General features: G+C 71.4%; 46 protein-coding genes and 1 pseudogene (1 of these 47 running past the window's edge). 33 read left to right on the forward strand and 14 right to left on the reverse strand.

Annotated features, from left to right (window positions below; all coding sequences use genetic code 11):
- The 5 genes from ABZ484_RS03785 to ABZ484_RS03805 all read right to left on the reverse strand — a co-directional run.
- A partial coding sequence (locus ABZ484_RS03785; RefSeq protein ID WP_358864277.1) for an S-adenosylmethionine synthetase N-terminal domain-containing protein occupies positions 1 to 244 on the reverse strand: 244 nt, incomplete at its 3' end.
- Between the two features lie 77 nt (positions 245 to 321).
- Positions 322 to 1,332: a 2,3-diaminopropionate biosynthesis protein SbnB gene (sbnB, locus tag ABZ484_RS03790; protein ID WP_358864278.1), complete on the reverse strand. Its 1,011-nt coding sequence runs from the start codon at positions 1,330 to 1,332 to the stop codon at positions 322 to 324.
- A 58-nt stretch (positions 1,333 to 1,390) separates the two neighbouring features.
- The gene (locus ABZ484_RS03795) at positions 1,391 to 1,861 is read right to left on the reverse strand and encodes a DUF2000 domain-containing protein (protein WP_358864279.1); all 471 of its coding nucleotides are present in this window, start codon (positions 1,859 to 1,861) and stop codon (positions 1,391 to 1,393) included.
- A 167-nt stretch (positions 1,862 to 2,028) separates the two neighbouring features.
- The gene (locus tag ABZ484_RS03800) at positions 2,029 to 3,771 is read right to left on the reverse strand and encodes a hypothetical protein (RefSeq protein ID WP_358864280.1); all 1,743 of its coding nucleotides are present in this window, start codon (positions 3,769 to 3,771) and stop codon (positions 2,029 to 2,031) included.
- Positions 3,772 to 3,828: 57 nt separating this feature from the next.
- A complete protein-coding gene (locus ABZ484_RS03805) occupies positions 3,829 to 4,833 on the reverse strand; it encodes a pyridoxal-phosphate dependent enzyme (RefSeq protein ID WP_358864281.1) in 1,005 nt (334 codons plus the stop codon).
- A 178-nt stretch (positions 4,834 to 5,011) separates the two neighbouring features.
- On the opposite strand from ABZ484_RS03805, the gene ABZ484_RS03810 reads away from it, so the two are divergent.
- Complete coding sequence (locus ABZ484_RS03810) at positions 5,012 to 5,803, forward strand: AzlC family ABC transporter permease (protein WP_358864282.1); 792 nt, start codon at positions 5,012 to 5,014, stop codon at positions 5,801 to 5,803.
- Positions 5,800 to 6,111 (forward strand): AzlD domain-containing protein, encoded by a 312-nt coding sequence (locus tag ABZ484_RS03815; protein ID WP_358864283.1) that lies wholly within the window; start codon positions 5,800 to 5,802, stop codon positions 6,109 to 6,111. The genes ABZ484_RS03810 and ABZ484_RS03815 overlap by 4 nt, the downstream gene beginning before the upstream one ends.
- 31 nt (positions 6,112 to 6,142) lie before the next feature.
- On the opposite strand, the gene ABZ484_RS03820 is transcribed toward ABZ484_RS03815, so the two are convergent.
- Together ABZ484_RS03820 and ABZ484_RS03825 are read right to left on the reverse strand one after the other, a co-directional pair.
- Complete coding sequence (locus ABZ484_RS03820) at positions 6,143 to 6,469, reverse strand: nuclear transport factor 2 family protein (RefSeq protein ID WP_358864284.1); 327 nt, start codon at positions 6,467 to 6,469, stop codon at positions 6,143 to 6,145.
- Positions 6,466 to 7,350 (reverse strand): TIGR03621 family F420-dependent LLM class oxidoreductase, encoded by an 885-nt coding sequence (locus ABZ484_RS03825; RefSeq protein ID WP_358864285.1) that lies wholly within the window; start codon positions 7,348 to 7,350, stop codon positions 6,466 to 6,468. Before ABZ484_RS03825 ends, ABZ484_RS03820 begins: the two co-directional genes overlap by 4 nt.
- A 226-nt stretch (positions 7,351 to 7,576) precedes the next feature.
- Here ABZ484_RS03825 and ABZ484_RS03830 point away from each other — a divergent pair, with 226 nt between their 5' ends.
- From ABZ484_RS03830 to ABZ484_RS03850, 5 genes are all read left to right on the forward strand, one after another.
- Positions 7,577 to 8,245, forward strand: coding sequence for a class I SAM-dependent methyltransferase (locus ABZ484_RS03830; protein WP_358864286.1), 669 nt, complete (start codon positions 7,577 to 7,579; stop codon positions 8,243 to 8,245).
- A 147-nt stretch (positions 8,246 to 8,392) separates the two neighbouring features.
- Entirely contained in the window at positions 8,393 to 8,527 is a 135-nt protein-coding gene (locus tag ABZ484_RS03835; RefSeq protein WP_358864287.1) for an FDLD family class I lanthipeptide, read from the forward strand.
- Positions 8,528 to 8,605: 78 nt separating this feature from the next.
- Positions 8,606 to 9,955: a lanthionine synthetase LanC family protein gene (locus tag ABZ484_RS03840; RefSeq protein ID WP_358864288.1), complete on the forward strand. Its 1,350-nt coding sequence runs from the start codon at positions 8,606 to 8,608 to the stop codon at positions 9,953 to 9,955.
- Between the two features lie 5 nt (positions 9,956 to 9,960).
- A complete protein-coding gene (locus ABZ484_RS03845) occupies positions 9,961 to 13,047 on the forward strand; it encodes a lantibiotic dehydratase (RefSeq protein ID WP_358864289.1) in 3,087 nt (1,028 codons plus the stop codon).
- A 142-nt stretch (positions 13,048 to 13,189) separates the two neighbouring features.
- Positions 13,190 to 14,845, forward strand: a complete 1,656-nt coding sequence (locus tag ABZ484_RS03850; protein ID WP_358864290.1) for an FAD-dependent monooxygenase — start codon at positions 13,190 to 13,192, stop codon at positions 14,843 to 14,845.
- Positions 14,846 to 15,051: 206 nt separating this feature from the next.
- Here ABZ484_RS03850 and ABZ484_RS03855 read toward each other — a convergent pair.
- A pseudogene (locus ABZ484_RS03855) lies at positions 15,052 to 15,179 on the reverse strand (IS5/IS1182 family transposase); the annotation flags it as partial.
- Positions 15,180 to 15,453: 274 nt separating this feature from the next.
- Between ABZ484_RS03855 and ABZ484_RS03860 the strand changes: the two are divergent.
- Both ABZ484_RS03860 and ABZ484_RS03865 read left to right on the forward strand, forming a co-directional pair.
- Entirely contained in the window at positions 15,454 to 15,870 is a 417-nt protein-coding gene (locus tag ABZ484_RS03860) for a hypothetical protein (RefSeq protein WP_358864291.1), read from the forward strand.
- Positions 15,871 to 16,029: 159 nt separating this feature from the next.
- Positions 16,030 to 16,425 (forward strand): VOC family protein, encoded by a 396-nt coding sequence (locus ABZ484_RS03865; RefSeq protein ID WP_358864292.1) that lies wholly within the window; start codon positions 16,030 to 16,032, stop codon positions 16,423 to 16,425.
- Here ABZ484_RS03865 and ABZ484_RS03870 read toward each other — a convergent pair.
- The gene (locus ABZ484_RS03870) at positions 16,422 to 16,922 is read right to left on the reverse strand and encodes a DUF6193 family natural product biosynthesis protein (protein WP_358864293.1); all 501 of its coding nucleotides are present in this window, start codon (positions 16,920 to 16,922) and stop codon (positions 16,422 to 16,424) included. The two genes, ABZ484_RS03865 and ABZ484_RS03870, sit on opposite strands and share 4 nt — an antisense overlap.
- A gap of 323 nt (positions 16,923 to 17,245) precedes the next feature.
- Between ABZ484_RS03870 and ABZ484_RS03875 the strand changes: the two genes are divergently transcribed.
- Positions 17,246 to 18,091 carry a hypothetical protein gene (locus ABZ484_RS03875; protein WP_358864294.1) on the forward strand — a complete coding sequence of 282 codons (846 nt, stop codon included), beginning with the start codon at positions 17,246 to 17,248 and terminating at the stop codon, positions 18,089 to 18,091.
- Positions 18,092 to 18,851: 760 nt separating this feature from the next.
- Here the strand turns inward: ABZ484_RS03875 and ABZ484_RS03880 are convergent.
- Entirely contained in the window at positions 18,852 to 19,604 is a 753-nt protein-coding gene (locus ABZ484_RS03880; RefSeq protein WP_358864403.1) for an SDR family oxidoreductase, read from the reverse strand.
- A 128-nt stretch (positions 19,605 to 19,732) separates the two neighbouring features.
- On the opposite strand from ABZ484_RS03880, the gene ABZ484_RS03885 reads away from it, so the two are divergent.
- Complete coding sequence (locus ABZ484_RS03885; protein ID WP_358864295.1) at positions 19,733 to 20,581, forward strand: LysR family transcriptional regulator; 849 nt, start codon at positions 19,733 to 19,735, stop codon at positions 20,579 to 20,581.
- 273 nt (positions 20,582 to 20,854) lie between these two features.
- Here the strand turns inward: ABZ484_RS03885 and ABZ484_RS03890 are convergent, their stop codons facing one another.
- The 3 genes from ABZ484_RS03890 to ABZ484_RS03900 all read right to left on the reverse strand — a co-directional run bounded on the left by ABZ484_RS03890 (position 20,855) and on the right by ABZ484_RS03900 (position 22,277).
- The gene (locus ABZ484_RS03890; protein WP_358864296.1) at positions 20,855 to 21,292 is read right to left on the reverse strand and encodes a DUF2267 domain-containing protein; all 438 of its coding nucleotides are present in this window, start codon (positions 21,290 to 21,292) and stop codon (positions 20,855 to 20,857) included.
- A 56-nt stretch (positions 21,293 to 21,348) separates the two neighbouring features.
- Positions 21,349 to 21,744, reverse strand: a complete 396-nt coding sequence (locus tag ABZ484_RS03895; protein WP_030183215.1) for a DUF2267 domain-containing protein — start codon at positions 21,742 to 21,744, stop codon at positions 21,349 to 21,351.
- A gap of 101 nt (positions 21,745 to 21,845) precedes the next feature.
- Positions 21,846 to 22,277 carry an Hsp20/alpha crystallin family protein gene (locus ABZ484_RS03900; protein WP_358864297.1) on the reverse strand — a complete coding sequence of 144 codons (432 nt, stop codon included), beginning with the start codon at positions 22,275 to 22,277 and terminating at the stop codon, positions 21,846 to 21,848.
- A 126-nt stretch (positions 22,278 to 22,403) separates the two neighbouring features.
- On the opposite strand from ABZ484_RS03900, the gene ABZ484_RS03905 reads away from it, so the two are divergent.
- The 3 genes from ABZ484_RS03905 (at position 22,404) to ABZ484_RS03915 (ending at position 28,783) form a co-directional block, all read left to right on the forward strand.
- Positions 22,404 to 23,036, forward strand: a complete 633-nt coding sequence (locus ABZ484_RS03905; protein WP_358864298.1) for a type III effector protein — start codon at positions 22,404 to 22,406, stop codon at positions 23,034 to 23,036.
- Positions 23,037 to 23,848: 812 nt separating this feature from the next.
- Positions 23,849 to 27,391 carry a ThuA domain-containing protein gene (locus tag ABZ484_RS03910; RefSeq protein WP_358864299.1) on the forward strand — a complete coding sequence of 1,181 codons (3,543 nt, stop codon included), beginning with the start codon at positions 23,849 to 23,851 and terminating at the stop codon, positions 27,389 to 27,391.
- A gap of 84 nt (positions 27,392 to 27,475) precedes the next feature.
- Positions 27,476 to 28,783 carry a sugar phosphate isomerase/epimerase gene (locus ABZ484_RS03915; protein ID WP_358864300.1) on the forward strand — a complete coding sequence of 436 codons (1,308 nt, stop codon included), beginning with the start codon at positions 27,476 to 27,478 and terminating at the stop codon, positions 28,781 to 28,783.
- Positions 28,784 to 28,988: 205 nt separating this feature from the next.
- On the opposite strand, the gene ABZ484_RS03920 is transcribed toward ABZ484_RS03915, so the two are convergent.
- On the reverse strand, positions 28,989 to 30,422 hold the full coding sequence (locus ABZ484_RS03920; RefSeq protein WP_358864301.1) for a M20/M25/M40 family metallo-hydrolase: 1,434 nt from the start codon (positions 30,420 to 30,422) through the stop codon (positions 28,989 to 28,991).
- Positions 30,423 to 31,146: 724 nt separating this feature from the next.
- Here ABZ484_RS03920 and ABZ484_RS03925 point away from each other — a divergent pair.
- From ABZ484_RS03925 to otnK, 19 genes are all read left to right on the forward strand, one after another.
- Positions 31,147 to 32,889 carry a hypothetical protein gene (locus tag ABZ484_RS03925; RefSeq protein ID WP_358864302.1) on the forward strand — a complete coding sequence of 581 codons (1,743 nt, stop codon included), beginning with the start codon at positions 31,147 to 31,149 and terminating at the stop codon, positions 32,887 to 32,889.
- A 36-nt stretch (positions 32,890 to 32,925) separates the two neighbouring features.
- The gene (locus ABZ484_RS03930; RefSeq protein WP_358864303.1) at positions 32,926 to 34,800 is read left to right on the forward strand and encodes an MBL fold metallo-hydrolase; all 1,875 of its coding nucleotides are present in this window, start codon (positions 32,926 to 32,928) and stop codon (positions 34,798 to 34,800) included.
- Between the two features lie 142 nt (positions 34,801 to 34,942).
- A complete protein-coding gene (locus tag ABZ484_RS03935; protein WP_358864304.1) occupies positions 34,943 to 36,058 on the forward strand; it encodes a LacI family DNA-binding transcriptional regulator in 1,116 nt (371 codons plus the stop codon).
- Between the two features lie 310 nt (positions 36,059 to 36,368).
- Positions 36,369 to 37,757, forward strand: coding sequence for a GH1 family beta-glucosidase (locus ABZ484_RS03940; protein ID WP_358864305.1), 1,389 nt, complete (start codon positions 36,369 to 36,371; stop codon positions 37,755 to 37,757).
- A gap of 103 nt (positions 37,758 to 37,860) precedes the next feature.
- Positions 37,861 to 39,207, forward strand: a complete 1,347-nt coding sequence (locus tag ABZ484_RS03945; protein WP_358864306.1) for an extracellular solute-binding protein — start codon at positions 37,861 to 37,863, stop codon at positions 39,205 to 39,207.
- Positions 39,207 to 40,160 (forward strand): sugar ABC transporter permease, encoded by a 954-nt coding sequence (locus ABZ484_RS03950; RefSeq protein ID WP_358864307.1) that lies wholly within the window; start codon positions 39,207 to 39,209, stop codon positions 40,158 to 40,160. The genes ABZ484_RS03945 and ABZ484_RS03950 overlap by 1 nt, the downstream gene beginning before the upstream one ends.
- Entirely contained in the window at positions 40,160 to 41,101 is a 942-nt protein-coding gene (locus ABZ484_RS03955) for a carbohydrate ABC transporter permease (RefSeq protein WP_358864308.1), read from the forward strand. The genes ABZ484_RS03950 and ABZ484_RS03955 overlap by 1 nt, the downstream gene beginning before the upstream one ends.
- 77 nt (positions 41,102 to 41,178) lie before the next feature.
- Positions 41,179 to 42,438: a 6-phospho-beta-glucosidase gene (locus tag ABZ484_RS03960; protein ID WP_358864309.1), complete on the forward strand. Its 1,260-nt coding sequence runs from the start codon at positions 41,179 to 41,181 to the stop codon at positions 42,436 to 42,438.
- Positions 42,438 to 43,499: a BadF/BadG/BcrA/BcrD ATPase family protein gene (locus tag ABZ484_RS03965; RefSeq protein ID WP_358864404.1), complete on the forward strand. Its 1,062-nt coding sequence runs from the start codon at positions 42,438 to 42,440 to the stop codon at positions 43,497 to 43,499. The genes ABZ484_RS03960 and ABZ484_RS03965 overlap by 1 nt, the downstream gene beginning before the upstream one ends.
- A complete protein-coding gene (locus tag ABZ484_RS03970; protein WP_358864310.1) occupies positions 43,496 to 44,326 on the forward strand; it encodes a 6-phosphogluconolactonase in 831 nt (276 codons plus the stop codon). Before ABZ484_RS03965 ends, ABZ484_RS03970 begins: the two co-directional genes overlap by 4 nt.
- Positions 44,327 to 44,448: 122 nt before the next feature.
- Complete coding sequence (locus ABZ484_RS03975; protein WP_358864311.1) at positions 44,449 to 45,486, forward strand: ROK family protein; 1,038 nt, start codon at positions 44,449 to 44,451, stop codon at positions 45,484 to 45,486.
- On the forward strand, positions 45,479 to 46,057 hold the full coding sequence (locus ABZ484_RS03980; RefSeq protein WP_358864312.1) for an SIS domain-containing protein: 579 nt from the start codon (positions 45,479 to 45,481) through the stop codon (positions 46,055 to 46,057). The genes ABZ484_RS03975 and ABZ484_RS03980 overlap by 8 nt, the downstream gene beginning before the upstream one ends.
- A 64-nt stretch (positions 46,058 to 46,121) precedes the next feature.
- On the forward strand, positions 46,122 to 48,644 hold the full coding sequence (locus ABZ484_RS03985; RefSeq protein ID WP_358864313.1) for a glycoside hydrolase family 38 C-terminal domain-containing protein: 2,523 nt from the start codon (positions 46,122 to 46,124) through the stop codon (positions 48,642 to 48,644).
- On the forward strand, positions 48,641 to 51,235 hold the full coding sequence (locus ABZ484_RS03990) for a sugar-binding domain-containing protein (RefSeq protein WP_358864314.1): 2,595 nt from the start codon (positions 48,641 to 48,643) through the stop codon (positions 51,233 to 51,235). The genes ABZ484_RS03985 and ABZ484_RS03990 overlap by 4 nt, the downstream gene beginning before the upstream one ends.
- Entirely contained in the window at positions 51,225 to 53,258 is a 2,034-nt protein-coding gene (locus ABZ484_RS03995; RefSeq protein ID WP_358864315.1) for a hypothetical protein, read from the forward strand. The genes ABZ484_RS03990 and ABZ484_RS03995 overlap by 11 nt, the downstream gene beginning before the upstream one ends.
- The gene (locus ABZ484_RS04000) at positions 53,255 to 54,781 is read left to right on the forward strand and encodes an FGGY family carbohydrate kinase (protein WP_358864316.1); all 1,527 of its coding nucleotides are present in this window, start codon (positions 53,255 to 53,257) and stop codon (positions 54,779 to 54,781) included. Before ABZ484_RS03995 ends, ABZ484_RS04000 begins: the two co-directional genes overlap by 4 nt.
- 60 nt (positions 54,782 to 54,841) lie before the next feature.
- On the forward strand, positions 54,842 to 55,795 hold the full coding sequence (locus tag ABZ484_RS04005) for a hypothetical protein (protein WP_358864317.1): 954 nt from the start codon (positions 54,842 to 54,844) through the stop codon (positions 55,793 to 55,795).
- Complete coding sequence (locus ABZ484_RS04010) at positions 55,792 to 56,481, forward strand: aspartate/glutamate racemase family protein (RefSeq protein ID WP_358864318.1); 690 nt, start codon at positions 55,792 to 55,794, stop codon at positions 56,479 to 56,481. Before ABZ484_RS04005 ends, ABZ484_RS04010 begins: the two co-directional genes overlap by 4 nt.
- Positions 56,478 to 57,671, forward strand: the 5' portion of a protein-coding gene (gene otnK, locus ABZ484_RS04015) for a 3-oxo-tetronate kinase (protein WP_358864319.1). 90 nt of this gene lie beyond the right edge of the window; 1,194 of the gene's 1,284 nt are visible here — the first part of the coding sequence; the start codon lies at positions 56,478 to 56,480; its stop codon lies beyond the right edge, outside the window. The genes ABZ484_RS04010 and otnK overlap by 4 nt, the downstream gene beginning before the upstream one ends.

Consider the following 57,671-nt stretch of genomic DNA (forward strand, 5'->3'; position numbering starts at 1 on the left):
TCGAGGAGTCGTAGCCGATCTCGAGGATCTTGCTGCGGACCAGGGTCGCGATGTCCGCGTAGGCCTTGGTCGTGACCTCACCGGCCACATGCACCTGCCCGGTGGTGATCAACGTCTCCACGGCCACCCGGGAGGCCGGGTCCTCGCGTAACAGCGCGTCGAGGATGGTGTCGCTGATCTGATCGGCGATCTTGTCTGGGTGTCCCTCGGTGACGGACTCGGATGTGAACAGGGTGCTTGGCACGTTTGTCTCCTCTGCCGTTCGCTGCACTGCGGAAATCCGGGCGGCCGGGCCCACGCACGCGACCCAGGGGGTGGTTGTCAGGACGCGGAGAAGCCGGGGACCGTGACGACGCCCTCCAGACCGATCGCCCGTTCGACCACCAGGCCGCCGATGGCGATGTCCAACGAGCCCAGGCCGAAGGGTGCGTAGATCGCCGTCCTGGCACGGTCGGGGCGTACTTCTCCGCGGAGGTGGTCGCCGATCGGCCGGACCTCCTCCCGTGCGACGGTCCCCTCGTCCACCGCGAGGGCCAGGGAGGTCTTCTCCCGCAGGGCGTGCGACACCTCGTCCACGACATGGGACGCACCGGCGAGCGCGGCGGGGGTCAGATCACGCAGGGACATGTGCAGCACGACGCTGCCGGGCGCGAACCAGTCGGGGGTGGACACGTACGGGTCGACGGCAGTGGTGGCGAACAGCACGAGGTCCGCACCGGACAGGGCCTCGCGCAGGGTGCCCGCCACGGTCACCTCACCGGCGCGGAAGGTGCCTTCGTGCTCGGTCGCGAACGAGCGAGCGCGTTCGGCGTCGAGGTCGTGCACCGACACCTGCCGGCACGACCAGCCCAGGTTCGCCAGGACCCGCAGGGTGGTGCCGGCGATGTACCCGGTGCCGACCACCGCCAGCCGCTCGACGGCCCGGTCGCCCGCACGCAGCGCCTCCGCCCCGACCGCGGCCGAGAGGGCCGTGCGGTGCGCGCTGATCCGCGCACCTTCCAGAACCGCGCGGGGAAAGCCCGTCCGCAGGTCGTTCAGTGTGATGAGGGCCGAGGCGCGGGGCAGCCCGAGGGACAGGTTCTCGGGAAAGCTGGATATCCATTTGATGCCCATGACCGGTGGTTCACCGGTGACATACGCGGGTAACGCGATGACGCGCTCCCGCCGCCGCGGGTCAGGGCGCAGAAAGAGGCTGTCCGGATTCACCAGATTGCCTTTCGCGGCCTCGATGTAGATCCGCTCGACGATGTCCTTCGATTCCTTCCCCAGCGTGTCCAGCACCTGCTGGACGACGGCCGAGGGGACGATGACGAGATCGTGGGAATGAGCCATGTCGCTCATATGAAGCCTCTCGGGTCAGGGTGCCGCCGGCCGCGACGCGCGATGGCAGTCACCGAAGGAGGGAGAACTTCTTGGTCAGCGGGTCGACCACCGCACGGGGGCCGAACACCGCGACGCCGTAGTAGTCGAGTTCCTGCTCCGGACGCTTGCGCATGCGTTCCCGCTGCTCGACGTAGGTGTCACCGGTCATGTCCGAGGTGAAGTCGGTGCACAGCAGCCCCGCCGCACGGGCCTGCTCGCGCAGTCGGCGCAGCCAGGCCGGCCTGCCCTCCAGGGCCACCAGCGACAGCCCCGAGACGGGGGAGTGCTCGCCGCCCTCCGCGTCGGCGAAGTCCAGGAACGACATCGTGGGCAGCAGATCCGGGCGCTCGGCCACGGCTTTGGCGACGAGGCCCAGGCACAGATGGGAAGCGGCGTTGGTGGCGACGCCGTGGTCGAGCTTCGCCTTCAGGGCGACGACGAACTTGTGATCCGCGTCGACGGCCGACGGGTCGACGACGACTGCGATGTTTTCGGGCATGAGAGTACCCCCGCCGCTCTTCGTCCGTGAATGAGCGGGACTGTCGGTGTATGGGCGGGACCGTGGTCGAAACCGGGACGTGGTCCCTGCTGGTATGTGGGCCGGATGTGGACCGGATGTGTTTCGGATGCGGTTCGGATGTGGACCGGATGCGGTTCGGATGTGGCTCAGACACGGCTCGCGTAGGCGAGGAACCGGCCTACGCGATGCGGGTTGAGGCGGTAGCCGGGCCGCCCCTGGATGACGTCCTCCCACTCCGAGTTCAGCTCGGTGGCCTCGTGGAGCACGCCCTTGCAGGTGCTGCGGAATCTTCGGACCGCCTGGGCCAGCGCCCCCGGCGTGCGGCCGGTGCGCCGGGACAGCTCGGCGGCCGAGAGGAAGGGAACGTCCCTGCCCTCCTCGCGGCTGCGGGTGAACTCCTCACCCAGGACCGCGAGGACGTCGAGCAGCGGGGGCGGGGTCGTCTCGTAGACGGTGATTCCGCCCAGCGACAGGTGCTGGTCGTACAGGGCGATGTCCACACGCGGCTCCGTCGGCCATGGGGTGTCCAGGCCCAGGGAGAAGAGGTCCGGCGCCAGTATGTCGGCGCGCTCGGCCGCGTACCGGGCGAGCATCCAGCTGCTCTCCACATGCTGTGTGGTCTGCAGGTAGTTGACGCCCGCGGAGAGTGCCTTGGGGATCTTCGGCCGGAGCTCTCCGAGATAGCGGGTGATCCAGTCCAGTGCCTCGTCCGTGCCGTGGAGACGGGCGAAGAGGATCGCGGCGTCGAGGAGGACGAGGTTGGCGTGCTCCTCCATGCCCGCGTGGGCGAGCCTGTTGTGCAGGCCCACCGCGGTCGCGACCAGCACCTCCGCCTTCACCCTCATCCGGTAGCTGCTCAGCATCCGCTGCCAGCGTTCGTGGGCGGTCAGCGGAATGTGCCAGTCGTCCACGCCCTCGCAGTAGCGTTCGGCGAGATGGCGCAGGATCCGGGGGTAGGGGGACCGTTGGAAGGTCACCCACCCGAAGGAGAAGATGTCCAGCCCGGCTTCGAAGTCCCTGCGCGAGCCGTAGCGGCAGGCGGCGATGAAGCGTTCGCTGGCGTCGAGGTAGCGCACGAGCAGTTTCTTGTCCTGCTCGGTCAGCCCCTTGGGCCGCAGCGTCACGGACTCCACGAAGGTGCTGTAGCTGCCGCTCTGCAGGTCGCCCAGGTGGAAGGCGGAGGGCTGGCCCGCTTCGGCGGAGGCGTCGGCGTAGGTTTCGACGAGCTTGGTCACATAGCGGAGTTGGAGGTCGTGCACCGCCTTCGCCTCGCTGATCTGCCCGGCGAGAAGCAGGGCGATGACGAGGTCGGTGAAGAGCCAGGCCGCGTCCGCGTAGTACAGGTACTTCCGGTAGCGCTCCAGGGACTGCTCGAAGAGGGACACCGCCTCTTCCGCCCGGTTCTCGGCAGCGGCCGCCAGTCCCTGACGCCACAGCAGGAAGGAGACCCGGGTGAAGGAGTCGGCCGGCATCTCCAGGCCTCGCTGGCCGGCCAGCCGGGCCAGCGCCGGCGGGAAGACGGAGTCGCCGTACTCCGGCCAGCCCTGACTGAGATGGTCCGCGAGTTCCGCGAGTATGTCGGGCGAGCCCTCGTCCACTCCCCGGTCCAGGAGTTCGACCATCTCCTCGGCCCGGGGCAGCACCCTCCCCGAGTACAGGAGCGAGGCCGTCATATAGCGTCTGGCGACATCCTTCAGGATGGGCGCCGCCGAGGCGCCGCCGTCCAGACGGGCGCAGACCGCACCGAGCAGCAGCAGCATGGCCACGTCGTGCTCGTTCATGTGACAGAGTTCGGTGGTCGGCACGTCGGCAAGTCGCTCGACGGGGACGGGCGTTCCGCCGAGGGCGTGCTCTTCGAGCGCCCCCCGCACCTCGGCCACACTGCCCATCCTCGGTTTCTTCCGTCCTCTTCCAAAAGGCCGCTGTCCCGTACAGGGGGCCGACCTCTACCGGGCATTCCCGGTTCCGACCGTTCCAGACGCTCCGGCAGGCAGTGGAGTCTCGCCAATGGCCGCCAGCCAGCCGTCATTGTAGACCGTGTCCTGATACTTCTCTCCACCGTCGGCGCAGACGCACAGCGGGTCCGTTACCCCGGGATGTTCCTCGAGGAATCGAACGCAGGCCGCCACGACGGCTCCTGACGACGCGCCTAAGTGTGTCCCCGTCTCCCGTAATATCCTTCGGCAGTAAAGGGCGGCCTCGCCCGCGCTCACGTAGGAGTAGTGGTCGACCAGGGACGGCTCCAGGAAAGACGAGCGCCGGCTGGCACCTATCCCGGAAAGGTGGCGCGGTCCGGGTGTCCCGCCGTACGCCACCGACCCGTTGATGTCGACGGCCACCATACGGGTGTCCAGCCCCCGTTCCCGGAAGCAACGGCTCACACCGGCGAACGTGCCGCCGGTCGAGACCGCGATGAACACGGCGTCGGGAACGGTCTGCATCTGGTCGAGAATTTCCGGGCCCGTCAATCGGCGGTGTATTTCCGGGTTGCGCGGGCTTTCGTATTGGTTCACCCACACATACCTGTCGTCGGCGGCCAGAAGCTCCTGGACTTTCTCTATCCGGGAGAGCAGATAGGCGCCGGTCGCGTCCGCGGTGTCCACCATGACGACCCGGGCTCCGAGGCTCTTCATGCGGTCGCGGCTCTCCTGCGTGCTGAGCGGGTCGACCACCGCTGTGAATCCGATCCCGAGGGACCGCGTCATGCTCGCCAGCGCCACCCCGAGGTTTCCCGAGGTGGACTCCAGCAGCTCCACTCCCCGCTTGACCTTGCCGTCCTGCACCAGGCCGCGGACGAGCCCGTAGGCGGTGCGTGCCTTGATCGACCCGGTGAGGTTGTGCCCCTCGAGCTTGAGATGGATGGTGCGTTCCCGCCCGAGGACGTCGAGCGTGATCGCCTTGACGGGAGTGGGGCCGAGTAGGGCCTCGAACCGGTCCAGGTATCGCTGCATGGACTGCGTTGACTCCTCACACGCGTTCGCTTCCATGGCTCGCGTATGCGCCTTCCCGCTGTCATAATCCAGCCCTCAGATGACAATACGGCGTCATCCTACTTACGATGCCTGATGCGTGAAGGGGCGTCTCAGGATCTGAGCCAGGCCGTCGCGGAGCACAGGAGGACGAGGACCGTTGGAAGCCAGGAGCGAACGGACACAGGGACCGGAGGCGAGCTCCCGACTGCTGCGGGACGCGCTGGGAATCGGCGTCGCCGTCGGCGCGTACGGCCTGTCGTACGGTGCTCTCGCGGTGTCGAGCGGTCTGACGGTCGGCCAGACGCAGTTCCTGTCGCTGGCGTTGTACGGGGGATCCTCCCAGCTCGCCCTGGTGGGCGCGCTGGTCGCGGGCGGCGGGGGCGCCACGGCGAGCGCGACCGCCGTGCTGCTCGGGGTGCGCAACCTCTTCTACGGCATCAGCCTGCGGTCGGTGATCGGGCCGCGCGGCAGGAACCTGGTGCCGGCCGCCCACCTCCTCAGCGACGAGAGCGCCGCGATGGCGCTGGGCACGGCCGGCCCGGCGGCCGCGCGGTACGCGTACTGGGCGACCGGCGTCACGGTCTTCGCCTGCTGGAACCTCGCCACGCTGACGGGCGCCCTGGCCGGGTCGCTCCTGGCGGATCCCAAGGTGCTCGGGCTCGACGCGGCCTCCTCCGCGGCCTTCATCGCGCTCGTCGCCCCGCGGTTGCGGGACCGGGCCCACCAGGTCGTCCTCCTGCTGGCGTGCCTCGTCGCCGTGGGGCTGAGCCCGCTGCTGAGCGCGGGTCTGCCGGTCGTCGCCGCCGGGCTGACGTCGCTCACCGTCCTGCTCATGCGCCGGCGGGTGACCTCGCGCCCGGCGGTCGCGGCCGATCGGCCCGCCGCGGCGGAGGGGAGTACCGATCACGGCGGAAGCGGACAGACCTGGGGCACGGAAGGGGCGTCATGAGCTGGACATGGGTGGTCGTCGCCGCGGCGGGATGCTTCGCGCTCAAGCTCGCCGGGCTGCTCGTCCCCGGCAACCTTCTGCGGCACCCGGCCACCGCGCGTGTCGCCGGTGCGATACCCGTCGCCCTGCTGGCGGCGCTGATCTCGGTCCAGACCTTCACCGAAGACCGGGAGATCGTGCTCGACTCCCGGTTCGCCGGTGTCCTCGTCGCCGCGCTGGCCGTATGGCTGCGGGCGCCGTTCCTGGTGGTCGTGGCCGCCGCCGCGGCGACCACGGCGCTGCTGAGGTGGCTCGGCGCCGCTGCCTGAGCGCGGCCCCGGGCGACGGGGCCCGCACGGGTCAGGCCAGGAAGGTCACGCGATCGATGAGACCGTCGCGCACCCGGTAGGCGACGAGCAGGCGCAGCGGGGTGTCGGCCAGGCCGTGGGCCAGTTCGTGGTCCACGACCCAGTCGCCCTCGGTCAGTCGCGCCAGCACCTCCGCCCGGCACCGGGCGTCCTGGAACTGCTGCGCGTAGGCGGCGCGCAGCGCGTGCCGGCCCCTGAGCCGGTTGTCCCCCGGCCCCTCGACCAGTACGTCGGGCGCGTAGGCGGCGGCGAACGCCTCCAGGTCGTGCGCGTTGTAGGCGTGCAACTGGCGGTCCACGGCCGCCGCGAGGTGCTTCATCCCCCGGTTCCTCCCTCGTCGTCGCGCAGCGCCGCGATGACGCGCGCGAACACGTCCCTGAACGGCTCGTAGACCGTGACATGTTCGAGCCCGAACTCCGCGCGGTGCCGCCGAAGTTGGTCCGCCATCTCCTCCACGGTGCCCAGCAGGGCGAAGGGGGAGCCCAGCAGCTCGTCCGCGGTCATCTCCGGTATCGGCCCGGCGGTCAGCCGCTCGGCGACGGCGCGCCGGTCGTCGCACGCAACGACCATCTGGACCAGCGCGTTCAGTTCGAGCGACGCCGCTCGCTCGCCTGCCTGCTCGCGGACGTGGCGCACCCGCGCGGCGGTCTCCTCGGCCGTGGCCAGCCTGAAGGTGCCGGCCGGGGCCTTTTTCACCTGGAGGAGGCCGGACAGGCTCACCGTGTCCGCCCGCTGCGCGGCGGTGCGCAGGACCTGCTCGCTCATGCCTCCGACGACCAGCCGTGGCGCCGCCGCGTCGCCGTCCGCCGCGGCCAGCATGCGCCGTACGTCCCGCACGGCCTCGTCGAGCCGCCGCGCCCGCTGCGCCGCCCCTTCCCATGGGATTCCCGCCTCCTGGAACTCCCCTTTCAGGTAACCGGCACCCAGCCCGAGTTCGACTCTGCCACCGCTCAGTTCATTCAGGGTGAGCGCCTCGCGCACCAGCAGGCGGGGCGTCCAGAAGGCGGAGTTGAGGACCAGGGTGCCGACCCTCAGTTCGTCGGTGGCGCAGGCGGCGGCGGCCAGCGTGGCGAAGGGGGCGGGGCCGTCGAGGTGGTCGGCGACGAACAGCACGTCGTATCCGGCCCGTTCGGCGCTTCGGCAACGCTCGGCGAACGTGGCCGAAGACCCGAGGGCGGACACGCTGTAGGAGAAGCGCATGGGTCCCGCACTCCCGCTTTCTCTCGGCGACGGCGCTCTCGGCCCGGGGGTTTCCTCGGTCCTGCCCCCCGTGGGGGCGGTGGCGAGAATCCGCCTGCCCCTTCCCCGAGGCCGTCAGGCTGGTGATCCGGACATTGCACTGAGTAGCGGCTCAGATGCTGAGACGCCCCTTGCCTGTCATGACAGGCGCCTGGATGATCCTTGTCAGTCATCAAGAGGAGGTTACATGACAGCGCCCGAGGGGTTCGAGGAGCTGCAGTACGGCTGGGAGAGGGCCTACCAGGAGCAGGGCGAGAGTCCGCTGTGGCAGGAGGACCCCATCCCGGTGATCCCGCAGACGATCGATGTGCTCACCGAGCACGCCGTCCGCACCGTGGTCGACCTCGGGTGCGGCGACGGGCGCAACCTGGCGGCCCTCACGGACGCGGGATTCAACGCGATGGGTGTCGACATCGCGCCGACCGGCCTCTCCCATGCCCGCGGCGTGATCCGGCAGCGCTCGTTCCTCCTGCGTGCCGACGCCACGAACCTGCCGCTCATCGACGACTCGGTGGACGCGGTGACGTGCTTCGACGTCTTCGGGCAGATCCAGGACCCCACGCACCTGATCGCCGAGGCCCGCCGCATCGTCGCGCCCGGCGGCCTGTTCGTCACCAACGCCTTCACGCTCAAGGACGAGACGTATGGCGAGGGCGAGGAGATAGCGCCGAACACCTTCGCCTACAAGGACACTCTCTTCCGCTACTACGAGGAGGACGAGATGCGGGCTCTGTTCTCCGACTGGACCATCCACGAGATCCGCCGCGTCTCGTGGGACGACCCTCCGCACGGTGACTTCCGGCCGTACCCCCACAGGCACGACAACTGGGTGGTGTACGCGACTCCCGGGGAGTGAGCCGATCCGTCCCGGGCGCCCTCGCCGCCCGTGACGGTTGCGGAGCGGTCGAAGGCGGCGTGTCCTCGCCGGCGAGCGGGGCGTGCTGCGGCGTGACCGAAGAAACCGTGTGCCATCGGTGATGACCGAAAGGGAAGGGACACCGTCATGATCAACGACGCGTTCGACCTCGACGTCCAGATCTCCACGCCGGAGACGGACGAGGCGATGGACAGCGAGCAGGGCGGCCGCACGGCCTACACCGTCTATCACTGTTCGCTGGCCGGCTGTGTGACCGAGTAACGGATCGGGTTCCCGATCCCGATCCAGCAGTCGCGGGTGGGCGGGTCGCCGCCCACCCGCACCATGTCCGGGGGTTCCATGCCCGTATGCCACAGCGGTGCTCCGGCGCACTGGCCCGCCGCCGCGGTCGGTGAACCGGCCCAGCGGGCGCTGCGCCTGGCCGGGACGGTCATCGCGCGCATCCAGGTCCGGGCCGAGCGAGCGGCGGCCACGGTGCCGCGCGGCGACGAGCGGCGGCCCTTCCACTGGCCCGGCGGCCGGCACGCCCCGTCTCTCGCCGACGGATTCGGCGGTCTCGCGCTGCTGAACCTGTACGCCGCACGTGCGGGGATGCAGGAGCTGTCGGCGGCTTCGCAGTATGTCCGCGAGGCGGTGGCCGCGACCCGCCGGCAACCCTTCACCGGCAGCGGCCTGTTCGCCGGGACCAGCGGACTCGCCATGGTGATCGCCGACTGCGCGCAGGACGAACCCCGTTTCCGGCCCATGCTGGGGCGCCTGCACACACAACTCGCCGAGCAGGTCCTGGGCAGCCTGCCGCCCAGGGACGCCGGCAGAGTGCGCACCCGCCACTTCGACCTCGTCGGCGGAGCCGCCGGCACCCTTTGTCATCTGAGCTCGGTGGAGGAGCCCGACGACACCTCGCGGACCGCGGCGCAGGCCCTCGCCGACTACCTGATCTGGCTGAGCACGCCCCCGGCGGCACCGGACGCCCCTCCGCGATGGCTGGTCACCCCTGACCGCTGCCCACCGGGAGCGAGCCTCGCCGCGCGGTACCCGCGCGGCCATCTCGACTGCGGCCTGGCCCACGGGGCCCCCGGTGTCGCCATCGCCCTGGCGGCGGCATGGCAGGCCGGACACCGCCGACCGGGCCATCTGGAAGCCCTGCGCGGCCTGACGTCCTGGCTCCGGACCGCCGCCGACGACGACGGCGAGGGGCCGGCCTGGCCCGCCGCCCTGTCCGCCCACCGGGCCGCCGCGCCTCGCCCTGCCGTGCCCGACCAGGAGCGGTCGGGCTGGTGCTACGGCTCGGCAGGAGTCAGCGCGGCGCTGCGTACCGCCGCGGACGCGCTGGACGACGCCGCCCTGCGGCAGTTCGCGGTGAGCGGGTTCGAGGCCGCCCTGCGGCGGACCCGTCGGCGCCGGGTCACCACCCCGGTCCTGTGCCACGGCCTCGCCGGGCTGCTCATGATCTGCCTGGACTTCGCCGCGGTGAGCGAAGCGGCGCGCGCCGCGGTGCCGCACCTGGTCACGGAGCTGCTCGCCCACGCCGACCCGGAGCGGCCGTTCCTCTTCGCGGACCGCTCGCCGTCCGGAGACCTGGACGACGGCCCCGGGCTGCTCACCGGCGCCGCCGGCGTGGTCCTGGCGCTGCTCGCCGCCACCGCGGACCGGCGCCCCCGGTGGTTCCACGCCTTTCTGGGCGGGTGACGGCGATGACCCGATACCACCCCACGGACACGTTTCTGCTGCGTGCCCCGGTGCTGCCCGCCGATGTCGCCCGCGACCTCATGGCCGCCCACCCGGAGGAGACCAGCCGCCGCCTGCTGGAACACACCCGGGAACCACTGGTCCGCCAGGCGCTGCTCGCCGCCAGTCCCGACCTGCTGGACGCCGTCGACCGGATCGGCACCGCGCCGGCGAAGAGGGCCGCGCGAGTCCGCTCACGGCTGCTGCGCTATCTCACCCGCATGAGCACGCGGCCCACGCCGTTCGGCGTCTTCGCCGGAGTGGCGGCGGGCCGGTTCGGGGACCGCACGACGCTCCGTCTCGGCCTGCCCGTCGTCGCCCGCACCCGGGTCAGGCCGGACCTCGGCTGGCTGCTCTCCCTGATCGAGCGGGTCGAGGCGGACCCGGCGCTCCTGCCCGCACTGCACGTGGTGACCAACGCGACGGTGCACGCCGTCGGTGACCGCCTCGTCCTGCCCTACGCCGACGTCTACGGCCGCCGGGACGGCCGGGCGGTACGCGTCCGCGCCACCCCGGCCGTGGAGCTCGCCCTGCGCACAGCCGAGGGCGGGGTCCCGCACGACCGCCTGGTCGCCACCCTCGCCGCCGCGTTCCCGCAGACACCGGAGCCGGTGGTGCGCGGGCTCGTGCGGCGGCTGTGGGATCTGAACCTCCTCACCAGCGACCTGCGTCCGCCCCTCACCGGTGCCCGGCCGGATCGCCATGTGCTCTCCCGCTTCGAAGCCGTCCGCGGGGCGGAGGCCGTCACCGTCCCCCTGCGGAAGATCGCCGCCGCCGCGGACCGCGCGGACGACGAGGCCGCGCTGCGGGAACTGGGCCGGGCCCAGACCGAACTTCTCCCGGACCACGACCGCCGGACCGTGCAGGTGGACTCCGCGCTGGCCCTCGGCGGCCGGGAGCTGCCCCGCGCGATCGGGGAGGCCGTCGCCGACGCCGCCGGCTGCCTGATGAGACTGAGGGCCGCGCTGCCGCCGGGCAACGCGCATATCGCCCGGTACCGGGAGGCGTTCCTCGACCGGTACGGGATCGGCACCCGCGTACCCCTCCTGGAACTCCTCAGCCCCGACCTGGGCCTCGACGCGCCGGCCGGCTACACCGCGCCGCCTCCCCAGTCCGCGCCGTCTCCGCCTCCGCCCGACACCGCCCGCTACGACCGCGTGCTGACCGAACTCGCCGCGCAGGCCTGGTGGAGCGGGGCCACGGAAGTGGAACTCACCGACGACTGGCTCGACCGCCTGGCGCCGCCCGGCGGGCCCGACGCCCCGGGCTACCCGGTCCTCGACGTCTACGCGCAGATCGAGGCGGCCAGCACCGACGCGCTCGACCGGGGCGAGTGGCGGGTCGTCCTCCGGCCCGACTCGCTGGCCCCCGGCGGCCGGGCGCACGGCCGGTTCTTCGAGCTGCTGTCCAAGGACGACCGCCGCGGGCCGCGGAATCTGGCCCGGCAGGAGGAGGAGCTTCTCCCCGACGTCGTCCACGTCGAGCTGACGTACCTGCCCACCAACGCACGGGCGGCCAACGTGGCGGTCCGCCCGCTGGTGCGGCGGTACGAGATCGCGGTCAACACCAGCGCCTCCGCCGGGCCGGACCGGACCATCGGCCTCGACGACATCCTGGTGGGCGCCACCACCCGCCGGCTCTACCTGTGGTCGCGGCGGCTCGACCGGGAGATCAGGGTCTGCCAGCAGCACATGCTCGTCCCGCAGGCCGCACCCAACGTCGCGCGCTTCCTGCTCGACGTCTCCGAGGACGGCTACGTCATGCCCGGTGGATTCCGGTGGGGGCCGCTGGAGCGGATGCCGCTGCTGCCCCGCGTGGTACGGAACAGGGTGGTGCTCCGCCCCGCGCAGTGGACCCTGCCCCGGCAGCCCGGCCGGCCGCTGGACGACAAGAGCCTCGACGCATGGCGTGCCCGGTGGCGGGTGCCTCGCCATGTCTACCTCGTCGACGGGGACCACCGGCTCCTGCTCGACCTGGATCACCCGCTGTACCGGTCGGAACTGCGGCGAGAACTCGACGCCGACGGCCGTGCGGTGCTCCACGAGATGCTGCCGGACTTCGGTGGCCTGTGGCTCGGCGACGCTCGGGGGAGGCGGCACACCCAGGAGATCGTGGTGCCGCTGCTCGCCGACGGCGCGACGGTGGCCGCCCGCGACCGGGTCCGCGCCCAGCCCCAGGTGCGTCCCGTGCGGCATCCGCCGGGCGGCCCGTGGTCGTTCCTCAAGGTCTACGCGCCTTTCGACCGGCACGACGAGATCATCGCGGGCCCGCTGCGCGAACTCGTCGCCGACCTGCGCGCCCGAGGCATCGTGGACCGCTGGTTCTACCTCCGCTACGCCGACCCCCGGCCCCATCTCCGGATACGTCTGCGTGGCCCCGCCGAGGAGCTGCTCACGTCGCTCACCGCCTGGGGCCTCCGCCTCGTCGAACACGGTCTGGCCCAGGACACCGCGCTGGCCTCCTACGACCCCGAGACCGCCCGCTACGGCGGGCCCCGGACCTTCGACGCCGTCGAACGCTTCTTCGAGGCGAACAGTGACGCGACCGCCGCTCTCCTGGCGATGCGCACCGGTCCGGGAGCCTGCCTGCCGCCCCGTCTGACCCCGGAGTTCACGGCGGTGGCCGCACTGGACGTCCTGTACGCGCAGTGGGGGCTCGCACCGGCCGAACGCCTGCGCCTCGTACCCGACGGCCAGGACGACGCGGCCGGGCACGGCCGCTACCGGGACAACCGGACCTACCTGTGCGCCTTGCTCGTCCCCTGGGACCTCCACCCGCATCCGGAGGGCCGAGCCGACCACGAGCTGCTGGCGGGCGTCCTCGCCGCCCAGCGCCCAGCCGCCCGCTCGGCTGCCGAAGCCGTACACCGGGCCATGCGGGACGGTGCCCTGGCCGGCTCGGAACAACAGGTGCTCCACAGCCTGGCCCACATGCAGATCAACCGTCTGATGGCGGCGACTCCTCCCGGTGAGCGCCGCTGCTACGCGATCTGGCGCCGGGTACTGCGCACCGTGGGAGGCCGGCCGGCGGCACATGGGCCCGGCGGCGGCTGATCTGGCTCGGTCGGCTATTGGCAAAGGAAGGGTTTCGATTCGTCCGGTTCCGCATTGCGGGGGAGCCTCGGCCCTTTCGGGTCGGCGCAACCTGGTGAAGCAGTGGCTCGGGAATGAATCCGGACGGCGAGGGAGCCTGATCGTGGCCGAGGTCGACGTACTCGTGGTGGGCGCGGGCCCGGTGGGCCTGACGGCGGCGGCCGAGCTGCGAAGGCACGGCGTGGACTGCCGCATCGTCGATCGGCTGGCCGTCCCGAGACCCTATGCCAAGGCCATCGGCGTCCTGCCCCGCACGCTGGAGGTGTGGGACGCCATGGGCCTGGTCCGCGGTGCGCTGGACGACGCGGTGCCGCACCTGGGTCAGCTGGTCTTCATCGACGGCAAGCCGGGCCCCCGGGTCGAGCTGACTCTGCCGTCCGGGATCCCCTACCCCTTCGCCACGTTGCCCCAGTGCGCGACCGAGCGGCTGCTCGCCGAGCATCTTGCGCGCTTCGGCACGGAGGTGGAGCGGTCGACCGAGCTCCGCTCGGTGGAGATGCGCCCGGACGAGGTCGAGGCCGTCCTCGCGCACGCCGACGGCCGGATCGAGCGTCTGCACGCCCGCTACGTCGTGGGCTGCGACGGCGCGCACAGCCTGGTCCGCAAGGCGGCCGGGCTGAGCTTCGAGGGCGACGCCTTTCCCGAGCAGTACATGATCGGCGACGTCGAGCTCGACTGGGAACTGCCCGCCGGCTACAGCATGCGGTCCGTGAACCTGGACGCGAACGGTGCGATGGACGACATGCTCGTCTGCATTCCGATGCCCGGCGTTCGACGGTACTGGCTGTCGATGCTGCGCCCCCGCGCCCAGGCCGGGGGTGGAGACGGCCCGAGCGCTGCGGACGGGAGCGTCCTCGGCCCGGGGGATGGCCGCGGACCGGACCTCGGCCAGATCCAGGCCGTGCTCGACCGGCTGGCCCCGGAGCCGGCGACCGCCTCCACACTGCGCTGGTCGTCCACCTTCCGGGCCAGCCACCGCCTGGTGGACCGCTACCGCAACGGCCGCCTCTTCGTCGCCGGGGACGCCGCGCACATCCATCCGCCGATCGGCGGGCAGGGCCTGAACACCGGAGTGCAGGACGCCTACAACCTCGCCTGGAAGCTGGCCCTGACGGTCCGCGGTCTGGCCACGGACGACGTGCTGGAGAGCTATCACGCCGAACGTCACCCGGTCGCACAGGAGGTGGTCGACCGCACCGTGCGCCATGCCCGCTCGGGCCTCAGCGGCAACGGCGACGACGCCGAGATGATGCTGCGGCGCCAGGCCCAGCTGCTGGTCGCCTACCCGGACAGCCCGTTGATCCAGTCGCGGGCGGCGGACGGCACACCGGCGGCCGTTCCGGCCCCCGGCGACCGGGCACCGGACTGCCGCGGCCTGCTGAGCGACCTCGCCACCTACCCGCGCCGGCTGTTCGACCTGCTGCGCACCCCGCGGCACGTGCTGCTGCTGTTCGCGGGCTCGGAGTACGCCACGGGCGACGCCGTCGCCCGGCTCGAGGTCTGCGCCGCCGAGGCGCATCGCGCCGCCCACGGCCTGCTCGACGCCTATCTGGTCACTGCCGCAGAGGTACCGGAGGACGCCCGCCCGGTCGGCCTGCGCCCGCCGAGGGTGCGCGACGCGGCGGGCGAGTTCCGCGACGCCTATGCGCCGCATGACGGCGAGGCCCTCCTGATCCGCCCGGACGGCTACCTCTCCGGACGCTTCCACCCGGCCGTACCGGAACGCCTGACGACACATCTGCGCCGAACCTTCGCCTGACTCCCGCTCCCGTTGGGCGCAGCGCCGCCGGCCCACCCGGCACCCCCGCACACCCTCTGCGCAGGCCGGTCTCCGGCCGCGTACGCACACCGTCGGGGAACACGCAGGCGGGCCGGCACGTCAGCGAAGGCGGGTGGAGGGTGCGTCACCGGCCTGTCCCGCGGCGAGGTGGGAGGGCAGGGCCGACGGTTACCGTCGGCCCTGCGATGGATCTTCGTGGTCAGACCTCCGCAGGACCGGCCGAGGCCCTGGTCGTCCGGCTCGCCGGCCGGGGCCCTCTCTTGCGGCCTCCGACCGCGTGCTGGTGGGCTCGCACGATCGTGGAGTCCACCGAGACACCCAGTCCAGGTCCTCGTCGGCGTCCGCGTGTGCCAGCCGTCATTCGCCGCTGAAGGTCGGTGCGTGGGGACGGGCAGGGCGCCGCGGGAGGCAGGCTGCCGCCCGTAGGGCGAGGTGCTGCTGAGGAACATGGCGTAAAAGGATCTCGCCGCGCCGGAGTTGTCTGTTCATGGTGGTGTGGTGGTCGGGGTGCGTTTGTGTGCGGTCCTGGTACAGCGGACAGCCCCGGCGGCCGAAACCGCGACGAACGCGACAGAGGGGGTCCTCGCGTGAGGATTCGCAGAGTCGAGCACAGCCGCACGCCCGCAACACGTCGGCGCCCGGGCAAGTCCCTGGCCATGCTCGGGGCAGCGGCCGCCCTGACCCTGGCGGGCGCCCTGGTCGAGGCGCCTGCGGCCAGTGCCAGCAGCAGCCTGTGCAACCCGGGCTGCTCCGCCGCCGCCGACTTCAAGTCACTCGGCGAGAAACTGGTGGTGCACGACTACGACTCGGACGGCAAGGGCGCGATCGCCTACCTGTACAACAACTACCAGTCCTACATCTGCAAGAACACCAAGGGCTACGACGCCCCGCCGGTGACCTGTGACTATGAATTCAAGGAAGGCTCACCGGTCTCGTACCAGGTCTGCAACCTGGTCGACGGCGTCGCCGTCAACTGCAGCGGCTGGCTCGACGACAAGGCCTGACGCTCGTCAGGTCCTGCGCGGGTCGGAGCGGCTCACGTCGCCCGGACGCCCGCTAGGCTAGATGGTCGATTCCAAGGGTCGGTGGTCGTAGCGATTCCGGACCGGAGAGGTGGCGCGGCCCCATAGGCTGAGCCTCCGTCCGCACTGTCTGGGGGAGTAATGACCAGTAGGTTCACCGAGTTGGTTGTCGACTGCCACGATCCGGACCGGCTCGCGGCCTTCTGGTGCGCGGTCCTGGGCTTCAAGGTGATCGACCAGAGCGAGGGCAAGGTCGAGATCGGCTCCTGGGAGCCGACCGTCGAGGAGGTCCGGGCCCGCCAGATGCCGCCCACCCTCGTGTTCATCCGGGTGCCCGAGGGCAAGACCGTGAAGAACCGCCTCCACCTGGACGTCAGCCCGATCGACGGCAGTACCGACGACGAGGTGGCCAGGCTGCTTGGCCTTGGCGCCGCCAAGGTGGACGTGGGCCAGGGCCCTGGCCGGAACTGGGTGGTCATGGCCGACCCCGAGGGCAACGAGTTCGATGTCCTGCGCACCCTGGCACCGCCCAACTAGGGCTCGTCTTCACAGTCGTTCATGGGGGCTGTTTCCGCGAAGTCGGCCGGCCGTTTCTCCCTGCTGTCCCGCGCCCTCTCGTAGGCGGCCAGTTCCTCCGCATTGCCGACGAAGGCCGGGCCGCAGTGCGGTGGCAGGCGATCGATGACCATCGCTACCGCGGCTTGGGCGCTGTCGGTCTCGGCGATCCGCGGGCTGGTCCGGCTCGGCCCTTCGATGTAGTACCGGCCGTCTCCCAGCGTGCCGATGTAGGGGATGTCCCAAGTGTGACGGATCTCTGTGCACCTGCTGAAGTGCAGCTCCCACATACCGGTCCAGGGGTGCAGCTGACGAAGCAGCGGCTCGGCATGAGCCACCAGCACCAACTCGGCAAACGGAGCGAAGAGCGGCGATTCTTCCGGTGGGCGAGGTTCGCCCGCAGTGGTCAGGATCTTGTGCCAGGCTGCCTCGACAGTATTGGGCATGCCGTGATTGTGCGGGTCCAGCTGCCCCGTCATCAAAGATCATCTCCTGACAGATCACGGCCTGATGCACCGACATGAACTCAGCGGCCACAAGTGGGATTTACTCGCTGCGCTTATACCGCGGGCCGTGACCGGTCGGCCGAGGGCGGATGACCGGCGAGTCATCAACGGGATGATCTACGAATCCGCACTGGCCTGCCGTGGGCGGTGTCTTCACCCAGGCTCTTCGACGGACGTGCCACTTACACCCTGCTCGTCAATGGAGTGGATCAGGAAGTGAATGGTTGCGCAGTGTCTCGATGAAATGGTGCAAAGCTGGACCCAGTGGCGGAAGGAGGGAAGGGCGGCGGTAGGCCGTGGATCTGAACAGTGCCGCTGAGGAGCTGTACACGCTGCATCCGACCGAGTTCGTCCGGGCGCGCACCGCGTGCGTGGAGGAGGCGCTCGCGGCTGGAAGAGCCACTCTGGCCGCTGAGATCGCCGCACTGAAGCGTCCGACGCTGTCGGCCTGGGCCGGCAACCTGCTGGTCCACTCCGAACCCCGTCAGGTCGCCCGGCTGATCCGCCTGGGCGAAGGCCTCCGCCGAGCTCACCAGGAATGTGCCCGTACCCAGCTCAGACGCCTCAGCAGACAGCAGCACACCCTCGTGGCGGCACTCTCCGAGCAGGCACGGCTGCTGGCGGCCGAGGCCGGGCACCCCATCGGGCAGGCCGCACAGCACAAAGTGGAACAGACCCTGCGGGCGGCTTTGGCCGATCCCGAGGCAGCGGAGAAATGGGCCTCCGGCCGGCTCGTCAAAGCCCTCACCCCTCCCGCCGCCTTCACCGCGGCCACGGCCGCGCTCAACGAGAGCTCCGCCCGGCCGGCTGTCGCGCCCCACCGGGCGCGCGGGGGAAAGCGGGAAGTCGAAGCAGCCGTGCAGCAGGCCAGGAAACGACAGGAAGAGCATGACCAGGCCCAGGCGGAGGTCGAGCGCGCCGAAGCCGCCTTGCGGGAACTCCAGGAGCGCGCGACAGAGCTGACTCAGCAACTCCACGCCACGGTCGAACTGCGACGCCGCATGCGAAACGACCTGGAGCAGGCACGCAGGCGAGCCGCACAGACAGAACACGCTGCGCAGCAGGCCCGCCACGCCGCGGAGACGGCGCGAGCTCGAGCCGAGCGGCCGGCGAGCCGCGGCACCCATCGCCAGGGCCGGTGAGAAGGGAGCGAACTCCGCAGGCGCCGCATCCTGCCGTCTTCCTGCTCACCGGCGCCAGGCGCCACCGCCTCCGGAACGCTCGCCAAGGTCAGCCCGGCCCGCATGATGCCGGCGGGTGTCTCGCTGTCACCGGCGGGGCCCTGGTGACCTTCGCGGCCATGGGGACCAGGACATCGTGGGCCCTATTCCTGGGCACTGCCATCGCAGGACTCGGCTTCGGTCCCGGGTTTCCTCGGCGCCTACCGGGCCACAGCCACGGTCCCTCCGGCCACGTCCGGCCGGCGCGCCGGGCTGATCCCGGCCATCTACATGGTCAGCTACGTCGCCACCGCCGTGCCAGCTGTCATCGGCGGCATCACCACCTCACTGTACGGCCTGCACGACGCAGCCCGCGTCTCCTCACCTCCGCACCTGCGGGCGTCGTCACCGCGACCGCGGCCGTCATCCTCCTGGCCCGGCGCACAGCCACACCAGCCGTGCCGGAGCACGCGCGCCCTGCCCCGAGCCGCCGCCGGGCGCATGCATCGTGCCCGCATGCCCTCGGAACCCACCTCGACGGGCAGGAACACAAGAGGCTCCACCGGGGCAGATCTGCCACCGGACGCACTTGACCCACCGGCCCGACCGCTCCACCTCGCCGGGCCATCGTGACCGGCGTCGAAACCGCCCTGCCGGGACCGGTCCTGACAGCGCGAGCCTGCCGCGATGCAGCGGGCCGTGCGCCTGTCAGCGACGGATTTCGCCCTCGTAGGAAGGACCGTCACCAGGGGATCTCACCCTCGTCGGAGAAGAAGCGGCCCGTCGGGCCGTCGCTCGGGACGGTGGCGAGGCGGATCGCGGAGACCGCGCCCTGCTGCGGGGTGCGTACCCCCTGGAAGGCGTTGAGGTCGGTGGCCGTGTAGCCGGGGCAGACGGCGTTGATCAGGATGTTCGTGTGGGCCAGCTCCTTGGCGTACTGCACGGTGACGGCGTTGAGGAACGTCTTCGACGGCGCGTAGGCGGCGGATATCGGGCCCGTCTCGGCGCCGGGCGTGGTCTGCAGCGTGAGGGAACCGACGCTGCTGGAGACGTTCACGATCCGCGGCGACGGGGAGCGGCGCAGCAGCGGCAGCAGGGCGTTGGTGACGCGGATGACGCCGATGACGTTGGTTTCCACGGCAGCCCGCACCCGGTCCGGATCGACCCTGGTGGGTTCCTGCGGGCCGCCGCCGGTGATGCCCGCGTTGTTGACCAGCGCGTCGAGCCGTCCGGCCCGCTCCTCGATCAGCCGGGCCGCCGCGGTCACGCTCGCGTCGTCCTTGACGTCCAGCGGCACCCCGAACGCGTTGATCCCGGCCGCGCGCAGTTTCGCCACGGCGGTCTCGCGCCGCGCCTCGTCCCGGGCGCCGATTCCGACCTGCCAGCCGAGGGCGCCGAGTCCGGCGGCGATCTCGTACCCGATGCCCTTGTTGGCGCCGGTCACCAGCGCGACCTTTGGCTCACCGGGCTGTCCGTCGACCTGGTCACCGACCATGTTCGTCTCGTTCGTTTCGCTCATGCCTCCGATGGTTCTCCGGCGCCCCGCGGCGGGTCCAAGACCGATCGGGTGGGCGGCGATACCGGCCGGGTATCGCCCCTGGTCGGCCGGGTTACTCTGGCGGGGTGGAGACGCGTGAGCTTCGGTACTTCGTGGCGGTCGCCGAGGAACTGCACTTCGGTCGGGCCGCGCAGCGACTCGGGATCGCCCAGCCCCCGCTGTCGCGGGCGATCGCCGGGCTGGAACGGCGCCTGGGGGCCGCCCTCCTGGAGCGCGGCAGCCGGGGCGTCACACTGACCGGGGCCGGGGCGGTGCTGCTGCGTGAGGCGCGGGCCGCGCTGGACGCCGTCGAGGCGGCCGAGCGGCGCACCCGCCGGGCCGCCCTCGCGGGGACCGGCCGCCCCGCCGTGGTCCTGGCCGCGAAGGCCGGCGCCTCCAGCGAACTGCTGTCGAAACTCCTCGACGCCTATGCGGCCGAACCCGGCGCGGTCGCCGTGGACGTGCTCCTGTGCGGGCCGGGCGAGCAGGCGCCGGTGCTGCGCGACGGCCGGGCCGATGTGGCGCTGTTGCACCGGCCGTTCGACGACACGGCCGGTTTCGACACCGAGGAACTGCACACCGAGGGCCAGGTCGCGATCCTCCCGGCGGGACATCCGCTGGGCGCACGCGCGCAGTTGCGGCTCCGGGAGGTCACCGGCCTGCCGGATCTGCCCCTGCCCCGCTGGCCCCGCCCCGACGGCACCTTCCCGGACGGCCCAGGACCGCAGGTGCGCGACCACACCCAGCTGACCCAGCTCATCGCCCTCGGCCGGGCCTGCGCGATCGTCCCGGAGACGGGCCGCGCCGGCCTGGGAGAGGGCCTGACCGCCGTACCGGTCGTCGACGCGCCGCGCGTCACGACGGTCATCGCCTGGCCCCCGCACAGCCGCTCCACGGCGGTCGCGGGTCTGGTCCGCGCGGCGACCGCGCTGTGACCGCCACCCCGACGAACCAGACTCACGTCAATCTGTCTCATCGCAACCTGCTTCAGGAGGGGTGACAGCGAACCGCTGTCACCCCCTCTTCCTGCCGGCCGGGGCGTTCTGTCCGCAGTCGTTGCGGTTGATCCTCAAGGAACTGCCGCGGTCACGGATCGCTGAGGGCAGGTCCTTCACCCCGCCCTCCACGGCACGCCGCACCCACGGCTGACCCCCGAAGTCGGGCGCCGCAGGGGTCGTCGTGCCCGCCCCGAGGACGCACTTCGCAGTCTAGGCGGCCGGGGTGAGTTCGGCGCGGCCGAACAGCAGGGCGTAGCCGGTGGGGAGCTGGTGGAGGATTCGAGTGAGCAGGTCGGGGCCGGTGCAGGCGGCGACGGCGGAGAAGACCGAGCCGGTGTCCCAGCGGGTGGTGGCCAAGGAGGCGCCCGTGCGGGCGGCGAGGTCCTTGACGAAGGCCCAGCCGGTCAGTGGCTGGGGGTCGGGGATCTGCGTGGTCAGGATGCGTGCGGCTTCCAGGGGCAGGCAGCGGGCCAGGTCGACGCGTTCGTCGCCGGTCAGCTGGCGCCCCAGTCCGGCAAGAACCAGACGGACGGCTTCGTCGGCTCTCTCGAGGGTGGGGTAGGCGCCCTCATAGCGGACCTTCTCCAGCATCTGCTCGTACGCCGTCCCGTACGGCTGCTGGGTCGGTGCGTGCCGGTCGGAGATCACTGGGGTGGTTGCCTTTCTCGCGATGGCCGGTGTCCGGGCACCGGCGTACAGGATGGTCAGGTGGGCTGGGGGCGGCCGAAGAGCAGGTCGTAGCCGGCGGGGAGCTCGAGCAGGATCTGGCCCAGCAAGTCCTCGTCGGCTGCGTCGGCGACGGTGGACAGCACGGCGCTGACGTCCCAGGCCGCGGTCTGCTCGGTGGCGCCTTCGATCCACGCGGCGGTCGCGCGGACGAACCGCTCCGGGGACAGCGGCTCGGCGCTCTGCAGCGGGTTGAGCAGGATCAGGGCAAACGCCTCAGGCAGGCGGGCCGCCAGTTGGGCGCGGACGTCGCCGACCAGGTGTGCGCCGAGGAGAGCGAGCACCACACGAGCCGCGCGCTCGGCTTCCTCCAGAGTGTCGTACTCGCCGCGTTCCTTCACGTGGCCGAGGAACGCTTCGCGTCGCAGAGTCATCTCGGCCGCCACTCCCTTTCTTCTTCGGACTGCCGAAGGGGTGCGGAGGGCGGGGTGAGGGAGAGATCGGGTGCCCGCCCTCCGCACCCGTCCGGTCGATGTCAGCCGGAGATCTCCTTGCGGCCGGATCCGACGCCGATGGAGATCTTGCGGGGCTTGGCGCGCTCGGCGATCGGGATGCGCAGGGTGAGCACGCCCGCGTCATAGTCGGCCTGGATGTGCTCGGTGTCGAGGGTGTCGGCGAGCACGATCTGGCGGGAGAAGACACCGAGCGGCCGCTCGGACAGTTCCATCTGCACGTCGTCGCCCTTCGCCACCGGCCGCCGCTCCGCCTTGACGGTGAGCATGTTCCGCTCGACGTCGATGTCGATCGCGTCCGCCGTGACGCCCGGAAGGTCGAAGGCCACCACATACTCGTCGCCCTCGCGGTAGGCGTCCATCGGCATCGCCGACGGACGGGACCAGGTGCCCGGGCCCATCAGCTGCTGCGCCAGCCGGTCCAGCTCACGGAAGGGGTCAGTGCGCATCAACATCGTGAAAACACCTCCAGCAGGTTCAGACGTCGCTGCCAATGCGCCTCACTGACACCGTTGTAGCATGTCGTCCAATGGATGACAAACGCGTTGTCGTCCAGACGATGACAATAGAAGGAGGTGCCCGTGACCACAGCCGACCAGCCGTCCACGACCAGCACGAATGCCCACAGCCCGGCGTCGTTCCTCGCCGCCTCGGCGGCCCTGCGCGCCATAGACGACGCCCTGCGCGACGCCCAGCGAGTGTCCCCGGACGCCCCGGATGAGCCCGGTCCCGGGCCGGAGCAGGCGCTTGCCTCGCTGATGCTGCTGCGACGGGTGCGCGAGCAGCTCGCCGGATGGGAGACCGGCCTGATCGAAACCGCCCGCGACGCGGGAGCCAGCTGGGCCGACCTCGCCCACCCCCTCGGCGTCGCCAGCCGCCAGGCCGCCGAACGCCGCTACCTGCGCGGCCGCCCCGGCCCCGCCGGAAGCACCGGCGAACAACGCGTCCAGGCCACCCGCGAACGCCGCGCCGCCGAACGCACCACCGCCACCTGGGCCCGCCGCAACGCAGCCGACCTGCGCCGCATCGCCGGCCAGATCACCGCCCTCACCGACCTGCCCGCCGCGGCCCGCCGCTCCCTCAGTCAGCTCCACGCGGCTCTTGCCCACGACGACCCCGCCGAGCTCATCCACCCCCTCAACGCCGCCCGCCCTCACCTGACCACCACCCACCCCGACCTCGCTGCACAACTCGACACCCTCACGCCGCCCTGAACCACCCGTTGCCCCAAGGCTTGCGTGACACCTGCCTTCACATGACACAACCCCCTGGATCCAGCAGGAGCGCCCCGACTAGGTCAACCGCCTGCTGATCGACCGGCTCGCAACCCTCCAGGGCCGAACCAGGCGGGCTGCCTGGGCTGCTCGTCGCCACGACGACTGCTCCGTGGCCCGCGGCGTTGCGGGTGTGGAACACCGCGGCGGCCACGAGGACCGCGGTGGCGTAGGCCACGACGAGAACGGTGCCGGCCGGCCAGCGCCGCAGGCCGAGCCGCTTGGTCCGGGGTCGGTGCAGAGGATCTCTGACACACCATCACCTGCGGTTATCCGGTGGTGCCGTGGTCGCCCTGGTCGTAGCGACCGCGTCCTCGATGCGATCCGCACCGACGGGACGGCCCGGCGCGGCCGGCCGGGCAGGGCCCGCCCGGCATGCGCGAGGGGCTGGCGATCGCCGGCTGGGCAACGGCGTTCCTCTCACCGGCAGCAGACTTTGCCTCAACTCAGCAGAAGTTCTGCCCCTTTACTGGAAACTTGCGCGCAACAGACTCTTTCTTTGTCGGATTCGCGGCTATACGATCCGCGCAGGAACTCGGCCCGAGCCAGCCGCTCACCAGTGATCCCGGTGGGCGCTGACGCGCAGCTCGGCATCGTGCACGCACCTGTCGCCACCCCGTCCCGCCCGCACCGCAGCGACCGATCACCTGTCTGACGTTTCTTCTGGGCATACCAGCGCATACCGCACCCTTCCCGCCTGGGTCGTCTCCGCACGACGGCCCGTTGGTCCGGCGTACTCCTGAGGAGGTTCCATGCGCATAGCCTTTCGCCGCCGCCTCACCGTGTTCGGCGCGCTGCTCGCGCTCCTGGGCAGCATGCTCATCGGTTTGGCGTCGGCGTCCGTCCCGGCCGCGGCGTCCCCACAGGACGCCGCAGTGCCGGACAGCTCCGGCAATCAGTTCAGAGTCCTGGTCTTCACGAAATCCACGGAGGCGCACCCGTCGGTGACCAACGCCGGTGTGGACGCCATAAGACAGCTGGGCGACCAGCTCCGGTTCGCGGTCCAAGTCACCGACGACGCCCGCAAGTTCGACGCGGAGCACCTGAAGCAGTACCGCGCCGTCGTCTTCCTCAACACCAGCGGTGACGTGCTCAACACCGCCCAGCAGGACGCCTTCGAGGCGTACTACCGCGCGGGCGGCGGCTTCGTCGCCGTCGGCTCGGCGATCGAGGCCCAGCCCGAGTGGACATTCCTGTCCGACGTCCTCGGCACCCGCGCATCCGGCCGGACCGACGTGCAGCCCGGCACCATCAAGGTCGCCGACCGCGTCCACGAGGCGTCGAAGAACCTGCCGGAGTACTGGACCCGTTCCGACGCCTGGTACAACTTCAAGACCAATGTGCGCGGCAAGAGCCATGTGCTCGCCACCGTCGTCGAGGACACCTTCAAGAAGCAGCCGTCGGGGGAGACGCTCACCGGCATCAGCGGCGGCACGATGGGGGCCGACCACCCGGTCACCTGGTGCAAGGACTTCGAGGGTGGCCGCTCCTTCTACACCGCGCTCGGCAACACCGCCGCCGGCTTCCGCGAGGGCGACATGCGCTCGCACCTCGGTGGCGCGATCAAATGGGCGGCCGGACAGGCCGACCCGGTGTACTCCGACTGCGGCGCGACGGTGCTGTCCAACTACCAGCAGACGGCCGTAGCGGCCCCGCCGAACCTGGGCGAGCCGATCGGCTTCGACGTCCTTCCCGACGGCCGGGCCATCCAGACCGACCGCCGCGGCAGCGTCCGGCTGCACGATCCCAAGTCGAACACGACCACCGTGCTGGCCCAGATCCCGGTCTACCAGAACAGCGAAGACGGCATGTACGGGCCGGGGATCGACAACGACTTCAAGACCAACCACTGGGTCTACCTCTACTACGCGCCTCCCACCGTGAAGGATGTGAAGCTGTCGACGGGTGAGGTCGTCACACAGACGACTCCCACGGCGGACGCGCCGACCACCGGGGACTCACCGGCGGTCTGGGATCCCTGGGTCGGGTACTTCCAGCTGTCCCGTTTCAAGTTCGTCGATGCCGACGGGGACACGCCCGCGCACCTCGATGTCGCCTCCGAGCAGCAGATCATGCGGGTTCCGGTCAACCGCGGCGCCTGCTGCCATGTCGCGGGCGACATCGACTTCGACAAGCACAACAACCTGTGGATGGTCACCGGCGACGACACCCCGGCCGGCGGCGGCAACTCCGGGGGCTTCGCTCCCTTCAACGACATGCTGACCACCAGCGGAAAGTACAACGCCCCGTTCGTCGACGCTCGCCGCTCGGCGCAGAACACCAATGACCTGCGGGGCAAGCTCCTGCGCATCTCGGTCAAGGACGGCGACATCGCCGCCGGCGATCAGAACAAGTTCGGCGGCGCCTACACGGTGCCCTCGGGCAACCTCTTCCCGGTCGGCAAGGACAAGACCCGTCCGGAGATCTACGCCATGGGATTCCGCAACCCGTTCCGGGTCCAGGTCGACGAGAACGACGTCGCCTACATCACCGACTACTCGCCGGACTCGCAGACCCCGCAGAACTTCCGCGGGCCCGCCGGGACCGGCCGGGTGGAGATCGTGCGCAAGCCGGCGAACTACGGCTGGCCGCTGTGCGTGAAGCAGGACCTGCCGTACTACCGCTGGGACTTCAACACCTCCACGCCGCTGGACAGTCCTGCGCAGCCGTTCGAGTGCGACAACCCCGAGCACGGTCCGCAGAACAACTCCAGGTGGAATCTGAAGGGCGGGCCCAGCGTCGAGCCCGGCCTCGAGTACGGACCGCCGATCACCAACCCGGACATCTGGTACTCGTACACGCCCGAGAACCGGGCGGACAACCCGATCGGCACGCCGTGCCTCGCCTACTACAACGGCTCCGGCGCCACCACCTGCCCGCGGCTGTTCCCCGAGCTCGGCACCGGCGGGGTCGGCCCGCAGGGCGCGGCCAAGTACCACTTCGACGCGGACGACCCGGATCCCACGAAGCTGCCGCCGTACTACGACAACGCGGTCTTCGTCGGCGAGTTCACCCGGGACACCCTCAAGGAGGTCCGCCTGGACTCCAAGGGCCGCGTGTTCAAGATCAACGACGTGCTCGACTGCGCCGGTCTCAACGCCAAGCGGGTCCCGGACACGAACAAGCCGTTCGAGTGCGACAACCCGATGGACATGCAGTTCGACGGGAAAGGCCACTTCTACCTGCTCGGCTACGGCGACGGCTTCTTCAACAGCAACGCCGACGCCGGCCTGTACCGGTGGGACTACGTCAAGGGCAAGCGCGCACCGATCCCGGTGCTCGCGGCCACCCCGACGAACGGCCCCGCGCCGCTGAACGTGCAATTCTCCAGCGCCGGTTCACGGGATCCCGACGCGGGCGACTCGGTCCGGTTCGAGTGGGACTTCAACGGTGACGGCACCGTCGACTCGATCGACCCCGACCCCCAGTACACCTACACGACGCCGGGACAGTACACCGCGAAGCTGACGGTGCTCGACTCCAGCGGCAAGTCCGCCTCGGCGAACACGACCATCACGGTCGGCAACACCGCGCCCACCGTGACCGTCAAGACGCCGGCCGACGGCGGCCTGTTCTCCTTCGGAGAGAGCATCCCGTTCTCCGTGACGGTCACCGATCCCGAGGACGGGACGATCGACTGCAGCAAGGTCGAGGTGACGTTCGTCCTCGGCCACGACACCCACGGCCACGCCGAGCAGAGCGCCCACGGCTGCACGGGTGTGCTGGCCACCGATGCCAACGACGTCTCCCACGGGGGCAACGTGTTCGGTGTCATCAGCGCCTCCTACACCGATGGCGGCGGAGCCGGCGGCGTTCCGGCGCTGACGACGGTCGCCCAGAACCAGATCCGGCAAAAGCGCCAGGAGGCCGAGGTCGCCCTGGAGGAGTCCGGCACCAACGTCGCCACGACGAACGACCCGGACGGCGGCAGCCAGCACCGCGGCAGCCTCGGCAACGGCGACTGGATCGGCCTGAACGGACCGTTCGACCTGCGCGGCATCGACTCGCTGACGTTCCGGGTGGCGAGCACCTCGACGCAGGTGCCGGCGGGCAGCCCGATGGCCGCCGTCGAGGTCCACCTCGACTCCGTCGGCGGGCCGGTCCTCACCACGGCGAATCTCACCTCGACCGGTGGCACGGCGACCTGGCAGAGCCAGAAGTTCCCGATCACCGACCCGGGCGGCAAGCACAAGATCTACCTCGTGTTCAAGTCGGTCAACGGCGGCCAGACCGGCGGCAACCTGTTCAACCTCAACTGGGCCGAGTTCGGCGGACAAGGAGTGAGCGCGTCCTAGCACCACCCCGCGGCCGGGGCGCCGTGCGATCACCACGGCGCCCCGGCCCTGATCCGGTTCAGCCACTTCGAAAGAGGGACCACGATGGCCTTCGACAGCACGTTCAACCGGCGCCGGTTCATGGTCGGCGCGGGCGCGGCGGTGGCCGCGGCCTTCAGCCCGATCGGCCCCGCATCCGTGTTCACGCCGGCCCGGGCCAGCGCGGCCGACGGCCGGCTCATCCCGGGCGGCAAGCTGGGCACGATCGCCTACAGCCAGCGCGACGTGCCCACGCGGGTCGGCATCGCGGCGAGCGCGCGGCTCGGCGTCTCACCCACCATGGGCCGCCTGGGCGGACCCAACTTCCCGCAGGACCCCACCGACCTCGGCCCGCTCGTGCCGCTGCCCGGCGGCTGGGCGGAGCTGTTCGAGTTCCTGGCGAACTGCGGCTTCCAGCAGATCGAGTTCGCCGGATACGGCCAGAACGCCGCGAACCCCGGCGGCGACGTGCCCAACCCGGCGCCGGGCGGTGTCACCACACCGCAGTCGCGGGCGGCGTACCTGGCGTACGCGCGTACGCTGCGCGGCTTCCTCGACGCGTACGGTCTGGAGGCGATCGGCAACCACGGTTTCATCCCCAACACGTGGAACGGCCCGAACAGCCCCGGCGGCGCCATGTCCGCACAGGACTACGAGCGGCTGCAGACCGAGCTGGAATTCGCGGCGATCCTGGGCACGCCGTACATGGGCACCGGCAGCGACCCCACGAACGCCGGCAACCGCAACATCGAGCCGTGGACCGTCGCCGGCGAGAAATGGGAGGCGCTGAACACGATCAGCCGGCAGTGGGGCATCCACCTGTACACCCACAACCACTCGCCGGCCTACAACTTCCTCCAGGACGGTCCCATGGTCACCGTGACCGAGGACCGCGTGACCGGCAGACCGATCCCGCCCACGCAGGTGCGGGGAGAGTCGGGCAAGCGTCTCATGCAGCACTACCTCGACATCACCGACCCGGCCCTGTGCGTCATCGAGATGGACGTGTACTGGGCGCACGTCGCCCAGCACCAGTGGCGGTGGCGCTACGACTGGGAGGGCAACCGCGTCGAGGACGTCTTCGACCCGGCCGCCCAGGTCGCCAAGCAGCCGCAGCGCTACCAGCTGTTCCACGCCAAGGACGGCGACGCCACCGGCGAGGCGCCCGGCGTCGGCAACGGCTACAACTTCATCCCGTTCGGCGACCCCCGCAGCGACATCGACTACACGACCTTCTACCGGAGCGTCGGCGCCAAGGGCCACTACAACTCGAACTACGAGCAGGACAACGCCCCGGGCGGCAGCGCGGATCCGGGCCAGTCCCTGCGCTTCTCCAGGATCAGCGCGGCCGGCATGGCGGCACTGCGCGGCTGACACCCGGCGGCTCTCCTGCCCGGCTCGCGTCGCGGCGGCCACGCACCCAGGTGGCCACCGCGGCGCGAGCGGGACGCCTCCCCGCGAATCCGTCCAGGGCTCACACACAGGGATGCGCTGCGCAACGAGTGCCCGGTTGCGCATGCGGACCCGTGCCCGCTGCCGGCAGGCGGCTGCGAAGGCCCAGCCCGAACGGCTCCCCGGGTCAGCGCTGAGGTGTCGGGAAGGCGACCGGGCTGCGGTTGCCGGCGTGGTTGACCGCACGGACGCCGAAGAACACATTGTCCTTCGACAGGTCGACCGTCTGGCGCGTGGTGTCGCCGACGTCGATCACGTGCTCCCACTCCGGCGCAGTCGTCTCGCGCCACACGACCTCATACCCTGCCAGGTCGGGCTCCGATCCGCGGTCCCAGACCAGTTCGGTGTCGTTGGTCAGTGAGGAAGTGAGGATCTTGACCCCCTGCGGGGTGCCAGGCGCCTGCGCGAGCGTCCACAGTGCAGCGCCGTTGACCTTCGCGACGCGGGTGATGTAGGCGAAGTCGCAGAACTCGGGAAGGTCGCCGTACTGCTTGCCGTTCTCGACGCGGACGTCCTGGTGTTGATGCGCGAAGTCCTCGGCCGGTTCGGTGAAGCGGGCGGCGGGATAGGCGCGTTCGAGGAAGGGGATGTGGTCGCCGCCGCGCAGGTAGCGGTCGCGTCGGTAGATCACGCGGACGTGCATGCCGGTGGCGTCGTTGTCGGCGACGTCCCGGACGAAGCGAGCGAGCTGGCGGGCCGGCGAGTCGTTCTCACCGCCCACGGAGCGGCGTATGTCGGCCTGTTCCGGGGTCTCGGAGGTCGGCACGCCCTCGGCGAACAGCCGCACCGTGCCGGGGTCCCGGTCGCCGTCGTCGGCAGTCGAGCTGCCGACGATGTCGTTGGTGAACATGCCCTGGACGTCCGCGCCGGCGTCCTTGAACACCTGGGCCAGGTGCGTCGACCCGTACAGCCCCTGCTCCTCGCCTGCGACGGCCGCGAAGACGATCGTGGCAGCCGGACGCCGGGTGGCCATGACGCGGGCCAGTTCCATGGCCACGGCCACACCGGAGGCGTCGTCGTCGGCGCCTGGCGCGTCGCTGGTGAAGTCCATGACGTCGGTGCAGCGGGAGTCGTAGTGGCCGGTGACGACGTACACGCGGTCGGGGTCGACCGAACCGCGCAGGGTCGCCACCACATTCGTGATCCTGGTCGGTGTGGGTATCCGCGACGCGGGCTGCTGGACATATGACTGGAGCTCGACAGTCATCCGGCCGCCGGACGCCGCCGCGTACTTCTTCATCTCGGCGTAGATCCAGTCGCGGGCGGCTCCGATGCCGCGCTCGGGATCGTCCTGCGTCGAGAGGGTGTGGCGAGTACCGAAGGCGGCGAGGCGGTGCACGATCGACTCGATGCGATCCTGGTCGATCTCCGCGAGCAGTGCGCGCAGTTCGCGGCTGGGGCGCTGGGCGGTGGCCGGACGGCCATGACCTTGCGCAGCGGGCGCCGGGCCGGCCGCGGCGGCGGGTTCCGCCGATCCGGTCACTGCCGCACCCACGGCGGCCGTCGCGGCGGCGGCCGACAGGACGGTTCTGCGGGTGCTGCCCGGGAGCTGGTGCGCCATGAGTGTCCCTTCGACCACGATGTCAGGGGTGTGCGGGCGCCATGCTCATGGACCGATCATTCATTTGGCAAGGCCTGCGCAGGCCTCTTCGGTTGTTCGGGCGGGCACCTGCCGGTCAGGCCTGGTCAAGGCCGAGCCGGCAGGCTGGGACTCATGGCAGCCGGCTGGATGGCTCGCCCGCGTGGAGACTCCAGATGCCCGGCGGGCAGCTGCCGTCGCACCGTACGAAGGGCCGAGCGCGTTGCCTTGGAAGGGTTGGTCGTGCACCCGCGAGTGCGCAGCCCGGTCCCAGGGGTGGCCGCCTTGGCCAGGCCCTGTCTGACAAATGATCTCGGTGGGGTTCGCGGAGCCAGGGGATGAGTGCTGCGAGGTGGAGGCCGGCCGGGTAGCGGGCGTCGGGTTTGTCGAAGCGTGTCGCGATCGCGCGGCGAGCCTGCTGCCCGCGGTCGCGCATGCGCTCTCTTGACCCAGACGTTGCCGGTACGCGGCAGGCGACAACCGGCGGTGAGCGCGGAGGTGTGACAGGACCCGGCCGTTGAATCCTGCCCGCCAGTTGACCACGCGAGGGCGACCTGGGTACGTTCTCATATGGGAACGATTCCAGTCACGGGCGACCTCGGACGCCGCGCGGACAGAGGGGCGGGTTGTGGTGGCGACAGCGTCGGGCGGGGCGTGGTGGGGTCGGTGCGAGGGGCGCATCGAGATACGGACCAGGACCTACGGCATGAGTGTGGCCGCTGATGGCCGCTCTGCGCGAGTGTTCGCCCCCGGCGGGGGGTCGGACGCCGACGGCCGGGGTCCCCAGGTAGCCGTCCTCCAGCTGTTCGGGGCGCTGGACACGCTGGACGGGCCGGACGAGACCGCCGAAACGACCCCGCCGGTGCTCCTGCGGCAGCATCCGTACCCCGTCATCGAGGCCGAGCGACGCAGCACCCGCTGGGAGGGGGCGGCAGTGCGCATCGAGTGCCGCCCGGAAGCGGTGGAACTGTCCTGGTCGGTACGTGGCAGCGGGACGCTGGGGGAGGTGCACCTGCTGGCCGGGCGTTCCGTGCTGCCCGGTGGTGGCGGGTACCTGCCGAGCGGCAGTTCCTTCCGCACGCTCTTCTCGCCGAACCCGGGCGACCCCCGCCGCCTGGTGCGTGCCGCCGGCGAGAGCGCGGTCATGGGAGTGGTGGGAGACGCCGGGCCGGGGCGCGGGCACTGGTTCTTCACGCCCGCTCCGCTGTGCCTGGCGCTGACCACCGCGCCGGCGGTGGAAGACCCCGGGCAGCCCGTTCCCGAGGGGTGGTGGTCGCTCGCCGTCGACGCCCCGGTATCGGACATGACGTTCACGCAGCTCGCCTACGTCCCGGCGGACGGCGGGTTCGCCCTGCGTCTGGACTACGAAGGTCACACCAGGGTGGACGGCGAATTCCGCACACCCACCGTGGTGTTCACGCCGGGCAGCCCCGACCCGTACGAGGCGTTGCGCCGTTACACAGCCCGGCTCATCTCCCGTGGCGCGGTGCCGGCAGGCCCAAGGCCTCCGCGCCCCGACTGGTGGTCAGCGCCGATGTTCTGCGGCTGGGGAGCGCAGAACCACGAGGCGCGCGTCACCGGCCGGGCTGCCCAGGCCCTGGCCGGCCAGGCCGAGTACGACCGCTATCTCGCGCACCTCGCCGGCCAGGGCCTGGAGCCGGGAACGATCGTCATCGACGACAAGTGGCAGCTGCGGTACGGCACCTGTGAGCCGGACCCGGGCAAGTGGCCCGACCTGCGGGGGTGGATCAGGGCGCGCCGGGAACGCGGGCAACGCGTCCTGCTGTGGTGGCCCGCCTGGCTGTGGGAGGGCCTGGGCGAAGAGTTGTGCGTCCGCAACTCCGAAGGCAGGCCCGTCGCACTCGACCCGGGCAACCCCGCGTCCCGCACAGTGCTCGAGGACGGCGTGGCACGCATGCTCGGCGACGGCCCGGCTGGCCTCGGAGCGGACGGACTGAAGATCGACTTCACCGCCCGGACACCCAGCGGAGCGGCGCTGACTCACCACGGTCCGCGATGGGGGATCGCCCTGTTGCACCAGTTGCTGTCCACGGTGTACGACGCGGCCAAGCGCGTGAAGCCGGACGCGCTCGTCATCACGCACACCCCTCACCCGGCCTTCGCCGACGTCACCGACATGGTGCGGCTCAACGACATGCTGCGCCTGGACGACCCCGAACCCGACGCCCCGATCGTGCCGCAGATGCGCCACCGAGCCGCCGTGGTCGCCGCCGCCTGCCCCGGCCTGCTCATCGACACCGACGACTGGTGCGTGCCTGACCGGGAGCAGTGGCGGGCCTACCTGGCCGCCAAGCCCGGCTTGGGCGTGCCCGCCCTGTACTACAGCACCCATCTCGACCGCACCGGGGAACCGCTCGGTCCCGAGGACTACGCCGCCGTACGGTCCGCGTGGCGCGCCTGGGACGAGCGGCGCCGCGTGGATGCCTGACACACCCCTCACCCGATCGGGAACCACAGGAGACCCATGCTGATCGGCACGGATGTATTCCGCTTCCAGGACACCTGTCACGTGTACGTGCTGCGCCGTGGGCGGGAGGCGGTGCTCGTCGACTTCGGCAGCGGCGAGGTCCTCGACCGCCTCGACGACTACGGAATCGACCGGGTCACCGACGTCCTGATCACCCATCACCACCGCGACCAGGTGCAGGGGTTGGCACGTGCCGTCGCCGCGGGCATCAGGGTCTGGGTCCCGCCGGTGGAGCGGGACCTCATCGAAAACGTCGACGAGCATTGGCGTACCCGGCCGCTCGACAACGACTACGACGTGCGCCAGGACCGGTACTCCCTGCTGGAGCAGGTCCCGGTCACCGGCAGCGTGGCCGAGTACCGCACCGGCTCCTACGGACCGTTCGAGGTGTTCACCCTCCCCACTCCCGGCCACACGGTCGGCTCCGTCAGTTACCTGGTGGAGATCGGCGGAAAGCGCCTCGCCTTCGTCGGTGACCTGATCCACGGTGAGGGACGGGTGTGGTCGCTGGCCGCCACCCAGTGGGCGTACACGGGAGGCGAGAGCGCCGGCATGGAGGGCGTCGCCGCCACGGCCCTGTCCTGTCGGCAACTGCTCGATCACGCCCCTGCCATGCTGCTTCCGTCGCACGGGGAGCCGGTGACGGATCCACGTGCCGCTGTCGCCCGGCTGCGGTCGGGACTTCAGGAACTGCTGGACTCACGCCGCAGACGCCCCTGGGATCTGGACGCCATGCTGGACGACCCGTGGGAGCGGGTCACGCCCCACCTGCTGCGCAACCGCACCAGCAACGCCCTGACATACGCGCTGCTCTCCGACCACGGCACGGCACTGCTGCTGGACTTCGGCTACGACCTGACCACCGGCCTGGCCGGCGGGCACGACCGCTCCAGCCGACGGCCTCTGCTGGCGTGCCTGAAGTCGCTGCGACGCGTCCACGGCATCGACCGCGTCGAGGTGGCTCTGCCCACCCACTACCACGACGACCATGTCGCCGGGTTCAATCTGCTGCGCGAGGTGGAGGGCACTGCCGTCTGGTCACCCTCCAACGTGACCCCGGTGCTCCAGGACCCGAAACGCTGGGACCTGCCCTGTCTGTGGTTCGACCCGATCCCGGTGGACCGCGATCTGCCGGTTGGTGCGCCCGTGACCTGGCGCGAGTACGAGATCGGCGTGCACGAACTGCCGGGCCACACCCTGTACGCGGCCGCGTACTCCTTCGAGGTGGACGGGCGCCGTGTCGTGGCGACCGGGGATCAGCAGTCCACCGAGTGGCGGTCGGGCGAGCGGCCCGAAGTGCTCAACTACCAGTACCGCAACCGCTTCCGGATCGACGACTTCCGGCGCAGCGCCGAGCTGTACCGCGCCTTGAACCCCGACCTGATGATCAGCGGTCACTGGCCCCCTCGCAAGGTCACCCAGGACTACCTGGACATGCTGCTGGAGGAGGGGAAGCGAGTGGCGCGGCTGCACCGCGAGCTGCTGCCCACTGAGATCGACTTCGACGCCGAGGGCTTCGGTGCCCGGATCGCTCCCTACCGTTCGGTGGTGGAGCCGGGCCGGACTCTGGTGCTGGAGGTCCGCGTGCGCAATCCCTTCCCGGCGGCGCGCACGGCCCATGTGCGGATGGTGGTTCCGCGGGGCTGGGTGGCGCAGCCCGCCGAGCAGGAGGTGAAGCCGCCGCAAGGTGGCGAGGCGACCTTGGTGTTCGAGGTGACCGTGCCTTCGGCAGCGAGCGGAGCCCGGCGGCGCGTGGCGGTGGACCTCACGGTCGGCGGGGTGCGCTTCGGGCAGCAGGCCGAGGCCCTGGTGACGGTGGCGCCGGGACGGCGGTCGGAGGAGGGCGAGGCGCCGGGGGGACCGGGAGTGTGAGCCGGGGCGACCGGCGGCAGCGTTCGGCCGGAGTACGGCAGGACGATCACGTTATTGTGCCAGCAGCACCACTCACCGCGGGCGGACACGGCCGGCGGACGGTGTGGGGGCGGCGGCAATCGGGGCGAGGAGACAGCGGCGGATGGCTGATCGCGGAAAAGGGGTACCGGTCGGCGGGGGCGAAGACGACCGGAACATGCCCGCGGTCGGGCGGCGACGCCCCACCCTGCACGACGTGGCACGGGAGGCGGGGACCTCCCGCTCCACCGCGTCCCGCGCGCTCAGCGGGCAGGGCTATGTGGCGGCGCACATCCGCGAGGACGTGCTCGCGGCCGCCCAGCGGATCGGGTACGTCCCCGACGCCCTGGCACGCACATTGAAGGGGCAGCGCAGCAATGTCGTCGGCCTGCTCGTCTCCGATCTGCGCAATCAGTTCTACGCGGAGCTCGCGGCGGGCGTGGAGCAGGCGCTGCGCGCGGCCGGCTACCAGATGGTGCTGGTGGACGACCATGGCGACCTCGAACGGGAACTTGACGGCGCCAAGGCGTTCGTCGCGATGCGGGCTACCGGCGTCGTGCTCACTCCGGCTGCTGCGGCGGCCACCGAGCTGCTCGTCGAGCGGGGCGTGAGCGTCGTCGAGGCCGACCGGCGCTCCGGAGCCCGCGGGTGCGACTCCGTGGTCATCGACAACGAGCACGGTGCCTGGGAGGCCACCCAGCACCTTCTGCGACTTGGCCACCGACGCATCGCGCTGCTGATCGACGAGACCAAGTGGGCCACCGGCGCCGAACGGCTGGATGGCTACCGTGCCGCACACCGCGCCGCCGGCGTGCCCCTGGACCAGCGGCTGGTGCTCGATCTCGAATTTCAGGCCGCGGACGCCAGGTCCCGGGTGGCGGAGCTGTTCGACCAGAACCCGGACGTCACCGCGGTCTTTGCCGTCAACAACCTGATGGCCGAGACGGCTTGGCTGGAGCTGCGCCGACGCGGCCTTGCCGTGCCCCGGGACGTGTCGCTGGTGTCGTTCGACGATCTGGCGTGGATGCGGATGGTGGAGCCGGGGCTCACGGCCGTCGCGCAGCCCACGTACGAGATGGGGCACAGGGCGGCCCAGTTGCTGCTCAGGCGGATCGCGGAGCGGGAAGGCACCGCGGAGTCGAAGAAGGGCTCAGGACGGCGCCGCATCCAGGAGACACTGGAGCCGACGCTGGTGCTGCGCGGCTCGACCGCGCCGCCGGCAGGTTCGGTCGGAGCCTGATCCAGCGGCGTCGGGGACGCCCTGGGAGGCGTCCGTGCCCTGGGCGCGCGCACAGGCGGTTCCCGTGCGATGACGCATGCGAGCGGAATCAAGCGCCGCAGGAGTATTGACGGGTCTCAACAGTGTGAGTACGTTCCCACGTGGGAACGATGCCACACCGCCTCGTGCCGGACAACGCCAGTTGCCGCCGCCTCCGGCGAAACCCCTCCTCGCCCGCACGTCGTCGAGGAGGCTCGTCCCCTTCGCAGCACCACGGCCCGCCGGGCCCTTGCCGGCACTGCCACGAACGGATCGAAGGGCTGACCCCTACGTGACCACCGAATCAACCCGAGTGCTGAGCTTTCCCGACGGCTTCCTTTGGGGGACGTCCACCTCCGCGTACCAGATCGAGGGCGCCACGGACAGCGACGGACGCGGTGAGTCCGTGTGGGACCGCTTCTGCCGCGTCCCTGGGGCCGTGGAGCGGGCGGAGAGCGGCGCGGTCGCCTGCGACCACTACCACCGGGCGGCCGAGGACGTCGCGCTGATGGCGGGCCTCGGTGTCAACGCCTACCGCTTCTCGCTGTCCTGGCCCCGGATCGTCCCCGACGGGCACGGCGACGTGAACAAGCGGGGCGTCGACCACTACGACCGCCTGATCGACCAGTTGCTCGCCCGCGGCATCAGCCCACTCGTCACCCTCTACCACTGGGACCTCCCGCAGGCGTTGCAGGAGCGCGGCGGTTGGCGGGCACGCGAGACGGCGGACCGGTTCGCCGAGTACGCGGCCGTCTGCTTCGAAGCCTACGGCGACCGCGTGCAGGACTGGGTGACGATCAACGAACCCTGGATCGTGGGCCTCCTCGGACATCAGCTGGGTCTGCACGCACCCGGTGAGCGGGACATCGCGGGGTCGGTGCGCGCGATGCACCACCTCCTGCTGGGCCACGGCAAGGCCGTCCAGGCCTTGCGGGCGAGCCGTCCTCAGGGCAGGGCAGGCGTGGCGTTCAGCCTCTTCCCGCACGTGCCCCACACCGCCCGCGAGGAGGACCGGCTGGCGGCCCACGCCTCCGACGGCTACGTCAACCGCTGGTTCCTCGATGCCGTGCTGACCGGCCGCTATCCCGAGGACATGCGCGGGCACTGGGAACGGGCCGCCGGTCCGCTGGACTTCGTCCGCGACGGAGACCTGCCCGTGATCAGCGCCGGCAGCGACTTCATCGGGGTCAACTACTACACGCGCCGGATCGTCAGCGCCTGCCGGCAGCCCACGGACGGCCCCTTCCCATGGCGGGTCGAGGCCGGCCGGCCGGACGTACCGCGCACCGACCTCGACTGGGAGATCGTGCCGGAGGCCCTCACCGACCTGCTGGTCCAACTCCACCAGGACTACGGGGAAGTACCGGTTCTCATCACGGAGAACGGCGCCGTCTTCGACGACGAGCCCGGCGAGGACGGCGCCGTGCACGACGCACGGCGCACCGACTTCCTGCACCGCCACCTCATCGCCGTGCACCGCGCGATCCAGCAGGGCTGCCCGGTCCGCGGCTACTTCCACTGGTCCTTGATGGACAACTTCGAGTGGGCGATGGGCTACCGGCCCCGGATGGGCCTGGTGCACGTCGACTACGCGACACAGCGCCGCACCGTCAAGGACAGCGGTCACTGGTACGCCCGGGTCGCGCGCGCCAACGCGATGCCGGCCGTCGTGACTCCGTGACCCCGTGACCTCGACCGATCCGCCGGAGGGCGCGACGACCCTCCGCGTCCCCTTCGAAAATCCGCCTTTCCCAGACGATCCGCCACTCAATGAGGAGTTCGACATGGTCACTCGACGACGCTTTCTGGCCGGCTCGATAGGAACGCTCGCCCTCGCTTCGACCAGCGCCTGCGGTGGTGTCGGCGCCAAGAGCGGCACCGGGGGCGGCAAGGCCGGCGCGGGAGCGTTGTCGACCCAGGGCTTCGGCAAGCCCGACGACGTCGGACAGGCCCGCATCGACGCGTTCAAGAGCGCCTACCCCAAGGTGACGCTCCGCATCAACGAGGGCGACTTCGACCCCCAGCAGTTCCTGTCCGCGGTCTCCAGCGGCAACGCGCCGGACCTGGTCTACCTCGACCGCGACCTCGTCGGCAGCTACGCCGCCAAAGGGGTGATCCAGCCTGTGGACGACCGGATCGCCGCCGCGGGCATCGACACCGGCGCGTACCGCAGGGCCGCGCTCGACGAGGTGACGATCGACGGGAAGACGTACGGCGTCCCCGAGTTCTACAACACCCGCAACATCCTGGTGAACGGCAAGGCGCTCGACGAGGCAGGACTGTCGCTGTCCGACCTGAGCACCACCGACTGGAACACGCTGCACACCACGGCCGTGAAGCTGTACAAGGCCGCCGGCCCAAGGATCTCCCGCATCGGATTCGACCCCAAGCTCCCCGAGTTCCTGCCGCTGTGGGCGAAGGCCAACGGCGCGGACCTGGTCAACCCGGACGGCTCCCCGAACCTGGACGACACGCGCGTCGTCGAGGCACTGACGTACGCCCTGAGCCTGATCGACGAGCAGGGCGGCTGGTCGCGCTTCAAGGCCTTCCGCGACACCTGGGACCTCTTCGGTTCCGGCAACCAGTTCGTCAAGGACCAGGCCGGCGCGTTCCCCTGGGAGGGCTGGTACGTCAACGTCCTGGTGCAGGCCTCGCCCAAGCTGGACCTGCGGTCGATCCCCTTCACCGACCGGCACGGCAAGCCGATCAGCTTCGAGAACGGCAGCGCCTGGTGTCTGCCGAAGGGTTCCGGCAACCCCGAAGCGGCCGTCGACTGGATGAAGGTCATGACGAGCACCGACACCTGGCTCCGCGCGGGGGCGGCCCGCCAGGCCACCGTGGAGAAGAACAAGACCCTGTTCACCGGCCTGTGGACCGCGAACACGGAGGCCGACGAGAAGGTCAAGGCCAAGTACGTCAAGGGCGGGCGGGCCGGCTTCCACCAGGCCATCGAGCACTACTACGCGTCGACCGAGTACGCCTTCGCCGTCAGGGGGTCAAAGGCAGGCAGTGAGATCAAGACGGCTTGGCAGGAGGCCGTCAACCGCGCTCTGTCCGGTCAGCAGAAGCCCGGCGCGGCCATGAAGCAGGCACAGGCCGAGGCGAGCAAGGCGTTCGAGGCGGCGAAGTGATGGCCACGCAGGCCACCCTCCCGCAGCCGACCCCGGCCACGTCCCGCTCCCGCACCAGGGACTGGCGGCAGATCCGCGCCGCCTACGGCTTCATCTCCCTGTGGGTCGTCGGTTTCCTCGTGTTCACGCTCGGCCCGATGATCGCCAGCCTGGTGATGTCGTTCACCGACTACGACTCGATCGGCACCGCGAAGAACGTGGGCTTCGCGAACTACCGCGAGCTGTTCCAGGACCCCAAGGTGGCCCACGCGCTGAGCAACACGCTCGTCTACGTGGTCATCTACGTGCCGACCGCCATGGCCGTGGCCCTGGGCCTGGCGATGGTGCTCCACCGGGTGGGCCGGGCGGCGGGCTTCTTCCGCACCGTCTTCTACCTGCCGGTGATGACGCCGACCGTGGCGGTGGGCGCACTGTTCCTGCTGCTGCTCAACGGCCAGCAGGGGCTGCTCAACCGCACCCTCGCCCTGGTCGGCATCAACGGCCCCAACTGGACGACCGACACCCACTGGGTCAAGCCCGGGCTGGCCATCACCATGCTCTGGGGCGTCGGCGGAATGGTCGTCATCTACCTGGCGGCCCTTCGGCAGGTGCCCAAGGAACTCTACGAGGCCGCCGAACTCGACGGCGCCGGGCCGTGGACCAGGTTCCGCCACGTCACCATCCCGATGATCAGCGGCTCCCTGTTCTTCACCATGATCGTCCAGACCATCGCGGCGCTGCAGATGTTCGACCAGGCCTACACGATGTTCTTCGGCGCCCAGCAGAACAGCACGTACTCCAACGAAGCGGCCCTGTTCTACGTCATCTACCTGTTCCAGCAGGCGTTCCAGTTCCTGCACATGGGATACGCGTCCGCCCTGGCCTGGCTGCTGTTCCTGATCACCATGGTCATCACCGCCGTGCAAGTACGTGTCTCGCGCCGGTACGTCTACTACGAAGGCGAGAAGCACTGATGAGCATTCCACGCACCGCGGTGGCACCCGCTCCCGGTACCGACGGCGGCAGGGCCGGCGCCCGGAACGAGGCCGGCGCCGCCGGCCGTACGGCGGCCCGCAGGCGGGATGTGCGGCCCCTGCTCAAGCGGGGCCCCCACCTCGTCGTCCTGGCCCTCGCGGCCGTCGTGTTCACCTACCCGTTCATCTGGCTCATCAGCGCCTCGCTCAAGCCGCGTACCGAGGTGTTCGACAACCTCCTGGTCCCTCATCACGTCCAGGCGTCGAACTTCACCGAGGTGTGGAACTACGCGCCGATGCTCACGTGGCTGGGCAACAGCGTCGTGGTGGCACTGGCGGCGGCCGTGACGGTGACGATCAGCAGCGCGCTGGTGGCGTTCGGCTTCGCGTACTTCCAATTCCCGGGGCGCAACGTGCTGTTCGGGCTGGTGCTCGGCACGATGATGCTGCCCCAGGCGGTCACCCTGATCCCGGTCTACCTGATCTGGGACCACCTGGGCCTGACCGGAACCCAGGTGCCGCTGTGGGCGCAGAACATCTTCGGCTCGTCGTTCTACATCTTCCTGCTGCGCCAGTTCTTCCTGTCGCTGCCCCGGGAGGTGTTCGAGGCCGCACGTGTCGACGGTTGCAGCTTCTTCGGGCTGTTCTGGCGCATCGCGCTGCCGCTGTCCCGGCCCGCCCTGGCGATCGTCTTCGTCTTCGAGATCCAAGCCAGTTGGAGCGATCTGCTCAAGCCGCTGGTCTACCTGCAGGACAGCTCGCTGTTCACGATTCCGCGCGGCCTGAAGTCGATCATCGACACGTTCGGCAACGGCGGGGAGCAGCACTGGGAGATCATCGCGACGGCGAGTCTGATCGCCACCATCCCCATGATCATCATTTTCGCCTTCGCGCAACGGCACATCATCGACGGCATCGCCACCCAGGGCCGCAAGGGCTGAAGGCTCGGATCCGGACCGCGCTCCGGACGTGAGGGCATGACGAGAACCGGCCGCCTGGGCGGCCCGAAAGGCAGATCGTGAAGCTGACCATCATCGGCGGCGGTTCGACGTACACCCCGGAAATCGTCGACGGCCTGATACGCCTGCGGGACCGTCTGGAAGTGACGGAACTGGCCCTGCACGACGTCTCGGAAGACCGGCTGGGTGTGCTGGCGGGGATGAGCCGGCGGATGCTGTCCGCCGGCGGTCATCCGGCCCTCGTCACCACGCACACCGACCTCGGACCGGCGGCGGAGGGCGCCGACGTCGTGCTCGTGCAACTGCGCGTCGGCGGGCAAGTCGCGCGTCTGCGGGACGAGACGCTGCCGCTGCGGTGCGACTGCCTGGGGCAGGAGACCACGGGGGCGGGCGGGCTGGCCAAGGCGCTGCGGACCGTGCCGGTGGTGCTCGACATCGCCGACAAGGTTCGGGCCGTCAACCCGTCCGCATGGCTCATCGACTTCACCAACCCGGTCGGCATCGTCACCCGCGCCCTGGTGCAGGCCGGACACCGCCGCGTGGTCGGACTGTGCAGCGCGGCGGCGGTCTTCCAGCGGCACTTCGCCAAGGTGCTCGACGTGGCCCCCGACCGCATCGCACTCGACCACGTGGGACTCAACCACCTGACGTGGGAGCGGCGGGTGCTGCTCGACGGGACCGACGTGCTGCCGCGCCTGCTCGCCGAACACGGCGATCGGGTGGCTCCGGCCACGGGACTTCCCGCCGACCTCGTCCGTCGTCTCGGCACGGTGCCGTCGTACTACCTGCACTATTACTACAGCCATGACGAGGTCGTCGTCCGGCAGCAGAAGGATGGCGTCCGCGCCCAGGAAGTCATGGAGATCGAGGACGAGCTGCTGGCCCTGTACGCCGACGACCGTGTGGACACCAAGCCAGATCTGCTGACCCGGCGCGGCGGTGCCTACTACGCGGACGCCGCGCTGGACCTGATGGCCTCGCTGCGAGGCGGCGACGGCCGCACCCACGTCGTCAACCTCCGCAACGGCACGACGCTGCCCTTCCTGCCGGCCGACGCCGTCATCGAGGTGCCCGCGACGCTCGGCGAGGACGAGGCGGTGGCCCAGCCGGTGGAGCGGCTCGAACCGTTGATCGCCGGGCTCGTCGCCCATGTCACGGCCTACGAGCACCTGGCACTGGACGCTGCCGTGCACGGCGGCCGCGACCGGGTGTTCCGCGCCCTGCTGGCACACCCGCTGATCGGTCAGCACGACGTCGCCGACCGGCTGGCCGACCTGATCCTCGCCGCCAACCGCGACCACCTGCCGTGGGCGGCGTGATGGCGCGGCTCGTCCTCGCCGTCGACGGTGGCAACTCCAAGACCGACGTGGCGCTGCTGAACGAGGAAGGAGCCCTGCTGTCCTGGGTGCGCGGTCCGGGCAGCGCCCTCGGCCCGCGTCGGACCGCCGCCGCCGTCACCCGGTTGGCCACCGCGGCCGCGCACGACGCCGGACTGAGTGCGGACGAACTCGCCGGGGCGCACGCCACCTGCTGCCTGGCCGGCGCCGATCTGCCCGTACAGGTCGAGGCCCTGCACACGGCCCTGACGGCCGAACGGGCCTGGGGCTCGGTGGAGGTGTGCAACGACGCCTGGGCACTGCTGCGCACCGGTGCCGCGCCGGGCGCTGCCGCGGTGGGCGTCGTGTGCGGGGCGGGACTGAAATGCGTAGCGCGTGCCGAGGGCCGCCGCTTCGAGTTCCCCGGGCTCGGCTGGCAGAGCGGCGATCTCAGCGGTGCGGGCGACCTCCTGGCCCGGGAGGCGGTCCGGGCGGCGGCGCGGGACGAGGACGGTCGCGGCCCGGCCACCGCTCTGCGGCAGGCGGTCTGCGAGCGCCTGGCCGTCACGTCCGTCCGGGAGATCGCACTGCGGCTGCTGGCGCATGATCTGACGGAGCGTCAGTTGAGTGTGCTCGTCCCGGTGGTGCTCTCCGAGGCCCACGCGGGTGATCCGGTGGCCTTCACCCTCGTGGACGCTCTCGCCGTGGAGGTCGCCACGCTGGCGCGCAGCGCGCGCAGGCGGTTCGCGCCCGCCTCGGCCGCCTGGACGCTGGTCCTTGGCGGAGGATTGTTCAGGGACCCGGACGGCCGGATGCTCGCCGCGGTCCGCGCGGCCGCGCCCGGCTTGGAGGACGAGTTCCGGATCGCCGTTCCGGACGCGCCCCCCGTGGCCGGTGCCGCGCTGCTCGGGCTGGACCAGGTGGCGTCGGGCGCGTCCGCGGAGACCGTGCGGCGTGCCTTCCGGGACGCCGAACCGCGTATGACCACGCCGGAGGAGGCGTCGCGCACGGCCGGGGCGGGGGAGAGGTCGCGTATGGTCGCGGCGGAGGACGTGACGCGATGAGCCTGCTCAAGGTGTTCCCCGACGCCGAAGCGCTCGGGGCGGCCCTGGCCGCCGAGATCGTCACCGGCATGGCCGACGCCGCGGTACGAGGCCGCGGCTATCTGCTCGGCTGTCCCGGCGGTCGCAGCCTGATCGGGACGTACGAGGCCGTCGCCGGCCGGTTGCGGTCCGCGCCGATGGACCTGGCGCACGTGGTGATCGTGATGATGGACGACTACCTGGACGACGTGCCTGGGCCGGTGCGCCGCGTGCCGGCCGACGCGCTGCACAGCTGCGAGCGCTTCGCCCGCCTGCGGATCGCCGGGCCGTGGAGCCGGGCCGTGGGCCCGGGGCGCGGCATCCGGGAGGACCACGTGTGGGTTCCTGATCCCGGCGACCCGCCGCGATACGACGAGCGGATCTCGGCCGCCGGCGGGATCGAACTGTTCCTGCTGGCCACCGGCGCCTCCGACGGCCATGTCGCGTTCAACCCGCCCGGTTGCGGCCTGGCCGAGGGCACCCGTGTCGTCCGGCTCGCCGAGTCCACCCGCCGCGACAACCTGGTCACCTTCCCGCACTTCGGGACGCTGGATCAGGTGCCGCGCCGGGGCGTCAGCGTGGGACCGGCGACGATCGCCGGGCTGTCGAGGCGGGTACGGCTCGTGGCGACCGGGGCGGACAAGGCGAAGAGCGTCGCGCGCGTGCGGGCCGCGAGGCGGTGGGAGCCCGACTGGCCCGCGACGATCGTGCACGCATCGCGTGAGGCGGAGATATGGACCGATCCGGCGGCCGCTGCCGGCACGTCGGTCGCCGAATCCCCGAGCCGCCCGCACCAGTTGGATTCCTGATCACCTGCCGCTCGCTGGTTGACGGGCCTGATCGCCATGGGTACGTTCTCATGTGGGAACGATGCCACATCCGGTCAGCACTGCGTCACCACACGGGCACAACGACAACGGACGGAAGATCTGTGGCAGCGAAACACAACTCCGAAGCCGCGGAGGCCACCTCGGCGGTCCTGGGCCTGGACATCGGCGGCACTAAACTGGCGGCGGGAGTCGTCGGCGCCGACGGAACGGTCCACTCCTTCCTCGTCACGCCCACCCTGGTCCAGGAAGGCGTTCAGGCGGTCCTGGCCCGCCTGTTCGACCTGGGGCACAAGGCGATGGACGAGTCCGAGCTGGCCCCGCAGCGGATCGCCGCCGTCGGCATCGGCTGCGGCGGCCCGCTCGACCCGGAAGCGGGCGTGCTGCTCTGCCCCCCGCACCTGCCCGGCTGGATCGACGTACCGATCACCCGGTTGACCGAGGACCGCTACGGGCTCCCGGCCGTCCTCGACAACGACGCCACCGCCGCCGCGACGGGGGAGCACCGCTTCGGGGCCGGCCGCGGCACCCGCCACATGATCTACCTGACCGTCTCCACCGGAGTCGGCGGCGGCATCGTCGTCGACGGCTGCACCTACCGCGGGGCCGCCGGCAACGGCGGAGAACTGGGGCACGTGACGGTGGACCGGAACGGTCGGCACTGCCGTGGCTGCGGGCGCGCCGGCTGCCTGGAGGCCTACGTCTCCGGCACCTCCATCGCCGAACGGGCCCGCGAGGCGGTCGCCGAGGCCGAGGCCGCCGGCCGACCCACCACGCTCTCGGCATGCTCACCCCTGACAGCGGCCGACGTCTCGCGGGAGGCCGCAGCGCAAGACGCCGTCGCCACGCAGGTGTGGGTCGCCACCACCCAGGCCCTGGCCTGCGGAGTCACCTCCCTCGTCAACGTCTTCGAACCCGAACTCGTCGTCCTCGGCGGCGGCGTCACACGCGCCGGGGAGCAACTCCTCGCGCCCGTCCGCCGCATCGTGCGCGAACGGGCGATGGGTCCGGCCGCGCACGCGGTGCGCATCGAACCGGCCCGCAGCGGAGACCGGGTGGGCGTCGTCGGTGCGGCAGCCGTGGCCTTCGAACGAGTCGTCACCACCACCACAGGACCGGAAGGAAACCGCCTCCATGGCTAAGGATCCCGGGCAGCAACTGACCGACCACGTCGACCTGGCCCGCCGGGTCGAGCAACTCCTGCCGCAGCTGCTCGAGATCTCCCGGCGGCTGGTGGCGGTCTACGAGGCCGGCGGGCGCCTGTACACCTTCGGCAACGGCGGCAGCGCGGCCGACGCCCAGCACCTGGCCGCGGAGCTCGTGGGCCGCTACCTGCGCGAGCGCCGCCCGCTGCCCGCGCTCGCCCTGTCCGTCGACCCGTCCGTGACCACCTGCATCAGCAACGACTACGATTTCGACGACCTCTTCTCGCGGCAGATAGAGGCGTTCGCGGGCCCCGGCGACATGGTCCTCGCGTTCACCACCTCCGGCCGTTCCGAGAACGTGGTGCGCGGGCTGAAGACCGCGCGGGACCGCGGGGCCCTCACCGTGCTGTTCGGCGGGGGCGACGGAGGGCCGGCCGCCGAACACGCCGACCTGGCGCTGTTGGTCCCTTCCACCACCACGGCCCGCACCCAGGAGATGCACCTGCTGCTCCTGCACCTGCTCAGCGAACAGATCGACGCCTGGGCCGCCGAGAGAACCCCTGCCTGACCCCGGACCCCAGCCCACCGCCCGCCCCTGATCACCGCCGCAACGCCCCAGCAGAGGAACACCCATGCGACCCCGTCAGCGCACCATGCACATGGTCGGCAACGCACACATAGACCCCGTCTGGCTCTGGCAGTGGCCCGAGGGCTACCAGGAGGTGCGGGCCACGTTCCAGTCCGCGATCGACCGCATGGACGAGTACCCGGACTTCGTCTTCACCTGCGACTCCGTGCTGTACCTGAAGTGGGTCGAGGAGAGCGACCCCAAGCTGTTCGAGGCCATCCTCAAGCGAGTGGCCGAAGGGCGCTGGAAGATCGTCGGCGGCTGGTGGATCGAACCCGACTGCAACATCCCCGGCGGCGAGTCCTTCGTACGCCAGGCCCTGTACGCGCAGCGCTATTTGCAGGAGCGCTTCGGCATGGTGGCCACGGTGGGCTGCAACGTCGACCCGTTCGGGCACAACGCCGCGCTGCCGCAGCTGCTGCGCAAGAGCCGCATCGACTCCTACACGTTCCTGCGCCCCGGACCCCACGAACTGCCGTTGCCCGGCCAGCACTTCTGGTGGGAGTCCGCCGACGGTTCCCGGGTTCTCGCCTACCGCATCCCCAACGAGTACTGCACGCCCGGCTCGGACATCGGCAACCACATCGACAAGTCCCTGGCCGTGATGCCGCCGGACGAACCCGAGCTGATGATCTTCTACGGCGTGGGCAACCACGGCGGCGGCCCCACCAAGGCCAATCTCGACAGCATCCGCCGGCTCGACGAGCTCGGCGGGCTGCCCCGCCTGCCGCTCAGCCACCCCCAGGCCTTCTTCGACGCCGTCCGCGACCGCGCCGACATACCCGTCCACACCGGCGAGCTTCAGCACCACGGCGTGGGCTGCTACTCCGCGCACTCCGGTGTCAAGCGGTGGAACCGTCGCGCCGAGAACCTGCTGCAGCGGGCCGAGAAGTGGTCGGCCGTCGCGCGCGTGGTCGCCGGAGTCCCCTACCCGCGCGCCGAATTGACCGAGGCCTGGCAGCTGGTGCTGTTCAACCAGTTCCACGACATCCTCGCCGGCACGTCCATCGCCCCGGCCTACGAGGACAGCCGCGACCAGTACGGCCACGCGTGCTCGATCGCCGCGACCACCTTCAACCGCGCCGTCCAGTCGATCAGCCGGCTCATCGACATCCCGGCCGAAGCGGACATGTACCCGCTGGTCGTCTTCAACCCGCACCCCTGGAAGCTCACCGAGGACGTCGAGTTCGAGTTCACCGGTTTCCCGGGCAACGCTCCCGCCCGCATGGTGGACGACGAGGGCGCCGACGTGCCCGTGCAGCGCACGCGCTCGTACGCCACCATGGCCGGCAGCCGCAGACGCCTCGCGTTCCGCGCCGAGATCCCGCCGCTGGGCTACCGCGTCTACCGCCTGCTCCCCGGCGAGTCCGCACCCGGCTCCACGGCCGTACGGGCCACGGACACCGTCCTGGAGAACGAGCACCTCCTGGTCGAGGTCGATCCGTCGACGGGCTGGCTGCGCCGCCTGTACGACAAGGACAACGACGCCGAACTGCTGCCCGAGGCCCCCGGCCCGCACGCCGTCGTCGTGGACGACCCCTCCGACACCTGGGGCCACCGGATCGACGCCTACGACAAGGAGCTCGGCTCGTTCCGGTGCACCCGCGTGCGCCTCGTCGAGCACGGCCCCGTGCGCGCGGTGCTCCGCGTCGAGAGCGCGTACGGCAACTCCACCCTCGCCGAGGAACTGGTCCTGTCCGCCGGCGCCCGCGCTCTGGAGGTGCGCGCCGTCGTCGACTGGCACGAGCGACTGCGCCTGCTCAAGCTGCGCTTCCCGACCGCGATCGACACCGCGTCGGCGACCTTCGAGATCCCCTACGGCCACATCGAGCGCCCCGCCGACGGCGCCGAGGAGTCCGCCCAGGCGTGGGTGGACGTCAGCGGCACGCTGCCCGACGGGCGCCGGGCCGGACTCTCCGTGCTCAACGACAGCAAGTACGGCCACGACGCCCGAGGCGGCACCATCGGCATGACCGCGCTGCGCAGCCCCGCCTACGCCTGGCACGAGCCGATGGAGCTCGCCGAGGACGGCGTCTACGAGTACCTGGACCAGGGCCGCCAGGAATTCCGCTATCGCCTGGTGCCCCACGCCGGGGACTGGCGCGCCGCCGGCACGGTACGGCTGGCCGCCCAGCTCAACCAGCCCGCCTTCCCACTGCTGGAGACCTACCACCCCGGCCCGCTGCCCAGCAGGAGCGGATTCGTGGAAGCGACGGCGGACTCCGTCGTCGTCGGCGTGGTCAAGGGAGACGAGGACGACAGCGACACCCTCGTCGTCAGGGCCGTGGAGACGGCGGGCCGGGCGGTGCGCACGACGATCGACCTGCCACTGCTCTCCCGTTCGGTCGAGGCCGACTTCGGCCCCTCGGAGATCAAGACCTTCCGGGTGCCGCTCGACCCCGAACAGCCGGTCACCGAGACCGACCTGCTGGAGTGGCCGCTCGACGAGCCCGTCGGGACGGCCCCCGCCGCGGCCCGCCAAGGAGCCGGCGGCGCGGGCGCGACGGCGGGGAAGGCCGCCGGATGACCGAGACAGTGCTGGACGACGCCGCCGGCGTCTGGCAGCTGCGCGGCTTCGTCGGGGACGAATGGCAATGGCACATCGGACCCCACAAACCGTTCACGACGCCCGGCTGGCTCCCGGCCCGCGTCCCCGGCAGCGTCCTGGACGACCTGCACCGCGCCGGCGAGGTGCCCGACCCGTACGTCGGCCGCAACAGCCTGCTGAGCGAGTGGGTGCCCAACCGCAGCTGGGCCTATCGCCGCACCTTCACCCTGCCCCCGCTGGAGGCGCACGAACGCGCGGTGCTCTGCTTCGACGGCGTCGACCACGAGGCCACCGTGCTCGTCGACGACACCGTCGTCGTCCGGCACGAAGGCATGTTCCGTCCCTTCGAAGCCGATGTCACCCACCTGGTCCGCGGCGGGGGAGAGCACCTGCTGGCCGTCGTCGTGCACCCCGCGCCCGCGAACGAGCCACAAGTCGGCCGCACCGACCGGGTCCGCGTGCACAAGGCGCGCATGGGCTATGGGTGGGACTTCTGCCCGCCCATGGTCCACCAGGGCATCTGGCGCGGTGTCCGGCTGGTGGTGAGCGGGCCGGCGCGGCTGCGCGGCGTCACCGCGAGCACCTCGCTCGGCCCCGGAGCCGAGGGCCTGCGTGAGGGCACCGTGCGCGTCGAGGCCGACCTCACCCTCCCAGAGGGACATCGCGCGGCCGACGACACCCGGCTGGCCGTGCGCGTGCGCGACGGGGAACGGGTCGTCGCCGAGGCCGCACGCGACCTCGCGGGCATGACCGCGGACACCCGCGCACGTATCGACCTGAGTGTGCCGCGGCCACGGCTGTGGTGGCCCAACGGCGCGGGCGAGCAGCACCTCCACGAGGTGGAGGTCACCTTCGCCTCGGGGTCGCACACCGCCACGCGCCGGTTCCGCGTCGGCTTCCGGCGCGTCGAGCTGGTCCCCAACGACGGTGCCCCCGAGGACGCGCTGCCCTACACCCTCACCGTCAACGGCCGCCGCCTGTACGCCAACGGCTGGAACTGGGTGCCCATCGACGCCCAGTACGGCGTACCGCGCCCGGCCAAGCTCGCCCACCTGCTGGACCTGGCCCGCGCCGCGCACGTCAACGTGCTGCGCGTATGGGGCGGAGGACTGCTCGAGACCGAGGAGTTCTACAGCCTCTGCGACCGGCTGGGCCTGATGGTCTGGCAGGAGTTCAGCATGTCCAGCTCCGGCCTGGCCTCCACCCCGGCGTCGGACCAGGAGTTCGTCGACCTGATGGTGCGCGAGGCGCACGCCGTCGTACCGCCGCGCCGCCACCACCCCTCGCTCGTGGTGTGGTGCGGAGGCAACGAACTGCAGGACGAGAAGGGCAACCCCCTGGACGAGTCCGCCCCCGTGCTGCGGGCCCTTCGCGACGCGCTCGGCCGGCTCGACCCCGGGCGGGCCTGGCTGCCCAGCTCGCCCTCCGGCGTGGAGTTCCTCAACCGGGCCGACACCATCGCCCGCAACCCGGACGGCCTGCACGACGTCCACGGGCCCTGGGAACACCAGGGCCTCGCGGAGCACAACGGCCTGTACGACTCCGGAACCTGCCTGCTGCACAGCGAGTTCGGCGTCGAGGGCATGGCCAACCGCCGCACCCTCGAACATCTCGTCCCCGATGAGGCGGACCGCTGGCCCGCCGGCCGCGAGAACCCGGTCTACGCCCACCTCGGCGCCTGGTGGAACAACGCCCCGCTGGTCCAGGACTGCTTCGGCGCACGGATCGACGACGTCGACACGATGCGGCGCGCCAGCCAGCATCTGCAGTACGACGGGCTCCGCTACGCCCTCGAAGCCAACCGGCGCCGCGCCTTCAGGAGCAGCGGCACCCTTCCCTGGCAGTTCAACGAGCCCGTCCCGAACGCCTGGTGCACGGCGGCCGTCGACCACCGCGGCGATCCCAAGCCCGCCTATCACGGCGTACGCCGAGCCTACGGCCCACTGCACGTGTGCGCCGCGTTCACCGGCCCGGCCTGGGGCGGACGCGAGACGGTCACGGCCGAGGTGTGGGCGTGGGCGACCGCGTCCTCGCCGGCCGGCACGGCCGTGGCCCGGATCGTGGACGCCCACGGCACCGAGGCCGCCCGCCGCACGTGGCCGCTCACCGCCACGGCAGCCGGCGAGCCCGGCCGACCGCTGCACCTGGGGACCCTCTCCGCCCCCCTCGAAGCCGTCTGCACCGACGTCTTCTTCCTCGACCTGGCCCTGTACGACGGCGCAGGGACGCCTGTGGCCGGCAACCGCTACGTGTGCAGCCGCACCACCGACCTGGCCCCGCTGCTCGATCTGCCACCGGCACGCATCGAAGCCGTCGCCGAACCCCACGAGGAGAGCGACGACCGGGGCAGAATCCGGTTGCGGCATGTGGACGGCCCCGCCGCGCCCGGTCTGGTACTCGAAGACGCACGCCCCTACGACCGCCCCGGCTGGGCGGTGTTCGGCGACAACGTGATCGACCTGCTGCCCGGAGAGGAGACCGCCGTGGACGTGGTGTGGCGCGAGGCGCCCCCCGACGACCGGGTCGTGCGCATATCGGGCTGGAACACGGGAGAACACCATGTCCGTTGACGTGACCTCCGGGCGAGTCGCCGCAGTGGAGCTGCGCACGCAGGCCGACGGCGGATGCGTCCGGCTCCCCTACCTCGTGGCCCTCCTGGACGCCCACGGCAATGCCGTGCCCGTAGCTGTCGAGGAGAGCAGCGACACCGCCGACGGCACCTTGGTATTGACCGGCGAGGCCGCGGGATTCCACGCCCGTGCCGTGCTCGCCCCACCCGCCGGACCGGCCGGGCTGCGCGACACCGTCCTCACCGTCACGCGGACCGGCCAGGGGCCCGCCACCGCCGGCCTGCGCGTCGAGCTCCAGCTCGGAACCACCGACGACCCCGGCTGGCTGATACCGGGCCTGTTCTACGGCGAGAACCGGGTACCCGACTGCGACCGGGTCTTCCCCCGCTTCGAGGCCGGCGCCGACGACCCCGACGCCATGGTCAGCCACACCTGGGCCTTCCGCGCCGACCGCTGCGCCACCCCCGCCGTCTTCGCGCGCGACACCCACGGCGGAGCGGTGCTGGTGACCGGCGAACGCAGTGAACTCGGCCTGTCCGGCGTGGGCCTGTCCCTGGACCCGAACACCTCGCGTCCCGCCCTGCGCCTGCACTTCCCCTACCGCGAAGAGCCGGTCGTCTACTACGGCTCCGCGCAGCCGTTGCCCGCCGAGGCCCAGCCGCACACCTGGCAACCAGGGGAGAGCCGCACCGTCGCCTTCCGCGTCGGCCTGCTCGCCGCGGACCCGCACGCCTACGCCATGGTGCTGCGCGAGGTGCACGAGCACAGCCGGCCCGAGCGCGACCCGGCGGCCTGGGTGGGCCTGGGAGAGGCCGCCGACCTGGCCGCCTGGGGCCTGTACCGCTGGCACTACCGTCCCGATCCGCCGGTGCTGCTGGAGACCGCCGCCTTCGACCGCGAGGCGCTGGGCGAACGCGGCGACCGGCAGGCCATGCACGTCGGCTGGGTCAGCGGAGTGCCGTACGCGTACGCCTTGCTGCGCCACGCCCGACGCACCGGCCGCGCCGACTACCGCACGGCGGCGGAGGCGGTGCTGGACCACATCGCCGGCAATCTGGCCCCCGGCGGCACCTTCTGGGGACAGTGGACGGCCTCGCGCGGCTGGACCACCGGCTGGCACCCCGACCGGGACCGGCTGCACGCCCGCACCCTCGCCGAGGCCACCCTCTTCATGCTCCGCGCCCTCACCGAGGAGCGTCGGCACGGCAGCGACCACCCCGCCTGGGAGCACGCGGTGCGCAGCAACCTCGCCGTCGCGCTCGCCGCCCAGGACGCCGACGGCCACCTCGGCTCCGCCTACCACCAGGCCACCGGCGCCGTCCTCTCCCGCGCCGGGGCCGCCGGGCTGACCTGGGTGCCGGCCCTGGTCGAGGCCGCCGAGGCGTTCGGCCTGCCCGGCCACCTCGAAGCGGCCCGCCGCGCCGGGCGGTGCTACGCCCGTGACGTGCGCTCGGAGTTCCTGTGCGGGGCCCCCGAGGACGTCGACCTCGCCCCCACCTCGGAGGACGGCTACACCGCGGTCATGGCCTACACCGCGCTGCTGGAGGCCGACGGCACACCCGAATGGCTCGACCTGGCGCGCCGCAGCGCCGACTGGATGCTGACCTTCCGTTACACGTACGACGTGGAATTCTCCCCGCGCACACTGCTGGGCCGCTACGGTTTCCGCACCCGCGGTGGCGACCAGGCCTCCCCCTCCAACCAGCACCTGCACTCCTACGGCCTGGTGTGCCTGCCCGAGATGGCACGCCTGGCCCGGCGCACCGGCGACCGCTACTACCTGGAGTCCACCCGGGACAACCTCGACTGCTTCCGGCAGTTCGTCGCCCGCGAGGACGGCGACTTCGACGCCTACCGCGGCATGGTCAGCGAACGGTTCTACCAGACCTCCTGCTTCCAGGCGAAAGGCATGTTGCTCACCCTCTCGCACGCCTGGTGCGCCGGACTGCTGCTGTACGCGGCCGAGGCGGCCCTGGAGCTGCCCGAGCTCGCGGACCGGCCGGAAGGCGGGTCGACGCCATGAGCGGCAGGCGGCGCACCCCGGTGCTGGCCGGAGTGGATGTCGGCACCACGCACTGCAAGGCCGTGCTGTGCACGCCGGACGGCACCGTCCTCGCCCAGGCCCAGCGGCGCACGCCCGTCGACGCCTCGGGCCACGCCCACGACGTGGCCCGGCTGGTCGGCGCCGCCCTGGAGGCGCTCGCCGCCTGTACGGCCGCCGCCGGATACGGCCCCGACGCCGTCGGGATCACCGGCATGGCCGAGACCGGCGCACCCCTGGACGCCGACGGCACCCCGCTGCTGCCCGCGTTGTCCTGGTCGGATCCGCGGCCGGCCGCCCACGCCGAGCGCCTGCGCCGCGAGCACGGCGCCGCCGAACTGCACGAGGCCACCGGCGTGCTGCCCAGCCCCAAGGTGCCGCTGGCCAAATGGCTGTGGCTGAGGGAGGAAAACCCCGAAGTGGTGCGCCGCATGCGGACCTGGGCCGGCGCGGCGGACCTGGTGGCCCACGCCCTCACCGGGGCCTGCGGCACCCACGCCACGTTCGCCCAGCGCACCATGGCCTGGGATGTGCACACCGGCGTCTGGCGGTCCGACCTGCTCGCTCTCGCCGGTCTCGACGCCGACCGGATGCCGGCGGTGCACCCCCCAGGGGCGCCGGTCGGCCGTATCGGCGCCGCCACCGCCGGCGCCCTGGGCATGGCGCCGGGCGTGCCCGTCGTCGTCGCCGGGCACGACCACCTGGTCGGAGCCTGGGCGGCGGGCGTACGGACGGCCGGGGAGGCGGCCGACTCGATGGGCACGGCCGAAGCCGTCGTGACGTTGGCCGATGCCGCGCCGGACGTGCGAGCCACCGGCCGCCAGGGCATGTCGTACGGTCGGCACGTGGACGGCGTCCGCTGGTGCACGGTCGCCGGCATGTCCAGCTCCGGAGCCCTGGTGGAATGGTTCTGCGACCGGCTGCTGGGCCTTGGCCACGCTTCACCCGAGGAGCGCTACCGGCGCTTCACCGCGCTCGTCGAACAGGCGGGGCAGGAGCCGACCGGAGTGTGCGCCGAACCGTATCTCCACGGCCGCTCCGCCCCGCACCCGGACCTCGCCCGGCGGCTGGCTCTGCACGGCCTTGAGCTCCGCCACGGCCTGCCCGAGGTGGCCAAGGCGCTCCTGGAGGGTGCTTCGTACCAGGCCCGCTGGATGGCCGACGTACAAGCGGAACTGGCCGGTGGACCACCGCACACCGTCACCTTGTTCGGCGGTTCCGTGCGCCAGCGGACGTGGGCGGCGATCAAGGCCGCCGTCTCACCGTGGCGCACCCTGATGTGCGACGCGCCCGATGCCGCATGCCTGGGCGCCGCCGCCTGGGCGGGTGCCGCCCTCGGCCTCGATCCCGCCGCGCCGGTGGCCGCTCGTCACCCGGTGGACGCTCGTCCCGAAGCGGCTGACGCCTACCGACGTGCCTACCAGAGCGTATTCCTGCCCACCGTCACCGCCCCTGTCACCGCATCCCGGCCCGTCATGGGTCCGGCGTCCGGTGCGGGCTGCTGATCCCCCTCGAACGGCATCCGCACCTCTGCCCTTCGGCCACCACCTCATGGAGTACTCACCGTGACCATCGTCCAGCCCGTCCCACCGCTGGCCTCGGGATCGCTCGCCCCGGCCGCCCTCGCCCGGCCGTCCGGCACCTTCGCCATGGTCGCCATGGACCAGCGCGAGTCACTGCGCGCCATGATGAGCCGGCACTCAGCCGACGACTGCGTGACCGACGAGGACATGGTGGCCTTCAAACTCTCCGTCGCCCGCGAACTCGCCCCGCTGGCCTCCGCGTTCCTCATCGACCGCGCCTACGGCTACGACCGGGTCGTGGCCGACCGGCTGCTCCCCGCCGGCTGCGCCCTCGTCCTCGCCGCGGACGCACTCGACCAGCCCGGTGGCGTCGTCGCCGATACCGACCTGGACGAGCGGGTCGACCCAGGACAGGCCCGCGCCGACGGAGCCGCCGCCCTCAAACTGCTCGTCGTCTGGCGGCGGGACGCGCGCCGAGAGCAGCGCGTCGATCTGGCCGCCAGGTTCGTCGCCCGCTGCCGCGAGGCAGGCCTGGCCTCCGTGCTCGAGCCCGTGGCCCGCCCCACGCCCGAGGAGGAGGCGGCAGGCACCTTCGACCTGAACGCCTCCATCGTCGAGGCGGCCGCCGAACTCGCCTCCCTCGGACCATCGCTGTACAAGTGCCAGGTGCCCGACCGCGGCATCGGGTCGATCTCCCACCTCGCACGGCAGGCCGAACGCATCGACGCCGTGGTCGACTGCCCCTGGGTGGTGCTCTCCCAAGGCGTCGACCCGCAGGCGTTCCCACGGGCCGTGGAAGCCGTCTGCCGGGCCGGGGCCTCCGGCTTCCTGGCCGGCAGAGCCCTGTGGACCGACGCCCTCGCCGGCACCGACCCGCTGCCCGTGCTGCGCGGCGCCTCCGCCACCCGACTGCGCGAACTCTCGGACATCGTCGACCGGTACGGCCGCCCCTGGCAGCAGGCGCGGGCCGCCACGGCGCCGGGAGGCGCGGCATGACAGCCACCACCCACCGGCCCAGGGTGTGCGTGCTGCACACCGTCACCACCCTGCCGGCCGTCTTCGCCGCCCTCCTCCCGCAGGAAGCCCCCGGCGTCGACGCCTACCACGTGGTGGACGAAAGCCTGCTCGCCGACACCGTCGCCCACGGCATGCGGCCCCGCACGGTGCGCCGCCTGGCCGCCTACGCCGCGCTCGCCGAGGAAGCGGGCGCCCGCGCCGTCCTGGTGACCTGCTCCTCCATCGGCGGCGCCGCCGAACTCGTCCGCCCGCACGTCAACATCCCCGTCCTGCGCGTGGACGAGCCCATGGCGCGGCAGTCCGTACGGACCGGTCGCCGCATCGGCGTCCTCGCCACCCTGCCCTCCACACTCGGCCCGACCGAAGACCTGATCCGGCGCACAGCAGCCCAGGAGGGCGCCGACATCGAACTGATCACCTCCCTGTGCCCCGGAGCGCACGAGGCGCGCGGCGCGGGCGACGCGGCGGAGCACGACCGCCTGATCGCCGCCGAGGCGGAACGGCTCGCCACCCGCGCCGACGTCCTGGTTCTCGCGCAGGCCTCCATGGCACAGGCGGTCGGCGGCCTGCCCTCGAACCGCCTCACCGTCCCCGTACTCACCTCCCCACGGTCGGGCGCCGCCCAACTCGCCGCCCTGCCCGGCGCGCAGGCGGCCGCCCGATGAGCGGGCACCGCGACCACCCCGTATGGGGGTGCATCGCCGACGACTTCACCGGCGGCACCGACATCGCCGCCGCCCTGGTCGCCGCCGGTTTCCGCACCACCGTCACCGTCGGCGTACCCGAGCGGCCCCTTCCGCACGAGCGCGACGCCGACGCCGTCGTGGTGGCCCTGAAATCCCGCACCGCGCCCCGGCAGGAGGCCGTCGTCGCCTCCCTCGCCGCTCTGCGCCACCTGACCGCCCTCGGCTGCGAGCGCTACTGGTTCAAGTACTGCTCCACCTTCGACTCCACCGCTCAGGGCAACATCGGGCCGGTCACCGAGGCACTGCTGGACGCGCTCGGAGAACAGTGCACCGTGCTGTGCCCGGCCTACCCGGACAACGGGCGCACCGTCTACCAGGGCCACCTGTTCGTCGACGACACGCTGCTGTCCGACTCGGCCATGCGGCACCACCCGCTCACCCCGATGACCGACTCCGACCTGCGCCGCATCCTCGCCGCCCAGAGCACCCAGCCGGTCGGGCTGCTTCCGCACGCCGTGCTGCGCGCCCCCGAAGGGGCCGCCCGCGCCCATCTGGACCGACTGACGGCACAGGGCATACGCATGGTCATCGCCGACACCACCGGCAACGAGGACCTGCCCGTCATCGAACGCGCCACCAGCCACCTGCGCCTGGTCACCGGAGGGTCCGGCCTGGCCCATGTTCTTCCCCCGCCCCGGGCAGCCGGAAGGCGCGCCCCGGCCGACCGCATCGAGATCGCTCCCGGCCCCGCGGCCGTCCTCGCCGGCAGCGTCTCCGCGGCCACCCTCGACCAGACGGCCCACGCGCGCCGCCATCTGCCTCACCGCAAACTTCCGCTGGAGGACCTGCGCAAGGACCCGGCGGGCACCCTCGCCAAGACGCTGGCCTGGGCCCGCGACCACCTCCACCCGGCCGTGCCTGTCCTGCTGCACAGCGCCGACGACCGCGCCGACGTCGAGCAGGCCCAGCGGGCCCTGGGCACCACCGAGGCCGCCGCCCTCGTCGAACGCGCACTGGCGGACTGCGCCCGCGGATTGCTCGACGCCGGCGTACGGCGGCTCATCGTCGCCGGCGGGGAGACGTCCGGCGCCGTCGTCTCCGCCCTGGGGCTGCGCAGCCTCCGGATCGGCCCCGCCGCCGCCCCCGGCGTTCCCTGGACCTCCGCCACT

Origin of the sequence: Streptomyces sp. NPDC006393 (assembly GCF_040628575.1) — a bacterium.
Taxonomy (GTDB): domain Bacteria; phylum Actinomycetota; class Actinomycetes; order Streptomycetales; family Streptomycetaceae; genus Streptomyces.

Excerpts from the sequence above, each read along its gene's own strand:
- ABZ484_RS03955 (WP_358864308.1), top strand. The coding sequence starts at position 40,160 with ATGAGCATTCCACGCACCGCGGTGGCACCCGCTCCCGGTACCGACGGC.
- ABZ484_RS03815 (WP_358864283.1), top strand. The coding sequence starts at position 5,800 with ATGAGCTGGACATGGGTGGTCGTCGCCGCGGCGGGATGCTTCGCGCTC.
- ABZ484_RS03930 (WP_358864303.1), top strand. The coding sequence starts at position 32,926 with ATGCTGATCGGCACGGATGTATTCCGCTTCCAGGACACCTGTCACGTG.
- ABZ484_RS03895 (WP_030183215.1), bottom strand. The coding sequence starts at position 21,744 with ATGACTCTGCGACGCGAAGCGTTCCTCGGCCACGTGAAGGAACGCGGC.
- ABZ484_RS03980 (WP_358864312.1), top strand. The coding sequence starts at position 45,479 with ATGGCTAAGGATCCCGGGCAGCAACTGACCGACCACGTCGACCTGGCC.
- ABZ484_RS03900 (WP_358864297.1), bottom strand. The coding sequence starts at position 22,277 with ATGTTGATGCGCACTGACCCCTTCCGTGAGCTGGACCGGCTGGCGCAG.
- ABZ484_RS03795 (WP_358864279.1), bottom strand. The coding sequence starts at position 1,861 with ATGCCCGAAAACATCGCAGTCGTCGTCGACCCGTCGGCCGTCGACGCG.
- ABZ484_RS03995 (WP_358864315.1), top strand. The coding sequence starts at position 51,225 with ATGTCCGTTGACGTGACCTCCGGGCGAGTCGCCGCAGTGGAGCTGCGC.
- ABZ484_RS03970 (WP_358864310.1), top strand. The coding sequence starts at position 43,496 with ATGAGCCTGCTCAAGGTGTTCCCCGACGCCGAAGCGCTCGGGGCGGCC.
- ABZ484_RS03950 (WP_358864307.1), top strand. The coding sequence starts at position 39,207 with ATGGCCACGCAGGCCACCCTCCCGCAGCCGACCCCGGCCACGTCCCGC.
- ABZ484_RS03800 (WP_358864280.1), bottom strand. The coding sequence starts at position 3,771 with ATGGGCAGTGTGGCCGAGGTGCGGGGGGCGCTCGAAGAGCACGCCCTC.
- ABZ484_RS04000 (WP_358864316.1), top strand. The coding sequence starts at position 53,255 with ATGAGCGGCAGGCGGCGCACCCCGGTGCTGGCCGGAGTGGATGTCGGC.
- ABZ484_RS04010 (WP_358864318.1), top strand. The coding sequence starts at position 55,792 with ATGACAGCCACCACCCACCGGCCCAGGGTGTGCGTGCTGCACACCGTC.
- ABZ484_RS03840 (WP_358864288.1), top strand. The coding sequence starts at position 8,606 with ATGCCCGTATGCCACAGCGGTGCTCCGGCGCACTGGCCCGCCGCCGCG.
- ABZ484_RS03935 (WP_358864304.1), top strand. The coding sequence starts at position 34,943 with ATGGCTGATCGCGGAAAAGGGGTACCGGTCGGCGGGGGCGAAGACGAC.
- ABZ484_RS03805 (WP_358864281.1), bottom strand. The coding sequence starts at position 4,833 with ATGCAGCGATACCTGGACCGGTTCGAGGCCCTACTCGGCCCCACTCCC.
- ABZ484_RS03820 (WP_358864284.1), bottom strand. The coding sequence starts at position 6,469 with ATGAAGCACCTCGCGGCGGCCGTGGACCGCCAGTTGCACGCCTACAAC.
- ABZ484_RS03920 (WP_358864301.1), bottom strand. The coding sequence starts at position 30,422 with ATGGCGCACCAGCTCCCGGGCAGCACCCGCAGAACCGTCCTGTCGGCC.
- ABZ484_RS03845 (WP_358864289.1), top strand. The coding sequence starts at position 9,961 with ATGACCCGATACCACCCCACGGACACGTTTCTGCTGCGTGCCCCGGTG.
- ABZ484_RS03990 (WP_358864314.1), top strand. The coding sequence starts at position 48,641 with ATGACCGAGACAGTGCTGGACGACGCCGCCGGCGTCTGGCAGCTGCGC.
- ABZ484_RS03830 (WP_358864286.1), top strand. The coding sequence starts at position 7,577 with ATGACAGCGCCCGAGGGGTTCGAGGAGCTGCAGTACGGCTGGGAGAGG.
- ABZ484_RS03910 (WP_358864299.1), top strand. The coding sequence starts at position 23,849 with ATGCGCATAGCCTTTCGCCGCCGCCTCACCGTGTTCGGCGCGCTGCTC.
- ABZ484_RS03870 (WP_358864293.1), bottom strand. The coding sequence starts at position 16,922 with ATGACGGGGCAGCTGGACCCGCACAATCACGGCATGCCCAATACTGTC.
- sbnB (WP_358864278.1), bottom strand. The coding sequence starts at position 1,332 with ATGGCTCATTCCCACGATCTCGTCATCGTCCCCTCGGCCGTCGTCCAG.
- ABZ484_RS03835 (WP_358864287.1), top strand. The coding sequence starts at position 8,393 with ATGATCAACGACGCGTTCGACCTCGACGTCCAGATCTCCACGCCGGAG.
- ABZ484_RS03880 (WP_358864403.1), bottom strand. The coding sequence starts at position 19,604 with ATGGTCGGTGACCAGGTCGACGGACAGCCCGGTGAGCCAAAGGTCGCG.
- ABZ484_RS03945 (WP_358864306.1), top strand. The coding sequence starts at position 37,861 with ATGGTCACTCGACGACGCTTTCTGGCCGGCTCGATAGGAACGCTCGCC.
- ABZ484_RS03925 (WP_358864302.1), top strand. The coding sequence starts at position 31,147 with ATGAGTGTGGCCGCTGATGGCCGCTCTGCGCGAGTGTTCGCCCCCGGC.
- ABZ484_RS03985 (WP_358864313.1), top strand. The coding sequence starts at position 46,122 with ATGCGACCCCGTCAGCGCACCATGCACATGGTCGGCAACGCACACATA.
- ABZ484_RS03825 (WP_358864285.1), bottom strand. The coding sequence starts at position 7,350 with ATGCGCTTCTCCTACAGCGTGTCCGCCCTCGGGTCTTCGGCCACGTTC.
- ABZ484_RS03865 (WP_358864292.1), top strand. The coding sequence starts at position 16,030 with ATGACCAGTAGGTTCACCGAGTTGGTTGTCGACTGCCACGATCCGGAC.
- ABZ484_RS03965 (WP_358864404.1), top strand. The coding sequence starts at position 42,438 with ATGGCGCGGCTCGTCCTCGCCGTCGACGGTGGCAACTCCAAGACCGAC.
- ABZ484_RS03915 (WP_358864300.1), top strand. The coding sequence starts at position 27,476 with ATGGCCTTCGACAGCACGTTCAACCGGCGCCGGTTCATGGTCGGCGCG.